At 64.5% G+C, this 56,539-nt stretch carries 51 protein-coding genes and 1 tRNA gene (2 of these 52 only partly in view); 11 read left to right on the forward strand and 41 right to left on the reverse strand.

Annotated features, from left to right (window positions below; genetic code table 11):
• On the forward strand, positions 1 to 240 hold the 3' portion of the coding sequence (locus tag BLR29_RS01970) for an HAD-IIB family hydrolase (protein WP_092134223.1). It extends 564 nt beyond the left edge of the window; the window shows 240 of its 804 coding nt (coding positions 565–804); its start codon lies beyond the left edge, outside the window; the stop codon is at positions 238 to 240.
• Between the two features lie 177 nt (positions 241 to 417).
• On the opposite strand, the gene ntrC is transcribed toward BLR29_RS01970, so the two are convergent.
• From ntrC to BLR29_RS01990, 4 genes are all read right to left on the reverse strand, one after another.
• On the reverse strand, positions 418 to 1,989 hold the full coding sequence (gene ntrC, locus BLR29_RS01975; protein WP_092134225.1) for a nitrogen regulation protein NR(I): 1,572 nt from the start codon (positions 1,987 to 1,989) through the stop codon (positions 418 to 420).
• Between the two features lie 91 nt (positions 1,990 to 2,080).
• Positions 2,081 to 3,262, reverse strand: a complete 1,182-nt coding sequence (gene glnL, locus BLR29_RS01980; RefSeq protein WP_092134226.1) for a nitrogen regulation protein NR(II) — start codon at positions 3,260 to 3,262, stop codon at positions 2,081 to 2,083.
• Positions 3,263 to 3,266: 4 nt separating this feature from the next.
• Complete coding sequence (locus tag BLR29_RS01985) at positions 3,267 to 3,791, reverse strand: DUF4124 domain-containing protein (protein WP_092135379.1); 525 nt, start codon at positions 3,789 to 3,791, stop codon at positions 3,267 to 3,269.
• Between the two features lie 180 nt (positions 3,792 to 3,971).
• A complete protein-coding gene (locus BLR29_RS01990; RefSeq protein WP_092134228.1) occupies positions 3,972 to 5,387 on the reverse strand; it encodes a 3-hydroxylaminophenol mutase in 1,416 nt (471 codons plus the stop codon).
• A gap of 525 nt (positions 5,388 to 5,912) precedes the next feature.
• On the opposite strand from BLR29_RS01990, the gene BLR29_RS01995 reads away from it, so the two are divergent.
• Complete coding sequence (locus BLR29_RS01995; protein ID WP_092134229.1) at positions 5,913 to 6,377, forward strand: rhodanese-like domain-containing protein; 465 nt, start codon at positions 5,913 to 5,915, stop codon at positions 6,375 to 6,377.
• Positions 6,378 to 6,486: 109 nt separating this feature from the next.
• Here BLR29_RS01995 and BLR29_RS02000 read toward each other — a convergent pair whose 3' ends face one another.
• From BLR29_RS02000 to hrpA, 6 genes are all read right to left on the reverse strand, one after another.
• The gene (locus tag BLR29_RS02000) at positions 6,487 to 7,287 is read right to left on the reverse strand and encodes a competence/damage-inducible protein A (protein WP_092134231.1); all 801 of its coding nucleotides are present in this window, start codon (positions 7,285 to 7,287) and stop codon (positions 6,487 to 6,489) included.
• A gap of 11 nt (positions 7,288 to 7,298) precedes the next feature.
• Positions 7,299 to 8,174 (reverse strand): EI24 domain-containing protein, encoded by an 876-nt coding sequence (locus BLR29_RS02005; protein ID WP_092134232.1) that lies wholly within the window; start codon positions 8,172 to 8,174, stop codon positions 7,299 to 7,301.
• A 57-nt stretch (positions 8,175 to 8,231) separates the two neighbouring features.
• The gene (locus BLR29_RS02010; protein ID WP_092134234.1) at positions 8,232 to 9,227 is read right to left on the reverse strand and encodes a sterol desaturase family protein; all 996 of its coding nucleotides are present in this window, start codon (positions 9,225 to 9,227) and stop codon (positions 8,232 to 8,234) included.
• The gene (locus tag BLR29_RS02015; RefSeq protein ID WP_092134236.1) at positions 9,227 to 10,087 is read right to left on the reverse strand and encodes a polysaccharide deacetylase family protein; all 861 of its coding nucleotides are present in this window, start codon (positions 10,085 to 10,087) and stop codon (positions 9,227 to 9,229) included. Before BLR29_RS02015 ends, BLR29_RS02010 begins: the two co-directional genes overlap by 1 nt.
• A 14-nt stretch (positions 10,088 to 10,101) precedes the next feature.
• Entirely contained in the window at positions 10,102 to 11,088 is a 987-nt protein-coding gene (locus tag BLR29_RS02020; protein WP_092134237.1) for a YVTN family beta-propeller repeat protein, read from the reverse strand.
• Between the two features lie 152 nt (positions 11,089 to 11,240).
• Positions 11,241 to 15,563 carry an ATP-dependent RNA helicase HrpA gene (gene hrpA / locus BLR29_RS02025; RefSeq protein WP_369804548.1) on the reverse strand — a complete coding sequence of 1,441 codons (4,323 nt, stop codon included), beginning with the start codon at positions 15,561 to 15,563 and terminating at the stop codon, positions 11,241 to 11,243.
• 23 nt (positions 15,564 to 15,586) lie between these two features.
• Between hrpA and argA the strand changes: the two genes are divergently transcribed.
• Entirely contained in the window at positions 15,587 to 17,050 is a 1,464-nt protein-coding gene (gene argA / locus BLR29_RS02030) for an amino-acid N-acetyltransferase (RefSeq protein WP_092134239.1), read from the forward strand.
• Between the two features lie 70 nt (positions 17,051 to 17,120).
• Positions 17,121 to 17,393: an oxidative damage protection protein gene (locus tag BLR29_RS02035; protein ID WP_092134241.1), complete on the forward strand. Its 273-nt coding sequence runs from the start codon at positions 17,121 to 17,123 to the stop codon at positions 17,391 to 17,393.
• A 104-nt stretch (positions 17,394 to 17,497) separates the two neighbouring features.
• Here BLR29_RS02035 and rpiA read toward each other — a convergent pair whose 3' ends face one another.
• Positions 17,498 to 18,184, reverse strand: a complete 687-nt coding sequence (gene rpiA, locus BLR29_RS02040; protein WP_092134242.1) for a ribose-5-phosphate isomerase RpiA — start codon at positions 18,182 to 18,184, stop codon at positions 17,498 to 17,500.
• Positions 18,185 to 18,323: 139 nt separating this feature from the next.
• Here rpiA and tal point away from each other — a divergent pair, with 139 nt between their 5' ends.
• Positions 18,324 to 19,280 carry a transaldolase gene (tal, locus tag BLR29_RS02045; protein ID WP_092134244.1) on the forward strand — a complete coding sequence of 319 codons (957 nt, stop codon included), beginning with the start codon at positions 18,324 to 18,326 and terminating at the stop codon, positions 19,278 to 19,280.
• A gap of 20 nt (positions 19,281 to 19,300) precedes the next feature.
• Here the strand turns inward: tal and BLR29_RS02050 are convergent, their stop codons facing one another.
• The 3 genes from BLR29_RS02050 to rnr all read right to left on the reverse strand — a co-directional run bounded on the left by BLR29_RS02050 (position 19,301) and on the right by rnr (position 23,552).
• Positions 19,301 to 20,086 (reverse strand): SIR2 family NAD-dependent protein deacylase, encoded by a 786-nt coding sequence (locus tag BLR29_RS02050; protein WP_092134245.1) that lies wholly within the window; start codon positions 20,084 to 20,086, stop codon positions 19,301 to 19,303.
• Positions 20,087 to 20,088: 2 nt separating this feature from the next.
• Positions 20,089 to 20,832: a 23S rRNA (guanosine(2251)-2'-O)-methyltransferase RlmB gene (gene rlmB, locus BLR29_RS02055; RefSeq protein WP_092134247.1), complete on the reverse strand. Its 744-nt coding sequence runs from the start codon at positions 20,830 to 20,832 to the stop codon at positions 20,089 to 20,091.
• 95 nt (positions 20,833 to 20,927) lie between these two features.
• Positions 20,928 to 23,552 carry a ribonuclease R gene (rnr, locus tag BLR29_RS02060; RefSeq protein WP_092134248.1) on the reverse strand — a complete coding sequence of 875 codons (2,625 nt, stop codon included), beginning with the start codon at positions 23,550 to 23,552 and terminating at the stop codon, positions 20,928 to 20,930.
• Between the two features lie 69 nt (positions 23,553 to 23,621).
• On the opposite strand from rnr, the gene BLR29_RS02065 reads away from it, so the two are divergent.
• The 3 genes from BLR29_RS02065 to BLR29_RS02075 all read left to right on the forward strand — a co-directional run bounded on the left by BLR29_RS02065 (position 23,622) and on the right by BLR29_RS02075 (position 25,197).
• Positions 23,622 to 23,708 (forward strand) — tRNA-Leu (locus tag BLR29_RS02065).
• 372 nt (positions 23,709 to 24,080) lie between these two features.
• Complete coding sequence (locus BLR29_RS02070) at positions 24,081 to 24,515, forward strand: Rrf2 family transcriptional regulator (RefSeq protein WP_092134250.1); 435 nt, start codon at positions 24,081 to 24,083, stop codon at positions 24,513 to 24,515.
• Positions 24,516 to 24,585: 70 nt separating this feature from the next.
• Positions 24,586 to 25,197: an NAD(P)-dependent oxidoreductase gene (locus tag BLR29_RS02075; RefSeq protein ID WP_092134251.1), complete on the forward strand. Its 612-nt coding sequence runs from the start codon at positions 24,586 to 24,588 to the stop codon at positions 25,195 to 25,197.
• A 58-nt stretch (positions 25,198 to 25,255) separates the two neighbouring features.
• Here BLR29_RS02075 and BLR29_RS02080 read toward each other — a convergent pair whose 3' ends face one another.
• The 16 genes from BLR29_RS02080 to ndk all read right to left on the reverse strand — a co-directional run bounded on the left by BLR29_RS02080 (position 25,256) and on the right by ndk (position 42,853).
• Complete coding sequence (locus BLR29_RS02080) at positions 25,256 to 25,825, reverse strand: phosphoribosyltransferase (RefSeq protein WP_092135382.1); 570 nt, start codon at positions 25,823 to 25,825, stop codon at positions 25,256 to 25,258.
• A gap of 140 nt (positions 25,826 to 25,965) precedes the next feature.
• Entirely contained in the window at positions 25,966 to 27,321 is a 1,356-nt protein-coding gene (locus BLR29_RS02085; protein ID WP_092134253.1) for an adenylosuccinate synthase, read from the reverse strand.
• 179 nt (positions 27,322 to 27,500) lie between these two features.
• On the reverse strand, positions 27,501 to 28,652 hold the full coding sequence (locus tag BLR29_RS02090; RefSeq protein WP_092134254.1) for an ATP phosphoribosyltransferase regulatory subunit: 1,152 nt from the start codon (positions 28,650 to 28,652) through the stop codon (positions 27,501 to 27,503).
• A 155-nt stretch (positions 28,653 to 28,807) separates the two neighbouring features.
• Positions 28,808 to 29,710, reverse strand: a complete 903-nt coding sequence (gene hflC, locus BLR29_RS02095) for a protease modulator HflC (RefSeq protein WP_092134256.1) — start codon at positions 29,708 to 29,710, stop codon at positions 28,808 to 28,810.
• 11 nt (positions 29,711 to 29,721) lie between these two features.
• Positions 29,722 to 31,071, reverse strand: a complete 1,350-nt coding sequence (hflK, locus tag BLR29_RS02100; RefSeq protein ID WP_092134257.1) for an FtsH protease activity modulator HflK — start codon at positions 31,069 to 31,071, stop codon at positions 29,722 to 29,724.
• 120 nt (positions 31,072 to 31,191) lie between these two features.
• Positions 31,192 to 32,469 (reverse strand): GTPase HflX, encoded by a 1,278-nt coding sequence (gene hflX / locus BLR29_RS02105; protein WP_092134259.1) that lies wholly within the window; start codon positions 32,467 to 32,469, stop codon positions 31,192 to 31,194.
• 220 nt (positions 32,470 to 32,689) lie between these two features.
• Positions 32,690 to 32,929 (reverse strand): RNA chaperone Hfq, encoded by a 240-nt coding sequence (hfq, locus tag BLR29_RS02110; RefSeq protein WP_012353158.1) that lies wholly within the window; start codon positions 32,927 to 32,929, stop codon positions 32,690 to 32,692.
• A 210-nt stretch (positions 32,930 to 33,139) separates the two neighbouring features.
• On the reverse strand, positions 33,140 to 34,483 hold the full coding sequence (gene der, locus BLR29_RS02115; protein WP_092134260.1) for a ribosome biogenesis GTPase Der: 1,344 nt from the start codon (positions 34,481 to 34,483) through the stop codon (positions 33,140 to 33,142).
• Between the two features lie 223 nt (positions 34,484 to 34,706).
• On the reverse strand, positions 34,707 to 35,882 hold the full coding sequence (gene bamB, locus BLR29_RS02120; RefSeq protein WP_092134262.1) for an outer membrane protein assembly factor BamB: 1,176 nt from the start codon (positions 35,880 to 35,882) through the stop codon (positions 34,707 to 34,709).
• A gap of 33 nt (positions 35,883 to 35,915) precedes the next feature.
• Positions 35,916 to 36,548, reverse strand: coding sequence for a tetratricopeptide repeat protein (locus BLR29_RS02125; RefSeq protein WP_092134263.1), 633 nt, complete (start codon positions 36,546 to 36,548; stop codon positions 35,916 to 35,918).
• A gap of 75 nt (positions 36,549 to 36,623) precedes the next feature.
• Complete coding sequence (gene hisS, locus BLR29_RS02130; RefSeq protein WP_092134265.1) at positions 36,624 to 37,979, reverse strand: histidine--tRNA ligase; 1,356 nt, start codon at positions 37,977 to 37,979, stop codon at positions 36,624 to 36,626.
• Between the two features lie 49 nt (positions 37,980 to 38,028).
• Positions 38,029 to 39,321, reverse strand: a complete 1,293-nt coding sequence (gene ispG / locus BLR29_RS02135) for a flavodoxin-dependent (E)-4-hydroxy-3-methylbut-2-enyl-diphosphate synthase (protein WP_092134266.1) — start codon at positions 39,319 to 39,321, stop codon at positions 38,029 to 38,031.
• A 47-nt stretch (positions 39,322 to 39,368) separates the two neighbouring features.
• On the reverse strand, positions 39,369 to 40,454 hold the full coding sequence (locus BLR29_RS02140; protein ID WP_092134268.1) for a RodZ domain-containing protein: 1,086 nt from the start codon (positions 40,452 to 40,454) through the stop codon (positions 39,369 to 39,371).
• A complete protein-coding gene (gene pilW, locus BLR29_RS02145) occupies positions 40,447 to 41,226 on the reverse strand; it encodes a type IV pilus biogenesis/stability protein PilW (RefSeq protein ID WP_092134270.1) in 780 nt (259 codons plus the stop codon). Before pilW ends, BLR29_RS02140 begins: the two co-directional genes overlap by 8 nt.
• Entirely contained in the window at positions 41,223 to 42,377 is a 1,155-nt protein-coding gene (gene rlmN, locus BLR29_RS02150; RefSeq protein ID WP_092134272.1) for a dual-specificity RNA methyltransferase RlmN, read from the reverse strand. Before rlmN ends, pilW begins: the two co-directional genes overlap by 4 nt.
• A gap of 50 nt (positions 42,378 to 42,427) precedes the next feature.
• On the reverse strand, positions 42,428 to 42,853 hold the full coding sequence (gene ndk, locus BLR29_RS02155) for a nucleoside-diphosphate kinase (protein WP_092134274.1): 426 nt from the start codon (positions 42,851 to 42,853) through the stop codon (positions 42,428 to 42,430).
• Positions 42,854 to 43,194: 341 nt separating this feature from the next.
• Between ndk and BLR29_RS02160 the strand changes: the two genes are divergently transcribed.
• The gene (locus tag BLR29_RS02160) at positions 43,195 to 43,899 is read left to right on the forward strand and encodes a Bax inhibitor-1/YccA family protein (protein WP_092134276.1); all 705 of its coding nucleotides are present in this window, start codon (positions 43,195 to 43,197) and stop codon (positions 43,897 to 43,899) included.
• 66 nt (positions 43,900 to 43,965) lie between these two features.
• Here BLR29_RS02160 and rlmD read toward each other — a convergent pair whose 3' ends face one another.
• A complete protein-coding gene (gene rlmD, locus BLR29_RS02165; protein WP_255371103.1) occupies positions 43,966 to 45,354 on the reverse strand; it encodes a 23S rRNA (uracil(1939)-C(5))-methyltransferase RlmD in 1,389 nt (462 codons plus the stop codon).
• A gap of 116 nt (positions 45,355 to 45,470) precedes the next feature.
• Between rlmD and BLR29_RS02170 the strand changes: the two genes are divergently transcribed.
• Positions 45,471 to 46,325, forward strand: coding sequence for an endonuclease/exonuclease/phosphatase family protein (locus BLR29_RS02170; RefSeq protein ID WP_092134278.1), 855 nt, complete (start codon positions 45,471 to 45,473; stop codon positions 46,323 to 46,325).
• Between the two features lie 15 nt (positions 46,326 to 46,340).
• On the opposite strand, the gene BLR29_RS02175 is transcribed toward BLR29_RS02170, so the two are convergent.
• The 5 genes from BLR29_RS02175 to surE form a co-directional block, all read right to left on the reverse strand.
• Entirely contained in the window at positions 46,341 to 47,180 is an 840-nt protein-coding gene (locus BLR29_RS02175; RefSeq protein ID WP_092134279.1) for a 3'-5' exonuclease, read from the reverse strand.
• On the reverse strand, positions 47,177 to 48,334 hold the full coding sequence (rpoS, locus tag BLR29_RS02180) for an RNA polymerase sigma factor RpoS (protein ID WP_092134281.1): 1,158 nt from the start codon (positions 48,332 to 48,334) through the stop codon (positions 47,177 to 47,179). The genes BLR29_RS02175 and rpoS overlap by 4 nt, the downstream gene beginning before the upstream one ends.
• A 6-nt stretch (positions 48,335 to 48,340) precedes the next feature.
• Positions 48,341 to 49,219, reverse strand: a complete 879-nt coding sequence (locus BLR29_RS02185) for a peptidoglycan DD-metalloendopeptidase family protein (RefSeq protein ID WP_092134283.1) — start codon at positions 49,217 to 49,219, stop codon at positions 48,341 to 48,343.
• Between the two features lie 8 nt (positions 49,220 to 49,227).
• The gene (locus BLR29_RS02190) at positions 49,228 to 50,133 is read right to left on the reverse strand and encodes a protein-L-isoaspartate(D-aspartate) O-methyltransferase (protein WP_092135385.1); all 906 of its coding nucleotides are present in this window, start codon (positions 50,131 to 50,133) and stop codon (positions 49,228 to 49,230) included.
• A gap of 100 nt (positions 50,134 to 50,233) precedes the next feature.
• A complete protein-coding gene (gene surE, locus BLR29_RS02195) occupies positions 50,234 to 50,986 on the reverse strand; it encodes a 5'/3'-nucleotidase SurE (RefSeq protein ID WP_092134285.1) in 753 nt (250 codons plus the stop codon).
• A gap of 254 nt (positions 50,987 to 51,240) precedes the next feature.
• Here surE and BLR29_RS02200 point away from each other — a divergent pair, with 254 nt between their 5' ends.
• A complete protein-coding gene (locus BLR29_RS02200) occupies positions 51,241 to 52,215 on the forward strand; it encodes an NADPH:quinone oxidoreductase family protein (RefSeq protein ID WP_092134287.1) in 975 nt (324 codons plus the stop codon).
• A 120-nt stretch (positions 52,216 to 52,335) separates the two neighbouring features.
• Here the strand turns inward: BLR29_RS02200 and BLR29_RS02205 are convergent, their stop codons facing one another.
• The 5 genes from BLR29_RS02205 to BLR29_RS02225 form a co-directional block, all read right to left on the reverse strand.
• Positions 52,336 to 53,127 (reverse strand): ABC transporter permease, encoded by a 792-nt coding sequence (locus BLR29_RS02205; protein ID WP_092134288.1) that lies wholly within the window; start codon positions 53,125 to 53,127, stop codon positions 52,336 to 52,338.
• Between the two features lie 29 nt (positions 53,128 to 53,156).
• The gene (locus tag BLR29_RS02210) at positions 53,157 to 53,969 is read right to left on the reverse strand and encodes an ABC transporter ATP-binding protein (RefSeq protein WP_092134290.1); all 813 of its coding nucleotides are present in this window, start codon (positions 53,967 to 53,969) and stop codon (positions 53,157 to 53,159) included.
• A gap of 79 nt (positions 53,970 to 54,048) precedes the next feature.
• Positions 54,049 to 55,092, reverse strand: a complete 1,044-nt coding sequence (locus tag BLR29_RS02215; protein ID WP_092134291.1) for an ABC transporter substrate-binding protein — start codon at positions 55,090 to 55,092, stop codon at positions 54,049 to 54,051.
• Positions 55,093 to 55,320: 228 nt separating this feature from the next.
• A complete protein-coding gene (locus tag BLR29_RS02220) occupies positions 55,321 to 56,301 on the reverse strand; it encodes a Bug family tripartite tricarboxylate transporter substrate binding protein (RefSeq protein ID WP_092134293.1) in 981 nt (326 codons plus the stop codon).
• A 46-nt stretch (positions 56,302 to 56,347) separates the two neighbouring features.
• Positions 56,348 to 56,539: the 3' portion of a hydroxymethylglutaryl-CoA lyase gene (locus tag BLR29_RS02225; RefSeq protein WP_092134294.1), read on the reverse strand. The gene runs 777 nt beyond the window's last position; the window shows 192 of its 969 coding nt (coding positions 778–969); its start codon lies off the right edge, out of view; the stop codon is at positions 56,348 to 56,350.

A 56,539-nucleotide genomic window follows, 5' to 3' on the forward strand; every position in this document is an offset into this window, starting at 1 on the left:
CTTTGCGTTGCGGAGTTGCTCGGGGATGATGTGGACGCCAACCGCGATGACTGGCTGTTCATCGGCGATTCGGCAAACGACGTGGCGATGTTCGGCCACTTCCCGTTGTCGGTGGGCGTAGCGAACGTGCGTGAGATCCTGCACCTGCTGCCGGTGACACCAGCCTATGTCACGAATGCAGCCGGCGGCGAGGGATTCGCCGAGATGGCGGAGAGACTGCTGGTGGCGCGGGAAGGCTGAAGACACCAGACCTGAGGGCGCCAGACTTGAAGGCGCAAATTTGTGAAGGCGCCAGGCCGGGACACCCGGCGGACACCGACCGGACGTCCGTCGGGCGCCCAGTGCGGCAGCCGGTCAGGCCCCCTCTCCCGCAAGCAAGAGAAGGGACAAGCCATCGGCCCGCACCGGAGCCTGACATTAGTCGAAGCCCAGCTCCTGCAACTTGCGGGTAATCGTGTTCCGGCCGATCCCGAGTCGCGTCGCGGCTTCCACCCGGCGGCCACGCGTGACGCCGAGGGCGGCCTCCAGCACGGCCTTCTCGAAGCGGCGAGTGAGTACGTCCATCACCTCAGGTTGCCCCGATTCCAGCATGGTCTTGGCCTCGCCAGCCAGCAGTGCTTCCCAGTTGGCGGAAACCGGACTCGCGGCAAACGCCGGCGTCGCCGCCACGCCCGGCGCGCTCGACACCATGGGCGGACGCGTCGCGACCATCATGTCGCCTTCGATGCCCGGCGCGCCCATGCCGTAGTCGGCGGTCTCCAACGCCTCGTACTCGCCGCCGCCCGCGCGGGCCTCGCCCGCATGCTGACGCACGGCCGCCGCACCGCTATCCTGGCCGGTTCCAATCATTTCACGCGGCAGGTCCTTGACCTCGATGGTCTGCGCCGGCGCCATCACGGTCAGCCAGTTGCAGAGATTCTCGAGTTGCCGCACGTTGCCGGGGAAAGGCAGCGTGCTGACGTAGGTCAGCGCCTCGTCGGACATCCGCTTGGGCTCCACGCCCAGTTCCTTCGCACTCTTTTGCAGGAAATGGCGCGCCAGCAGCGTGATGTCTTCCGGCCGTTCGCGCAGCGGCGGCAGGCGCAGGCGGATCACGTTCAGGCGGTGGAACAAGTCCTCACGGAACAGCCCCTCCTTGACGCGCGTCTCCAGGTTCTGGTGCGTCGCGGCGATCACGCGCACGTTGGCGCGCAGCGGGTTGTGACCGCCGACCCGATAGAAGTTGCCGTCCGACAGCACCCGCAACAGGCGCGTCTGCAGGTCGAACGGCATGTCGCCGATTTCATCGAGGAACAGCGTGCCGCCCTCGGCCTGCTCGAACCGGCCCCGACGCATGGTCTGCGCTCCGGTGAACGCGCCACGTTCGTGACCGAACAGTTCCGACTCCAGCAGATCCTTGGGAATCGCCGCAGTGTTCAACGCGATGAACGGCCCATTGGCACGCGGACTGTGCTTGTGCAGCGCGCGCGCCACCAGCTCCTTGCCGGTACCGGACTCGCCGGTGATCATCACGGTGACATTCGATTGCGACAGCCGGCCGATCGCGCGGAACACATCCTGCATCGCCGGTGCCTGACCGAGAATCTCGGGCGCATCAACCAGCCGATCGTCCATCTCCTCTTCGCGCAGGCTCTCTTCCAGCGCCCGGCGAATCAGTTCGACCGCCTTGTCCACGTCGAACGGCTTGGCCAGATATTCGAAGGCGCCGCCCTGGAATGCAGCCACCGCACTGTCGAGGTCCGAGTACGCGGTCATCACGATGACCGGCAGGCCCGGGTGGCGCGCCTTGATGGCCTGCAGCAGGTCCAGCCCAGACCCGCCAGGCATGCGGATATCGGAGATCAGGACTTGCGGCTCGTCCTCCTCCAACGCCGCCAGCACGTCGCGGACATTGGTAAAACTGCGGGAGAGCAGGCTTTCACGTGCGAGGGCCTTTTCCAGGACCCAGCGGATTGATTGATCGTCGTCGACTATCCAGATCGGCTTCATGTGCGTCGCTTGTCTGCTCGGTGTCATTTGGTCTCCCGTTCGCCCGCTGTTGGCAGGTCCGCACCGCTCGCACGATTCGCCAGGGAGGCGCCTAGTGGAGTGGCAGCAGGATACGGAAGTCGGTACAGCCCGGCCGGCTCTCGCATTCGATCAAGCCCTCGTGCTGCTGCACGAAGGTTTGAGCGAGTGTGAGACCGAGTCCGCTACCGCCATCCCTGCCCGATACCAATGGATAGAAGATGCGTTCGCGAATGTCCTCGGGGATGCCCGGGCCGTTATCGATGACATGCAAGTCCAATGCCAGCTTGAAAAGTCGCTTGGCAATGGTCACCTGGCGAGCCACCCGCGTGCGCAGCACGATCTGCGCGTCGCCACGGGCAATGCGCTCGTGCAGCGCCTGCGCGGCGTTGTGCACGATGTTCAGCACGGCCTGGATCAGCTGCTCCATGTCGCCACGCAGGTCAGGCAGGCTCGCGTCGTAGTCGCGCACGATATCCAGCCCGTTGGGGAATTCCGCCAGGACCACGGATCGCACGCGCTCCAGCACCTCGTGGATATTGAGGTCCGAGACGATATGGGGATGCCGGTGCGGCTCCAGCAGGCGGTCCACCAGCGTCTGCAGGCGGTCCGACTCCTTGATGATGACCTGTGTGTATTCGCGCAGGGAGCGCTCGGGGAGTTCGAATTCCAGCAACTGGGCCGCACCGCGGATGCCCCCCAGCGGATTCTTGATCTCGTGGGCCAGATTGCGGATCAGCTCCTTGTTGGCCGAGGTCAGGTCGAGGATGCGTTCCTCGCGGTCGCTGCGGACCTTCTGCTCGTTCAGCAGGATCTCCACAAGCACGATGCCGGCGTGCCCCTCCAGCGCGCCAATGACCACGTGCGCGTGGATCGCTTCCTGCAGCGGCGGCCGCAAGACCAGGTCCTGGCGGCGTACGTCTACCTGCCGGGCGATGACCGACTCGATCATGGCGTCGAGTTCGTCGGACGCGCCAAACAGATCCGGCAGCGTCAGCTCCACCATGGCGCGGCGCGACAGCGCAAAGCTGGCCTCGGCGGCGGGGTTGGCGTAGACCACGTGCAGGCCGGGCTGGCGCACCAGCAGCACGGGATTGGCCACCACGTCCAGCCCCGGATGAAAGACCACATCGCCCAACGGCAGGATGTCTGCATCGCTCGCCGCCGGATCGGCACTGTCTGGCGAGGTGGCTGGCTCCGACTTGCGATCGGCGCCAGTGACTTTGCGGGACACTCCGCGAATCAGGCGACGCATGCGATTAGTCCTTCAGGTTGGAAAGCTCGCGACGCAACGATGCGGCATTGGCCTCGCCGCGCGCGATGTCATCGCGCAGCCGGGCCGTGCGATCGAGGTACTTCTGGTAGTTACGCTCATTGCCCTGGCGCTCGGGCTCGCCGTTGTTGTACTCGGCGCGCAGGCCGGACAGCTTGGCCTCCTCGCTCTGCAATTCCTGCTCCAGCACGGCGCGGCGTTCGCCGTCGCGGTTCTTCTGCGTGGCGCTGTCCACGCGCGGGAACGCGGTCGGCGAGGCGGCGGCCGTGGTGGCCTTGCCCGCGCCGCCCGATGTCGTCCGTCCGCCCGGCACGGTCACCACGTCGGGCAGGTTCAGCCGCTTGCAATCCTTGCTGTTGCCCGGATTGCCATTGCGATACTCGGGCACGCCATTGGCACCCTTGCACACGTAGACATCCGACGATTGCGCCGGCGCCGGCTGACTCCACCCTCCCAGCACCAGCATCACGGCCGTCACCAGAATGGGGAGACCCACACGGATTTGGTGCATTCCGCCGTGGGCGGCACTGCTCGAGATCTTGTTCGAATTCGCGTCCATGAACACCGACATGATGGTTAGGGAAAGAGCCCCATTCTAGCGATCAACCCGCCAGCAAAACAAAAAGGGACAGCCGAAGCCGCCCCTTCCTGGTGCAACTGTTGCCCGGTGACAACCTGGCAACGGGATCGCTTACAGCGAGTAGTACATCTCGAACTCGATCGGGTGAGTCGTCATGCGGAAACGCGTGACTTCTTCCATCTTCAGTTCGATGTAGGCATCGATCATGGAGTTGGAGAACACACCGCCGCGGGTCAGGAACTCACGGTCGTTGTCGAGGTACTCCAGGGCCTGGTCGAGGCTCGAGCAGACGGTCGGGATCTTTGCATCCTCTTCCGGCGGCAGGTCGTACAGGTTCTTGTCGGCGGCTTCACCCGGGTGGATCTTGTTCATCACGCCATCCAGACCGGCCATCAGCAGCGCCGAGAAGCCCAGGTACGGGTTCATCAGCGGATCCGGGAAGCGGGTTTCGATACGACGGCCCTTCGGGTTGGCCACGTAAGGAATACGGATCGAGGCCGAACGGTTGCGGGCCGAGTAAGCCAGCTTCACCGGGGCTTCGAAGCCCGGCACCAGACGCTTGTACGAGTTCGTGCCCGGGTTGGTCAGGGCGTTCAGCGCGCGAGCGTGCTTGATGATGCCGCCGATGTAGTACAGCGCGAATTCCGACAGGCCGGCATAGCCGTTGCCCGCGAACAGGTTCTGGCCGTCCTTCCACACGGACTGGTGAACGTGCATGCCCGAACCGTTGTCGCCCACGACCGGCTTCGGCATGAACGTGGCGGTCTTGCCATAGGTATGGGCCACGTTCTGGATCACGTACTTCTGCAGCTGCGTCCAGTCGGCGCGTTGCACCAGCGTGCTGAAGCGCGTGCCGATTTCGTTCTGGCCCTGGCCAGCCACTTCGTGGTGGTGCACTTCCACGGGGATGCCCAGCGATTCAAGAATCAGGCACATTTCCGAACGGATGTCCTGGAACGTGTCGATCGGGGCAACCGGGAAATAGCCGCCCTTCTTGCCCGGACGGTGACCGCTGTTGCCGTGCTCGAATTCCTTGCCCGACGACCACGGGGCTTCTTCCGAGTTGATCTTGACCGAGCACCCCTGCATGTCGACGTTCCAGGTCACGCCGTCGAAAATGAAGAATTCGGGTTCCGGACCGAAGAAGGCGGTGTCGCCCAGGCCGGTGCTCTTCAGGTAGGCCTCGGCGCGCTTGGCGATGGAACGCGGGTCGCGGTCGTAGCCCTTGCCGTCCGACGGCTCGATCACGTCGCAAGTCAGCACCAGCGTCGGCTCTTCGTAGAACGGGTCGATGTGGGCCGTGTTCGAATCCGGCATCAGCAGCATGTCCGAAGCTTCGATACCCTTCCAGCCGGCGATCGACGAACCGTCGAAAGCGTGGCCGCTCTCGAACTTGTCATCGTCGAAGTGCGACACGGGCACAGACACGTGTTGCTCCTTGCCTTTGGTATCCGTGAAGCGGAAATCGACGAACTTGACGTCGTTTTCCTTCACGATCTTCATCACATCTGCAACGCTGTGGGCCATGCCTATCTCCTGGAAATTCGGGCTGAGTCTGGGAAAGCCATTGTTGGTTCGGTCACCGTTCCAGCCTGCCGCAGCACGACTGCGCGGCCGCCGGGAAACACCCGCGAAGACCGCCCCAAAAGGGACGAGGAATGTTAGCAGAAAGCATGCCAACTGAAGCCATCATTTGCCCTCGCCATCCCGAAAAATGTGCACCTGCTGGCGGTTCCGCACCGCCACGGGGGCCGCGGATTGCATACAACCTGGCTCGCCACGCGGGACGCGCCGGCAGACGCACTTGCATCACTGACGCCGCCGCACTTATCAAACACCATTACGGTGCATGATTCAAGGAATCGCACCATTCGAGTGCGCTCGCACCATGACGATGCATACTGCGGAGTGACGTTTTTCGGGCTGGCACATTGGCCACGCGCTAGAATAGCGCCGAAATGCTGCGCCATCCCCGGTACGGCGACGACGTGATGGTCGACGTGCAGCCGAGGCCGCGCTTCTCCGCCCCTCTTATTGATTCCGTCACAGAAGATGACTACCCGAGACGACCTCCTTCAGGCGGCGCGCGAGCGCCAGCAACAGAACCAGCTTGCCTACTTCGGCGCTCTCACCCCGCAGGAAGCCTATGCGCTGCTGCAGGCCGATCCGGCTGCCGTGCTGGTGGACGTCCGCACTCAGGCCGAGCTGGACTGGGTGGGCGGCGTGGATCTGCCCGATGAGCAGTTCGCGCACGTGGAATGGATGTCCTACCCGGGTGGCGCGCAGAATGCGAAGTTTCTCGAAGAACTGAAGGCGCGCGTGCCGACCGATGTGCCCGTGCTCTTCCTGTGTCGCAGCGCGGCGCGCTCCAAGCATGCTGCGCGCGTGGCCACGGAGGCCGGCTACCCGTTCGCGATGGACGTGCTGGAAGGCTTCGAAGGCAACCGTGACGAGCAGCATCACCGCAAGACCGTGGAAGGCTGGTGCGTGCGCGGCCTGCCCTGGCACGGCGCCTGAGCGGAAACGCCAGACGCAACAAAGCGGCCCCGAGAGGCCGCTTTTTTTGTGCGGGCTTCACTTCCCGCCTGTCTCGCTTCGGCTGCACGCCTTTGCAGCCCTGTTGCAGCTACTGCTCCACGATTTCGAAGCCCATCGCACGCACGCCGTCCAGCAGCATGGCGTACGCCGGCGCCACCAGCTCGCCCGGGCCCTTCACGCCCAGGTCGATATGACGGCGCGCGAGGCGATCGCCACGGCTGACATCGCCCACGGACGGCAGGCTGAACACGCGGATGCCGGCGAAGGCCGCCTCCACTTGCTCCATCAGCGGCGTCAATGTGGACTCCGGCGCCTCGAACACATAGAACGCGCGCGATTGCTCGACTTCCCGGTGAAACAGGTGCGAGTAGTAGTGGTCGAGCACCCACTCCATCATCGGCCATGCCATGACCGGAAAACCCGGCATGAAATGGTGATCCGCCACGGAGAATCCGGGAATGCGGTTATAGCTGTTGGGAATGATCCGAGCACCGGCCGGAAACTCGCCCATCTTGAACCGATGCTGGTTCTCGGGCAGGTTCAGGTCGCCCTTGACTGGGTCGCCGTTGGCGGTTTCGGCGATGCGCAGCGCAATCTGCTCGCGCGCCTCGGGATGCAGCGCCAGATCCACGCCCAGTGCCGCCGCCGCGCACTGCCGCGTGTGGTCATCCGGCGTGGCACCGATGCCGCCCGTGCAGAACACGATGTCCGGTCCGGCCAGCGTGCGACGCAGCGCGGCGGTGATGCGGTCGCGCTCATCGCCGATGTACTCGGCCCAGTCCAGCGCCAGTCCACGCGCGCCCAGCAGTTCGATGGCCCGGCGCATGTGCTTGTCCTCGCGTCGCCCGGACAGAATCTCGTCGCCGATGACAATCAAACCGAAACCCATGGTGCCCTCACTCAGGATTGTTCAATACGGCGCACGTCGGACGGCGCCAGGTCGATGACGTCAACGACGTCGTGCGGTGGCGGCGCGGCCGCCGCACGTTCGGCGCGCAAGTCGGCCAGGGCCCGCAGGCAAAAATGGCCGAACCACAGCGCCGAAAAAATGAATATCAGCACATACAGCCACAGCGTGCCTGCCAGCACCACCGGAAACAGGAAGATGATGACAGCCGACCAAACCCACAGCAAGGTCGGCGCCGATCCCAGCAACCCCACTGCCACGCCAATCATCAGCAACGACGTGCGGTGGCGTTTCATGATCGTCTTGCGCTCTTCGACTGTCGCATGTTCGGACAGTGCGTCGTAGGTCATCACGCGGTATGTCAGCCAGCCCCACAGCACCGGTGGAATCAGCGCGAAGAATGGCGGAATCAGCCACAGCGGCAGGGTCACCAGCACCAGCAGCAGAAACACCACGGTATTGCCGAGCGCCTGAAACACGCTGCCGGCGATGCTGCCGCCATGCGCCTTCGTCAGATTGGGATAGCTGCGCTCCAGGTGCCGCACCACGGCCGGCACCGAGAACAGGCTGATGAAGATCAGCATCGAGGCGATCACCAGCGGGATCACCATCGTCAGCACGAAAAGCGGTGCCACCACGGCGCGCAGCGACTGCAGGCCGACCCAGTCCAGCGCGCCGTAGATCCAGCTGGTGAAGACCGACCCCTGGAGAATGGCGCTGGCCGTGCCGATGACCGGGTCCCAGGCCAGGTAGATCAGGCCACCCCACAGCACGGTAGCCAGGACAAACGGCAGCACTGTCAGCATCAGCATGCGTGGATGAAACTGACTGGCCAGGGCGCGACCAAACGAGCGGAAGATATCGTTCATGCGGGAATGAGATCGGGAAAGCCCTCAGAGCCTAGCATAGGCTGAGGGCGCCGCCGATTAACCCAGGCGCAGCAACCGTTTGATGCCAAGCCACTGCTGGGAGAGGAAACCGGCGCCGTAGTCGCGGCCGCGGCCTGCGGGCGGCGGCATCTGGTCGCGGATGCCGGTCGGGTAGTAGGCGTCGGTGAACACGGCGGTGCGGAACAACATGTCCCACCACGGGAAGATCACGCCGAAATTGCACCCGCCCAGGCGCTTCGGCTTGTCGCCGGCGCCCTGCCGTTCATGGCCCAGCCCGACGGCATGGTGCGTACGATGGAAGCGCGGCGATACCAGCAGCCGCTCGCCCAGCCATCCGAAATGCAGCCGCAGGTTGGCATGCTGCAGGCTCTGCAGGAGTTGCGACAGCGCCACCAGCAACACGTACTGGGACGGCTCCACGCCCACGGCCAGCGCCACAGTCGCAAACACCAGGTCGCGCAGGATGTCGTCGGCCAGATGATTGCGGTTGTCGCTCCAGAGCGTCATCTGGCGCTGGCTGTGGTGCACCGCGTGCAGGCTCCACCACCAGCGGTAGGTGTGCGAGAGCCGGTGATACCAGTAGTCCAGCAGATCAAACAGCAACAGGTAGACGAAAAAGCTCACCAGCGGGACCGACGTCACGCCCGGCCACCAGTCCTCGACGTTGATCCGCTGCCAGCCCAGCAGGCGCAGGTGCCCCTCCAGACCGTCAGTGAGCGGCGCCAGCATGAAGAACATCGCCAGCCGGAACAGGCCGAGCCGATGAATCAGCGTGTAGAGAATATCCGTGCGGATCGCCGAGCGATCGGTGACCGGCTCCACGGGCCGCAGCTTTTCCAGCGGACCCAGGATCAGGATCATCACGGCAATCTGGACCAGGCCAACCAGCAGCCATTCGGTGCCGGTGAAGGCGTCTTCGGCATAGCCACCGAAGCCCAGGTTGTAGACCACCGGCAGCACCACGTCCTGGAAGACCGTGGCCTCCACCTGACCCACCCAGAGACCGAGCCAGTTACTGAACGTGTCCCACATTACCGCCTGCCCTCCGGCCCGGTTTCAGATACTTCCCATTTTGCGCCCGATCGCGCAACGGTGTGCCGCGCGATCCAGTCCTTGTACAAGGGATGCTCGCGCAGCGTGGCAAAACAGAATCCCTTCTGCTCCAGACCGCTGATCAGCGGCTCCAGCACGCCCGGCGCCCACGGGTCCTTGCGCGACCAGATGCCCAGGTGCGCCATCGCGATATCGCCATTGCGAAGGTCGCGCAACGCGCGGTCGAGCAATACCTGGTTCGGGAAGCGTTCCGACGACAGCTCGTCGCCGAGGAACCCCGCCGGCGCCCAGCCGACATGCCTGAATCCGCATTGCTCTGCCCACGCCAGCGTCTGCGGTGCGGTACGGCCACCCGGGGCGCGCCACAACGGCACCATCGGCTGGCCGGTCATCGACTGGAACGCCTGCGCGCTGCGGCGCAGTTCGGTGCAAAACGTCTCGGCCGTCATGGTCACGTCGCGGCCAGCCTGCGCGCCGAACTGCGGACGCATCGTCACCTTGTCACCCCGCGTGCTGCGCAGGTAGACGTGATCGAAAGTGTGCGTGCCAAATGCGTGACCGTCGGCGGCCAGCGACTTCCAGTACGGCGCCCATGTCGGATCGAGCGAACTGTCCTTGTTGACGGTCGGCTCGTTGGCGAGGAAGAACGTGGCCCGAATATGGTGGCGGCGCAGTGTCCGCGCGATCAGCTCGGCCTGGCTCATGCTGCCCGTGTCGAACGTCAGGTACAGCGTGCCGGCGCGGCACGCACCGGCATTCGTCTCCGCGGCGGCGGCGGCGGACAAACCCGCCGCGGCCAGCGCCAGCGCGGCGGAGATCCGGGTCATCATCCTGCGCATGACGGCTCCGACTCTCAGTACAGCGGTGCGCGCGTGCGGAAGTAGATGCCGTGGGGCGACTTGCCCACGCGGATCGTCTTGACCATCTTGCGGCTGGCCACATCGATCAGGCCCACCGAACGGGCCCAGCGGAAGGTCACCCAGAGCGTCTTGCCGTCGGCGGTCAGCTCCATGTCGTCCGGGCCTGGCAGCAGGCCGGTGATATCACCAACCTTGGACAGCGTCTGCTGGTCGATGATGCTGATCGACCCCGACACACGGTTGGTCAGGAACAGATGGCGCTTGTCGCCGACCGCGCGGAAGTTGTGCGCGCCCTTGCCGGTCTGGATCTGCTTGACGACGGTCCGCGTGCGCCAGTCGATCACGGCCACGTAGTCGGCGCCCGTCATGCCCACCAGCAGGTACTTCTGGTCCGGCGTGACCCAGACGCCAGCCGGCGCGGAGCCCGCTTCCATCGTCCAGAGCACGGTCAGCGTGGTCAGGTCGATGGCGGCGATCTGGTCGGAATCCTGCAGCGTGATAAAGGCGATCTTGCTATCCGCCGTGAAGGCGATATGGCTCGGCGTCTTGGCCAGCGGGAACTGCTTGGCGATCTTCAGCTGGTGTCCGTCCCAGCGGTACACGTCCACGCGGTCTAGCCGGTTGCCGGTGGCAACGAACCATTTCTGGTCGGGCGAGAAGCCCACCTGGTAGGGGTCGTCGATATTCGGCACACGCTGCTGCACCTTCCCGGTGACAGGATCGAGGAAGACCAGGTCGTTGCCGACGGCGTTGGCCACGATCAGCGATTTCTCATCCGGGGTAGCAATCAGGTGATGCGGCTCCTTCCCGATCGGAAAGGTTTCCAGCACCTTCTGGGTGTCCTTGTCGATCAGGGTGACGGTCGCGTCACCCGAATTCAGGATCACCACCACTTCCGCTGACGCGGGGGCGGACACCATTGCCAATGCCAAGGCGCCGACCGATACCACGCCAGCCACAACGCGACGCAATGCGAGCATAAGACCGTTAAATCATGACGAATCGGGCATTCTAACGTTTCGCCGCACCGATTCGATGACGCCGCAGCAGAAACTTAAGCGGCGCTCACATTTAGTTTCAAATCGTCGTATCCGCCACGAAAGTCCGCGCCGCAACGATCGGCAGCGGCGCCCTACCGCTGCATCGATTCCCAGACCTTCTGGAGCCGCTTGACGGACATCGGCACCGGCGTACGCAACTCCTGGGCAAACAACGCCACACGCAACTCCTCGAGCATCCAGCGGAATTCGTCCAGGCGGGCATCCTCCGCGCCGCGACCCTGCGTGCGCAACTGCTTTTCCGCGCGCTGCCATTGCTGGACCAGTGGCGCCATTTCCTGGATCCGCTGGCTGTCGCGCCCCGGGTCTCCCTTGAGCTTGTCCACGCGCATCGCGATGCCCTTCAGGTAACGCGGGTAGTGGACAAGCTGGGTGTACGGCGTGTCGATGACAAACGACTTGCTCATCAGCCGGGCCAGTTGCCCTTCCATGTCCTGATAGGCCGATCCAAACGGCTTGGCCTGCAGCAGCTTGCGCGGCAGGCTGGCAAACTCGGCCAGGATCGTGCCGACCAGCCGGGCGATTTCCTGCGCGAGCAGCGACAACCGCGCGCGGCCCTCGTCCTTGCGGGCATTGAATTCCGCCTCGTTGCGCGGCAGCGGGGCCTGCAGGCAGGCGCGTTCCAGCGCCATCATGACGATCTGGTTGCGCAACTCCTCCTGCGTGCCGAGCGTCATGTACTGCATCGCCATCTGCTGCAGATTCGGAACGTTCTTCTCGATGAACTTCACCTGGTCGCGCAGCTGCAGCGCAAACAGCCGCCGCAGGCCCGCATGGTGCACGCGCACAGCCTCCTGAGGATCGTCGAAGACCTCCACGTCGCAGTGATCGCCATGATCGACCAGCGCGGGGTAGCCAAACAGCGTCTGGCTGCCCTTGCGGATCTCCAGCAGTTCCGGCAGCTCACCAAACGACCATGACGTGAGATTTTCGTACTGGCCGGCCTCGGCCGCCGGCACATCGCGGGCGGCGATACTCTGGAACGACTGCTGGGCCTGCCCACCGAACTCCGCGCGCAATTGCGCCAGGTTACGGCCCATGTCCAGCTGGCGTCCGTGCTCGTCGACCACCTTGAAGTTCATGGAATGGTGTGCGGGCAATGTCTCCAGCTTGAAATCGGCCCGCTTGATCATCGTCCCGGTCTGCTCGCGGATATCGGCGATGAGCACATCCACGAGCTCGCCCTCGCCGAATGGCTGGCGATCGACAAACCCGGCGGCGTACTCCGGCAGCGGCACGCAATGGCGGCGCAGCTTCTGCGGCAGCGACTTCAGCAGCAGATGCACCTTTTCCTTGATCATCCCCGGCACGAGCCATTCCGTGCGCTCCGGCCGGACCTGATTGAGCGCGTAGAGCGGCACCGTCAGCGTGACGCCGTCCCGATGGCTGCCCGGCTCGAAGTGGTACGACATGCCCATGTCCACGCCGGCAACCGGCAGGATCTTCGGGAACAGGTCGGTCGTGATGCCGGCGGCCTCGTGCCGCATCAACTCGTCACGATTCAGATACAGCAGCTTGCGGTCCTGGGCGGACGCCGCCTCGTACCACGTTTCGAAGGCCACCTGGTTGTGGATCTCGGCCGGAACGGCGCGATCGTAGAACGCGTAGATCAGCGCGTCATCCACCAGCACGTCCTGCCGGCGCGACTTGTGCTCGAGGTTCTCGATTTCACGCACCAGCCGCTGGTTGTGCGCGTAGAACGGCAGGCGGGTGTCGAACTCGCCCTCCACCAGTGCGCTACGAATAAAGATCTCGCGCGCCTCGGCGGGGTTCATCGGACCGTAGTGCACGCGGCGATGCTGGTAGACCAGCAGCCCGTACAGCGTGGCGCGTTCCAGCGCCAGCACCTGCCCGGCCTTCTTTTCCCAGTGCGGTTCGCTCCAGCTGATCTTCAGCAGGTGGCGCCCCACCTGCTCCAGCCATTCCGGCTCGATCCGGGCCAGCGTCCGGGCGAACAACCGGCTGGTTTCGATCAGTTCGGCGGCAATGATCCAGCGGCCCACCTTACGCGCGATCAGCGATCCCGGCCACAAGTGGAACTTGATGCCGCGCGCGCCCAGGTATTCGCGGCCCTTGCCGTCGGCTTCATCCAGCTTGCAGCCGACGTTGCCGAGCAAGCCCGTCAGCAGCGCCTTGTGCACCTGTTCGTAGGTCGGCTCCGACTCGTTCAGGCGCCATCCCTGCTCGGTCACCGTGGTCAGCAGTTGCGAATGCACATCGCGCCATTCGCGCAACCGCACATGCGACAGGAAGTTGGCCCGGCACTGGTCCTGCAGTTGACGATTGGTCTTCTTGTGCGCGACGGCTTCCTCGAACCACTTCCACAGCTTGACCCAGCCGAGGAACTCGGACTTCTCGTCCATGAACTTCCGGTGGGCCTGGTCGGCAGCTTCCTGCGCCTCCTGCGGACGGTCGCGCGGATCCTGCACGGACAGCGCACTGGCGATGATCAGCACCTCGCGCAGGCACTGCTGCTCGCGCGCGGCCAGGATCATCCGGGCGACGCGCGGGTCCAGCGGCAGCTTGGCGAGCTGGCGGCCGATGCCGGTCAACTGGTTCGCATCGTCCACCGCGCCCAGTTCCTGCAACAGCTGATAACCGTCGGCGATGGCGCGGCCCAGCGGCGGCTCGATGAACGGGAACGATTCGATATCGGTCAGCCGCAGCGCCTTCATCCGCAGGATGACGGCCGCCAGCGACGAACGCAGGATTTCCGGGTCGGTGAAACGCACCCGACCGACAAAATCGGATTCTTCATATAGACGGACGCAAACGCCGTCGGCCACCCGGCCGCACCGGCCTGCGCGCTGGTTGGCGGCCGCCTGCGAGATCGATTCGATCTGCAGTTGCTCCACCTTGTTGCGGTATGAGTAGCGCTTGACCCGCGCCAGGCCTGTATCGACCACATAGCGGATACCCGGCACCGTCAGCGAGGTCTCGGCCACGTTGGTCGCCAGCACGATCCGGCGCGCGTTGGATGGCTTGAAAACGCGTTCCTGCTCCTGCACGGACAGCCGCGCGAACAGCGGGAGAATCTCCGTGTGCGGCGGATGGTGCTTGCGCAACGCCTCGGCGGCCTCGCGGATCTCGCGTTCGCCGGGCAGGAAGACCAGCACATCGCCCGGCCCCAGGCGGCAGAGTTCGTCGACCGCATCGACAATGCCGTCGAACAGATCGCGCTCCCTGGCCTGCGCCGACTTCGGCGCGCCGTCGGCCGGGGCATCGGATTGGATCGGGCGATAGCGGATCTCGACGGGATACAGGCGGCCGCTGACCTCGATCACGGGCGCAGGCTTGCCGTCCTGCGCGAAATGCTCGGCAAAGCGCTGAGCGTCGATGGTCGCGGAGGTGATGATCACCTTCAGGTCCGGCCGCTTCGGCAGGATCTGGCGCAGGTAGCCAATCAGGAAGTCGATGTTCAGGCTGCGTTCGTGCGCCTCATCGATGATGATCGTGTCGTAGGCGCGCAGCAGCGGATCGTTTTGCGTCTCGGCCAGCAAGATGCCGTCGGTCATCAGCTTGACCGAGGCCCCGGGCGACATCGTGTCGTTGAATCGCACCTGATAGCCGACGTGCTCGCCGAGCGGCGTGCCGAGCTCCTGGGCAATCCGTTTGGCCGTGGAGGTGGCCGCGATCCGCCGCGGCTGGGTGTGGCCGATCAGGCCGCCGCCCTCCTTGCCCTCCCGTGCGGGACCGCGTCCGATCGACAGCGCTATCTTGGGCAACTGCGTGGTCTTGCCGGACCCGGTCTCGCCGGAAACGATCACCACCTGGTTGGCCAGCATCGCTGCGGCGATCTCGTCGCGGCGCGCGGAAACCGGCAACGCTTCCGGAAACGTGATCTCGGGCAGCGGATTCGCCAGGCGAGGCGGACGCAGCTCGCGCGGCGGACGCGCCTCCCGTGGCGGACGCGGCTCACGCGCTTCGCGTGGCTGGTCCGCCTGATTCGGCTGACCCGATTGATTTGGCTGACCCGATTGATTTGGCTGACCCGGCCTGATCGGCCGGTTCGGCTGGCTTGCCTTGCCCGACGACCCCGCCTGGGCAGGCCGCCCGCCGGCTTGCGGGTTGCGCGGCGATCCGGGCGATCCGGGCGAGCCGGGTGACGCGGGCGATCGGGCGGGACGCTGGGCGGGGCGCTGCGGCCGGCCCTCCTGCGGCGTTTGGGTTGCCGGCGGCTTTGCCGGCAGCCTTACAGGCTGCTTTACAGGCTGCTTTACAGGCTGGTTTGCGGGCTGATTCGCAGGCTGGTTCGCCGATTTGGCCGGCGCTTGCGCAGGGCGTGCAGGCCGTGCGTTGACGCCCGGCTGGCGCGGGGCGGCATTCGACGGAGCCGGGGAAGACTGAGCCTGGGCAGGCTGGACCGGAGAGGGCTTGACGGGGCGTTGTGCTGACATTGGCCGGGATTATAATCCGCGGGATGAACGCCCGAACCGACACACCGCCGCAAGCCTCCGAGCCTGCCGCCGCCGCCGTCGCGGAGTCCGCCGAACCGCGACCCGCGCCCCTTTCCATTTCTGCCGCCCCGGCCGCGCCAACGTTGCCGGCCGCCTCGGAGCTTGCCGAGAACAGCGGCCCGGACCAGCAGCAGTTTGTCGACTGGCTGCGCGCCGTCGCCCCCTATATCCACGCGTTCCGCGGCAAGACCTTCGTAATTGCCTTTAGTGGCGAACTGGTCAAGGCCGGCGTCCTCAACGCGCTGGTTAATGACGTGGCGCTACTGCACGCGATGGGGATGCAAATCGTGCTGGTATTCGGCTCCCGCCCGCAGGTGGAGGAGCAACTGGCGCTGCGACACGTGGAATCGCAATACGCGGACGGCGTGCGGATCACTGACAATGCCGCGCTCGAGTGCGCCAAGGAAGCGGCCGGTGAACTGCGCCTCGATATCGAGGCCGCGTTCAGCCAGGGCTTGCCGAATACGCCGATGGCCGGCGCGCAACTGTCCGTCGTCTCCGGCAACTTCATCACGGCGCGCCCGGTGGGCATTGTCAACGGCGTGGATTACCAGCACACCGGCCTGGTGCGCAAGCTCGACGGCGAATCGATGCGCATGTCGCTGTCGCACGGCAAGGTGGTGCTGCTGTCGCCGCTGGGCTTCTCGCCGACGGGCCAGGCATTCAACCTCTCCATGGAAGATGTGGCCAGCGCCACCGCCAGTGCGCTGAAGGCCGACAAGCTGATTTTCATCACCGAAGTGCCCGGCGTGCCCGACCCGGTGGGCAAGCTGATGAAGGAGATGTCGCTGCGCACCGCCGTGGAGCGCCTCCAGAACAACCACCTGCCGCCGGATGTCGCCTATTACCTTGAGCACCTGGTCAAGGCGCTCAGGGGCGGTGTGCCGCGCGCTCACCTGATTCCCTACTCGCTCGACGGCTCCGTGCTGCTGGAGCTGTTCCTGCACGACGGGGTGGGCACGATGTTGTCCGACACCGATCTGGAAAGCCTGCGTGAAGCCACGCTCGACGACGTCGGCGGCATCCTCCAGCTGATTGCGCCGCTGGAGGCCGATGGCACGCTGGTTCCGCGCGGTCGCCACCTCATCGAGCGCGATATTGGCAATTTCTCGGTGATCGAGCACGACGGCGTGCTGTTCGGTTGTGCGGCGTTGTATGAATTCCCCCGCGAGAACATGGGCGAAATGGCGTGCCTGACCGTATCGCAGGAAGCCCAGGGCACCGGCGACGGCGAGCGGCTGCTCAAGCGCATCGAGCGCCGGGCCCGGGCCCTGGGCCTGGAGCGCCTCTTTGTGCTCACCACGCGCACGGAGCACTGGTTCCTCAAGCGTGGCTTTGTGCACGCCACCGTGGATGACCTGCCGGAAGACAAGCGCAAGCTGTACAACTGGCAGCGCAAGTCCATGGTGCTGATGAAGAAACTGTAAAGGTTGCAGGGGCAAGTCCGGCCCAGCCCGGGCTTGGCTACAATAGCGCCACACGAACAAGGAGTCCCTCATGGCCCGCATGGTCCATTGCATCAAGCTGAACAAGGAAGCCGAAGGTCTCGACTTCCCACCGCTGCCGGGCGAACTCGGCAAGAAGATCTGGCAAAGCGTGTCGAAGGAAGCCTGGGCTGGCTGGCTCAAGCACCAGACCATGCTGATCAACGAGAACCGCCTGAACATGGCCGACACCCGCGCGCGCCAGTACCTGCTCAAGCAGACCGAGAAGTATTTCTTCGGTGAAGGCGCCGATGCCGCCGCCGGCTACGTGCCGCCGTCCGCCTGATTCAGGCTGGAACCAAGCAAAAAGGGGTGCCGCTGGCACCCCTTTTTGCTTGGTCTCGTACCTGAACTCGTACTTGGGCTCGTCCTGGACGGCCCCGGTCCGGATCAGTAATCCGTGCGCTGTACGCCCTTTTCGGTGCCCAGCAGCAACACATCCGCGCCGCGCAGTGCAAACAGGCCCACGGTCACCACGCCGGGCAGCTGGTTGATGCGCTGCTCCAGTTCCTTCGGATGCTGGATGCGCAGCCCGGACACGTCCAGGATCACATTGCCGTTGTCGGTCTTGTAGATACCGCCTTCCTTGGTCATCCGGAGCTTGGGCTGGCCACCGAGGGCGGCGAGCTTGCGGGCCACCGCCGCACGTGCCATCGGAATCACCTCGACCGGCAGCGGGAATGCACCCAGCGACGGGACGAGCTTGCTGCCGTCGGCGATGCAGACAAAGCGGCCAGCCACGGCGGCAACAATCTTCTCGCGCGTCAGCGCGCCGCCACCGCCCTTGATCATGGCACCCGAGTTGTCGATCTCGTCGGCGCCATCCACGTAGACGGGAATCTCGTCCACTTCATTGAGATCCAGCACCTGGAAGCCATGTTGCTGCAGACGGCGGGTGGACGCCTCGGAGCTCGATACCGCACCCACGAAGCGTTCCTTGAACGCCGCGACGGCGTCGATGAAAAGATTGGCGGTGGAGCCAGTGCCGACGCCTAGCACGGCGCCTTCGGGCACTTCCTGCCTCACGTAGTCCGCGGCAGCTTGCGCGACCAGCGCCTTGAGTTCATCCTGAGTCATGACAACAGCCAGATTGCGTTGGGGGAAACGCGTAGTGTAGCGGATTGAAGCCACGCGCCGACGTTTCCAACCGCCACGCGGCCGTTACAATGATCCATTCTTCCCACCTCCACGCTTGCAGCGCAGACGGAACCAGATCATGAACGAGCTTGAACAACTGAGGCAGTTCACCACGGTGGTGGCCGATACCGGCGACTTCCAGCTGATGCGGCAGTACACCCCGCAGGATGCGACGACCAATCCGTCGCTGATTCTCAAGGCGGTGCAGAAGCCGGAATACCGGCCCCTGCTGGAACAAGCCGTACGCGACCACCATGGTACGGCGGGGCTGGACGCCGTGATGGACCAGTTGCTGATCGCCTTCGGCTGCGAAATCCTGGCAATCGTGCCGGGCCGCGTATCGACCGAAGTCGACGCCCGCCTGTCATTCGACACGCAGGCCACCGTGGACAAGGCGCGCCACCTGATCGGCCTGTACGAGCAACGCGGCGTGGCACGCGAGCGCGTGCTGATCAAGATCGCCTCCACCTGGGAAGGCATCAAGGCGGCGGAGATCCTGCAGCGCGAAAACATCCGCTGCAACATGACCCTGCTGTTCTCGCTGGTGCAGGCCGTAGCCTGCGCAGAAGCAGGCGCGCAATTGATTTCGCCGTTCGTCGGCCGGATCCTGGATTGGTACAAGAAACAGGCCGGCGATAAATGGGACGCCGCCGCGAACGCGGGCGACAACGACCCGGGCGTACGCTCGGTGCGTCAGATCTATGACTACTACAAGAAGTTCGGCCACGCGACCGAGGTGATGGGCGCCAGCTTCCGCGGCACGGGTCAAATCCTGGCGCTGGCGGGCTGCGACCTGCTGACGATCAGCCCGGAACTGCTGGAGCAACTGGCGGCGGGCAATGCGACGGTCGAGCGCAAGCTGTCGGTCGACCAGGCCCAGGCAGGCAACGTGGCGCGCATCGCGGCGGACGAACCCGCGTTCCGCTGGCAACTCAACGAAGATGCGATGGCGACCGAGAAGCTGGCGGAAGGCATCCGCCTGTTCGCGGCGGACGCGGTCAAGCTGGAAAAGCTGGTGGGAGAGCTGGTCGCGTAATCCGCAGCCAGCGACGAGGACTACGAAGCCTGGGAAGGCTTCGTGGATCCGGAGGATGACGAGGCGGCAGGTGCCTGCGGCCATAGCAGCGGCAGGCATGCCCCCGCCGGTGCGGCAATGACCAGATCGGCGGTGGCATCCAGCGCGGACGGCTCCGTGTTGACCACGATGACTTTCGCGCCGTGCTCCTTCGCCAGGCCGGGCAGCGCCGCCGCCGGATATACCAGTCCCGACGTTCCCACGACCAGGCACAAGTCGCAGTTTTCCGCCGCATGATCGGCGCGATAACGCGCGACACGCGGCAGATCCTCGCCGAACCACACCACGCCAGGGCGCATCATCGCGCCGCACAGCGCGCAGAGCGGCGGCTCGCCGGGCACGGGCGGCACCGTGTCGCAACGACCGCAGCCATCAAGCCACTTGTTGGCGAACAGGTTGCCGTGAAGCTCGATCACGTGCTGGCTGCCCGCCAGCTGATGCAGGCCATCGATGTTCTGCGTCACCAGCGTGACCGGCTTCTGCGCGGCCAACGTCACCAGCGCATGGTGCGCCGGATTCGGCCTGGCCGCCGACACCAGCTCGCGCCGGTGCTGATACCACTGCCACACCAGCGCAGGCTGGCGGCGAAACGCGGCCTCGGTGGCCAGGTCCTCGGGATCGAAGTGCGACCAGAGGCCTGTCAGCGCATCGCGGAATGTCGGCACACCGGACTCGGCCGAGATCCCCGCGCCAGTCAGCACGAAGAGCGTGCGTGCGGCCGCGATCCATCCGCGCGCCTCGTCCACGCCGGCCGTGTCTCGCGTCATTGTCAGCGCGGCAGGCGGCGCTGGCGCACCGCTTCATACAGGCACACGCCGCTGGCCACCGATACGTTCAGGCTTTCCACGCCGCCCGCCATCGGGATACCGACCAATTCGTCGCACGTTTCGCGCGTCAGGCGGCGCATGCCCTCACCTTCCGCGCCCATGACGATTGCCATCGGGCCCTTCAGATCCACGTCGTAGAGCGTCTTTTCCGAGCCGTCGGCCGTGCCAACCACCCAGATGCCGCGTTCCTGCAACTCGCGCAGCGTGCGGGCCAGGTTGGTCACGGTGATGTAGGGAACGGTCTCGGCCGCGCCGCTGGCGACCTTGGCCACGGTGGTATTCAGCCCCACGCTGCGGTCCTTGGGTGCGATCACCGCGTGGGCGCCGGCACCATCCGCCACGCGCAGGCAAGCGCCGAGGTTGTGCGGATCGGTGACGCCGTCCAGCACCAGCAGCAGTGGCGTGCCTTCGATACCGTCGAGCAGTTCGTCGAGATTCAGCGCCAGCGCGATGTCATCGGCGCGGGCGACCACGCCCTGGTGGCGGTCCGTCCCGGCCATGCCACGCAGGCGGTCGGCGTCGACGGGATGCAGGCGCACGTTGAGACTTTCCGCCAGGCGGATGAAGTCCTGCATGCGGCGGTCACGCCGGTTGGATTCAACATAGATATCGGAAACGCTCTTCGCGTCCTGGCGAAGGCGAGCATTGACGGCATGAAAGCCGATCAGGAGTTTGTGTTTGGCCATGGCGGGATTGTACCCGCCATGGCCGCACTCAAACGGTCCTGTGACGCCGCATGGGCGCTACCGCCACCATTGGCACCATCGGCACCGCTGGCAACTCAGCGCTTGCGCGTGGCCCGGCTGCTCTTGGTGGCCGGCTTGGCCGCGTGCTTGGACGCAGTCTTGCGCGGCTTTTCGAGGTGCGCCGGCTTGGGCTTGGCGGCTCGCCTGCCCGACTTGCCCGCGGGCGTCTTCGACGCTGGCTTGCCGCCATGCGGCGCATGACCGACATGCGGCTTGAGCGGCGTGATGACAGCCTCGAATACCGGTTGCTCCTCGATCACGCGATCGAGCGTCTCGTCGAACGATTCCTCGGGCTTGGACGTACCACCGAGCAGTGCCGCGAGCTGCCGCCCCTTCTTGCGGGCCGGCACCGCGTGGGCGGCGGGCACGCGCGGCTGCGTCTCGGGCCCCGTCACGCGGGCACGCAACGTCTTGGCCGACGGTTCCTGCACCAGGCGGAAGTCGATCTTGCGCGCATCGAGGTCCACGCGCGACACCTGCACGCGCACGCGGTCGGTCAGTCGATAGCGAATGCCGGTGCGCTCGCCGCGCAACTCATTGCGCGCCTCGTCGTACTGGAAGTAATCGCTACCCAGTTCGGTGACGTGCACAAGGCCTTCCACATACAGTTCGTCCAGTTGCACGAAGATGCCGAAGGACGTGACCGCGCTGATCGTGCCGGCGAAGTCACTGCCAAGCTTGTCACGCATGAAATAGCACTTGAGCCACGCTTCCACGTCCCGCGATGCCTCGTCGGCACGACGCTCGTTGGCCGAGCAATGCAGGCCGAGTTCGTCCCAGATTGCCTCGTTGCGCTTGGCGCGGGCGGCGGTGTTCTCGGCACGCTTCTCGGCGTCCGCGGCGTTCATGCGGCGCGCCTTGGGCGAGATCGCCGTATTGAGCTCGGTGCCATGGGCGAATGCCGGCTGGTACTTGGTATGGGCCAGCACGGCCTTGATCGCGCGGTGGACCAGCAGGTCCGGGTAGCGGCGGATCGGACTCGTGAAGTGCGCGTAGGCCTCGAAGGCCAGGCCGAAGTGGCCGATGTTGTCGGGGCTGTAGACCGCCTGCTGCATCGAGCGCAGCAGCATCGTCTGCAGCATCGGCGCATCGGGGCGGGACTTGATCTTGTCCATCACCTCGGCGTAGTCCGAAGCCTGCGGCTTGTCGCCGCCGCCCAGCGAAAGACCAGCCGTCCTCAGGAATTCACGCAGGTTCTTGAGCTTTTCCTCGCTCGGGCCCGCGTGGATGCGGTAGAGCGTGGGATGCTTGAATCGTTCGAGGAAATCGGCCGCGCAGACGTTGGCCGTCAGCATGCACTCCTCGATCAGCCGGTGTGCATCGTTGCGCGTGCGCGGCAGGATCTGTTCGATCTTGCCCTGCGCGTTGCAGACGATGTAGGTCTCGGTGGTATCGAAATCGATCGCTCCGCGTTCGCGTCGCGCCTTGAGCAGGACCTGGAACAGTTCGTACAGGTTCTGCAGGTGCGGCACCAGGTCAGCGCGCTTGTGTGCCTCGGGACCCTTGGTGTTCGACAGCACCGACCAGACCTCGTTGTAGGTCAGGCGCGCCGACGAATGCATCACTGCCGGGTAGAACTGGTAGCCCTTGAGCTCGCCCTTCGCCGTGATCACGGCGTCGCACACCATGCACAGCCGATCCACTTGCGGATTCAGCGAGCACAAGCCGTTGGACAGCTTTTCCGGCAGCATCGGAATCACGCGGCGCGGGAAATAGACCGAAGTCGCCCGGTCAAGCGCATCCGCATCCAGCGGCGTTCCGGGACGCACGTAGTGCGAAACGTCGGCGATCGCCACGATCAGGCGCCAGCCCTTGGCGCGGCCGATCTTGACCGGCTCGCAATACACGGCATCATCGAAGTCGCGCGCGTCCTCCCCGTCGATCGTGACCAGGGGCACGTCGCGCAGATCGATGCGGTGATCCAGGTCGGCCTGGCGGACTTCATCGGGCAGCGCCTGCGCTTCCTTGGCCGCCGCGGGCGAGAACGCATGCGGCACGCCGTACTTGCGCACTGCGATCTCGATTTCCATGCCGGGATCGTCGATATCGCCCAGGATCTCCACCACGCGGCCCACGGGCTGCACATAGCGGTCGGGCCACTCGATGAGCTCCACGCTCACCACCTGCCCCACGCGAGCCTTGCCCTGCGCCTTGGGCGGAATGAGGATGTCCTGGCCGATGCGCTTATCCTCGGGCGCCACCACCAGCACGCCGTTCTCCGATAGCAGACGGCCGATCACATAACGGTTGGCGCGCTCGACGATCTCGACGATCTGGCCCTCGGGACGGCCACGGCGGTCGTAGCCAACGACGCGCACCTGGGCGCGGTCGTTGTGCATGGCCTTCTGCAGTTCGCGCTCGGGCAGGAAGACATCGTCCTCGCCATCGTCGCGAATCAGGAAGCCGAAGCCGTCGCGATGGCCCTGCACGCGGCCAAGCACGAAGTTCGGCTGATGGGCCAGCTCATAGCGGCCCTTGCGATTCAGTTCGATCTGGCCGTCGCGCTCCATGGCGGCGAGACGTTTCTGGAAGCCGTCGTGCTCCTTGCGCGTGACGGCCAGGGTCTTGGCGATGTCACCGGCCGACAGGGGCGACCCCGAAGTTCTCAGCACGCCGAGGATTTCTTCCCGGCTAGGGATCGGATAGTTGTTCTGATTCAATTTTTCTCGGAACTATTTGACAAACGTTTTACGGTCGCTATAATGGGCGCTTCGGTTGTTTCGACACCTGCCCAGGTGGCGGAATTGGTAGACGCACTAGGTTCAGGTCCTAGCGGTGGCAACACTGTGGAGGTTCGAGTCCTCTCCTGGGCACCAGGATTCAGCGAGAAACCCGCAACGTTTGTTGCGGGTTTTTTGTTTTCCGAAGGCATTATCTCGAATCCTCCGCGCTGACCTGTCACAACTGCCAAATCGTACACCCCTCTCCTGGATCGCCAGCAGCAGCATGACTGCGCGAACCTTTCTGTTATCTGGCTGTTCTTCCCGATTTTTCTTACCGAAGCACAACTGCAACCGACTACTGGCATTACGCCGTGGTTGAGTGTATCAGCTTCAGTGGCGATTCCGGCATTATCTCGCCAGGTTTTACCGGCCTATCGCGAGAAATGCACAACAACCTTCACTCACTTCCGCCGTTGACAGTTTAACCATCTGTAACTATTATGGTTTCACATTGAGATTTCCCGCATGACTACCAGCAGCCGGTTTGCCGTCGCCGTCCATATCCTCACCCTGCTCGCGCAAGCGGACGGCCCCGTGCCGTCGTCGATGATCGCTGGCAGCGTGGGCACCAATCCTGCGCTGATCCGTCGCCTGGTCGGGGCACTGATCGAGGCCGGCTTCGTGACCACGACGATGGGCAGCACCGGCGGCGCCATGCTGGCTCGCCCCGCAACGGATATTACGCTGCTGGAGGTGTTTCGCAGCGTGGAAACCACCGCGCTGATCACGCTACACCAGAGCGCGCCCAATCCGGCCTGCATGGTTGGTCGCGAGATTACCGGCGCGCTGCGGCACGTCGCGGATCGCGCGCAGGCAGCGATGGATGCCACGCTCGCGGAAGTCACAATTGCCGGCATGCTCGCCGACGTCGAACACGCAGCCCAGCGCCGCAAGCGCTGATTTTTTTATCCCGATATGTAACCACTCCGGTTTCATATCGATCCATGTGAATCAAAACAAAGGAACGACCATGAAGATCGCCATCATCGGCGCCACGGGTAACGTGGGCTCCCGCCTGACCGACGAAGCCTTGCGCCGCGGCCACACCGTAACCGCCCTCGCCCGCCACGCGAGTCAATTGCCGGCAAGGGATGGTCTGATCCCTCGCGACGTGGATGCGGCGGACAATAAGTCGCTGAGCGAAGCACTGGCTGGTCATGACACCGTAATCAGCACTGTGCGGTTCCTGCAGACCACGGCTGCCCAGATCGCCGGCGCCGTCAAGAGGGCCAGGGTGAAGCGTCTGCTGGTGGTGGGTGGGGCCGGCAGTCTGTATGTGGGGCCTGGCGTGCAACTGGTGGATACGCCGGGATTCCCGGCGCAGTACAAGGACGAGGCAGCTGCTGGCCGCGATTTCCTGAATGCGCTGCGCGGCGAATCGGAGCTGGAATGGACCTTCCTGTCGCCCTCCGCGCTGTTCATGCCTGGCGAGCGCACCGGCACATTCCGCGTGGGCGAGGAAAACCTGCTTTCGGACGCCGCAGGCAAAAGCTGGATTTCGATGGAAGACTACGCCATCGCCATGCTTGATGAAATTGAGAAACCGGCGCACGTGCGCCAGCGCTACACCGTCGGTTACTGATCGCGATGTGCCGAGGCGACGGCGATGCCGCCTCGGCCCTGCTGACTCTTCCGGCAGCTCAGGCGGCCGAATCGTCTTCCAGCAGGCTGGCCCGCTTGCCGCGCTTGAGCCAGGCGGTCAGGTTATGCGGACGCAGCGTGTCATATTCCTCGAACGGCTGGTGGATCCAGGGGTTCGACGGCAGGAACGTCACGTGGTAATCCGGCTCTACCTTGGAGCAGGCCTTGTACCACAGCACGGCAGAGCGAACGTCCGTCACCGCCGGATAGCGCTCCTTCAGATGGCGGCCCACGCGTTCGAGCGTGACGCCCGAATCCACCAGGTCATCCACCAGCAGGATCTTGCCCGACAGCTCGCCGCGCGTCATCGTGATGTACTGCGCGATATCGAGGTCGCCCTGCTGCGTGCCGGCGGCTTCGCGATAGGAACTCGTCGCCAGGATCGCCAGCGGCACGTCGAAAATGCGCGACATCTGGTCGCCAACGCGCAAGCCGCCCCGGGCCAGGCACAGGATCTTGTCGAACTTCCAGCCGGACTCGTGCACGTTCAGCGCGAGGCGTGCGATCAGGCGATGGTAGTCATCCCACGAGACCCACAGGTTCTCGTCGTCATTGGTAGGCAGGTTCATGATGTTTTCTTCTCTCTGGTCGGTGGCCGACAGATAAAGCATCGGCCCGCATCTCGCGGGCCGAATGGCTTTGTGAGGTCGTGGCGCTCATGACGCCACGAACATACTCAGCGGGTAAACTCGCGGCGTAATCCGCGATATCAAGCAGTTGCGCAGGCTACCTGGTACGGGTGGCGCAGCAGGATCGTCTCATCGCGATCCGGACCGGTCGAGATCATGTCGATCGGAATGCCGACCACTTCCTCGATCCGCTTCAGGTAGACACGTGCCGCTTCCGGCAGTGCATCCCAGTTCTTCACACCGAACGTCGATTCGTTCCAACCCGGGAATTCCTCGTAGACCGGCACGCAGTTGGCTACGGCATCGGAGCCACGCGGCAGGATATCCACGGTCTTGCCGTCGAGCTGGTAGCCCACGCACAGCTTGATCGTTTCCAGGCCATCCAGCACATCCAGCTTCGTCATGCACAGGCCGGACACGCCATTGATCTGCACCGAGCGCTTCAGCGCGGCGGCATCGAGCCAGCCGGTGCGGCGCGGACGACCCGTCACCGAACCGAATTCCTTGCCGACGTTGGCCAGGCGCACACCTACGGCGTCCTGACGGGACGGATTGTCGTTGTCATACAGCTCGCTCGGGAACGGACCGGCGCCCACGCGCGTGCAGTAAGCCTTGGTGATGCCGAGGATGTAGTTCAGACGACCCGGACCGACGCCGGCGCCCGCAGCGGCCGCACCGGCTACGCAGTTGCTCGACGTAACGAACGGATAGGTGCCATGGTCGACATCCAGCAGCGTGCCCTGCGCACCTTCGAACATCAGGTTGCCGCCGGCAGCGTTGACCGCGTACAGCTCGGCCGACACGTCCGCCACCATCGGCTTCAGGCGCGACGCATAGGCCAGCGTTTCGTCCAGGATCTGCTGGTAGTCCACGGCTTCGGCGCCGAGGTACTGGGTCAGCATGAAATTATGGAACTCGACATTCTCGCGCAGGCGTTCGGCGAAATGCTTCGGATCGAACAGGTCCTGCACGCGCAGCGCGCGGCGCGCCACCTTGTCTTCGTATGCCGGACCGATACCGCGACCGGTGGTGCCAATCTTGGCGGCGCCACGGCGGGCTTCACGTGCCTTGTCGATGGCAACGTGGTACGGCAGGATCAGCGTGGTGGCTTCGGAAATGCGCAGGCGGTTCTGCACCTGCAGGCCGGCGGCTTCCAGTTCCTCGATCTCGCGGAACAGCGCCTCGGGCGAGAGCACGACGCCATTGCCGATGTAGCAGACGGTGCCTTCGCGCATGATTCCCGACGGAATCAGTCGCAGAATGGTTTTCTTGCCGCCGATGATGAGGGTGTGGCCGGCGTTGTGGCCACCCTGGAACCGCACCACGCCTTTTGCATGATCGGTAAGCCAATCGACGATTTTTCCTTTGCCTTCGTCACCCCACTGGGTTCCGATCACGACGACATTGCGTCCCTGGCCTACTGCGGATGCGGACATGTTGAATTGGTCAGAAGGTTAAAAACGTATTCTACTCTCGTTGCCGAACGGTTCCCGGTTTTCGGGCACCCGTATGACACACCTTTGCCGCCGAATCCGGGAGCCGGATCGGCAGAAAGGCGCTAAAAGGCCACATGGAGAGCGGGAAACCGGACCGGCGCGAACTGCCGGTCCGGGGTTTAGCGCGGCACCACCACCCAGCTGTTACCCTGGCGCAGCAGTTGCCGGTCGCAGTTAAATTCGTCGAGCTCATGAGTATGGCCCGGCAGCGACTGAATCACGATCTCGCCTGCCGCGCGCAACGACGCGATGGCCGCACGCAACTCCGGATCGGCGCCCCAGGGGGCGAAGATGGCCTGGGCGCGAACCTCCACGGGCGACAACGCGGCCACCTCGCGTAGATCCAGCGAGAATCCGGTCGCGGGACGCGCACGGCCGAAGGCCTCGCCCACCTTGTCGTAACGGCCGCCACGAGCCACATAGTTGGGCAGCCCAGACACGTAAGCCGTAAACATCACCCCGCTGTGATAGTGGTAACCGCGCAAATCCGACAGATCGATATTTACGCTGGCGCCACGGACCTGCGCGGCCAGTGCCGCCAGCTCGTCCAGCGCGCGGCCGATGGCCGGGCTGCCCGGCAGCGTGGCGCGGGCGCGCTCGATCACGTCGATGCCACCATACAGCGTGGGCAGCGCCAGCAGTGCATCGCGCTCGGTCTGTGGCAGGCCAACGGTCAGCTCGCGCAGCGCCGGCACATCCTTGGTTTCGAGCGCGGCGAACATGGCGTCCTCGATCTTGCGAATCGACGGCAGGCCATCGAGCAGCGCCTCGAGAATCCCGGCATGGCACAGGTCCAGCCGAACGTCGGTCAGGCCGGCGACCTGCAGCGCGGCCAGCATCAGTTCCTGGATTTCCACATCCGCTTCCAGGCCGGCATGGCCGTAGATCTCGGCGCCGATCTGAATCGGCTCGCGCGTGGCGTGGAAACCCGCCGGACGCGCGTGCAGTACGTTGCCGGCGTAGCACAGGCGCGTCACGCCCGGACGGTTCAACAAGTGGGCGTCGATGCGGGCGACCTGCGGCGTGATGTCCGCGCGCAGGCCGAGCGTACGGCCAGACAGTTGGTCCACCAGCTTCAGCGTGCGCAGGTCCAGGTCATGACCAGTCCCCGTCAGGAGCGACTCCAGGTACTCCAGCATCGGGGGCATGACCAGCTCGTAGCCATACGTGCGGAACAGGTCCAGCATGCGGCGGCGCAGTTCTTCGATCTTGCGCGCTTCCGACGGCAGGACGTCGGCAATGTTTTCGGGCAGGAGCCAGTGGTTGGACATGGCAAATCTCTTCTTTCAAAAACGGTTGCAGGCCGGCATGGCCAGCCTGGCGTCCGGCGAGGCGCGCGCCGCACTTGGACACGCCGCCTCCAGCCGGACAAAACCCCGGACGGACCGGGGTTTTGTCGAAACTCACGCGAACTGCGCGCTTCGCTCTATTTTTTGCCTCCGGCGGCAGCCGGGGCATTCGCACCACCGGACGAGCGCATATAGCGGAAGAAGTCCGAGTTCGGCTCCAGCACCATTACGTCACGCTTGTCGCGGAAGGTGTTGCGGTAGGCTTCCATGCTGCGCCAGAACTGGGCGAAGCTGGGATCCTTGCCGAACGCGTCGGCGTAGATCTGCGATGCCTTGGCATCGCCTTCGCCCTTGACTACCTGCGCATCGCGATAGGCCTCGGCCAGCACCACTTCGCGCTGACGGTCGGCATCGGCGCGAATTTTCTCACCTTCGGCGGCGCCCGTCGAACGCAACTCGTTGGCCACGCGCTTGCGCTCCGCTTCCATGCGGCGATACACGGATTCGCTGATCGCCGGCAGCAGGTCCACGCGCTTCAGGCGCACATCCAGGATTTCCACGCCCACGGACTGCGCATACTCGGCCATGCCGGTACGGATGCTCTGCATGACCTTCTCGCGCTCACCCGCCACCACATCAGCGACCGTGCGCTTGCCGAACTCTTCACGCGCCACGGCATCGATCCGCTGCGTCATGCGATCCTGCGCGCCGCGCACGTTGCCACTAAAGGCCACGAAGAACTTGCGCGGATCGGTGATGCGCCACTTGACGAACCAGTCCACCACCATCGACTTCTTCTCGGCGGTCAGAAAGCGCTCGCTGGCGGCCACGTCGATCGTCTGCAGGCGGCGATCCATGAACACCACGTTCTGCAACGGCGGCGGCAGTTTGAAATGCAGGCCAGGTTCGCGCACCACCTGCTTGATCTCGCCGAAGGCGAACACGACGGCGTACTGGCGCTGGTCGACGACAAACAGCATCGACGACGCGATGGCCAGCACGATGAAAAGGCCAATGACAAAGGAAATCAGTCGGTTCATGACGGGTCTCCTCAGCGCGAGTCGCGGTCGCGGTTGCGCATCGACTCGCGCGACCGGATGTCCGTCGACGAATCCGGCACGGCCGGCGCATTGGTACCCGGCGCAACCGCCGCGGGCGCCGGACTGCCTCCCTGCACCTGCGTCATCAGCTTGTCCAGCGGCAGGTACAGCAGGTTGTTCCCCGACTTGGCATCCACAAGGATCTTGTTCGAATTGGCGTAAATCTGCTGCATGGTTTCGATATAGATGCGGTCGCGTGTGACCTGCGGCGCCTTGGCGTACTCCGTCTGCACCGAGCGGAAGCGGGCCGCATCACCCTCGGCCTGTGCCACCACGCGGGAGCGATAGGCTTCGGATTCTTCCTTCAGGCGCGCCGCCGTACCCTTGGCGCGCGGCAGGATGTCGTTGGCATAGGCCTGGCCTTCGCTGATCGCACGCTCGCGATCCTGGCTGGCCTTGTTCACGTCATCGAACGCAGCCTGCACCTGCTCGGGCGGCTGCACGCTCTGCACGTTCACGGAAATCACGCGAATGCCGGTCTTGTAGGCAGTCAGGATCGACTGGATCGACTTGGCCAGCGACTGGGCGATCTGCTCGCGGTTCTCGTACAGCACCGCATCCATCTTGTTGCGGCCGACGATCTCGCGCACGGAGGTCTCAGCGGCCTGCGTGACCAGTTCCTCGTCGCCACCTCGGTCGGTACGATTGAAGAACAGGAATTCACCGGCGTCCTGGATGTCGTATTGCACCGTGAAGCGGACGTCGATGATGTTCTCGTCCTGCGTCAGCATCGACGAGTCCTTCAGGTTGCTATCCTTGATCGACGTGGCCCGACCCACTTCCACCGAGCGAACCGCCGACAGGTTCACCACCTCGGCCGACTGGATCGGCCAGGGCATGCGCCAGTTGATGCCGGGGCCCGTGGTGTACTTGAACTTGCCGAACTGCAGGATGACGGCGGTTTGGCCTTCCTGCACCATGAAGAAGCCGCTGGCAAGCCAGATGCCGATCACGGCCGCGATGATCACGCCCACGCCCACATTGGAGCTCTTGCCAGGCACGCGCGGGCCACTGCCGAGGCCGGGGCCGCCGCCGTTGTCCTTGCGGCCCAGCAGGCCATTCAGGCGACGATTGAAGTCACGCCAGAGCTCATCCAGGTCGGGCGGACCGTCCTGTGGACGCTGGTTCTGCTGGCGATTGTTGTCTTTGTCTTTGTCCTTGTCTTCATCGTCCTGACCGTTACGGCCCCAGCGAGGGTCGTTCAGAGAGAAGATGGCACGCAGGCGCGGCCAGCCCGCAAAACGCGGGGCGCGAGTGCCTGTCATAAAGCGCGAGTCAGGATTCCGGTGGAACAGGGGCATGAAGTGCACGGGTCCGGGAAGTTTGGAACAGGGGGATTCTAGCAGCCATCTTGATCACATTTGCTCAAAATCCCCAATCGGGCGGCGAATCTCGCCTAACGACGATCAGTTTGGGCGGTGTCAGGCCCGTCGATCCTCGTCTGAGGTCTTGTCGGCGCCATCATCGGCACCGTCCGCCTGGTCCGCCGGCTCGTCACCGGAGTCCCAGCCGTCATCGTCGCCGGCCAGCATCGGCACTTCGGCCAGCCGGGGGTCGTAAGGCTCTGGTGCTTCCGGCTGCGAGGCCAGCCATTGCGCCACATCAACGATCGACTGGCGCAGCGCGTCCAGCCCCAGCCCCTCGCGGGCGCTGACGAAGACGCGGGTCGGCACGCCGTCTTCATTACGCTCCACGCGCGGGCCCTGCTCCATCAGCTCGGACGCTGCATCGATCTTGTTCATCACGACGATCTGCGGGATATCGATCGCATCGATTTCCGCCAGTACGCGATTGACCTGCTCGATCTGCTCGTGCCGGACGGGACTCGATGCATCCACCACATGCAGCAGCAGGTCGGCGTGCACGGTTTCGTCCAGCGTCGCGCGGAAAGCCGCCACAAGTTGCGTCGGCAGGTCGCGAATGAAACCCACGGTGTCCGACAGCACCACGTTGCCTAGTCCGTCCAGAAACAGCCTGCGGGACGTGGTGTCGAGCGTGGCGAACAGCTGGTCGGCCGCATAGGCGCGCGCCTTGGTCAGCGCGTTGAACAGCGTCGATTTGCCCGCGTTGGTATAGCCGACCAGCGAGATGCTGAGCGTGTCATTGCGCGCGCGGGCACGGCGTTGCGTATGGTGCTGGCGTTGCAGGCGCGACAGGTCGGCTTTGAGCCGCTTGGCTCGGTCATCAAGCATCCGTCGGTCCAGCTCAAGCTGGCGCTCGCCGGGGCCACCGCGCATGCCGATACCACCCTTCTGCCGCTCCAGGTGGCTCCATGCGCGAACCAGGCGCGACGCCTGGTATTGCACCTGTGCAAGCTCCACCTGCACCTTGCCGACATGGCTCTGCGCACGCTGACCAAAGATATCGAGGATCAGGCCAGTGCGATCGATCACGTGGCGCTGCAGAAAACGCTCCAGGTTCCGTTGCTGGGCCGGGCTCAATGCGTGATTGAACACGACCACATCCGCGTCCAGCGCATCAGCCGCTTCCTTGAGTTCATCCGCCTTGCCCGAGCCGATAAACAACGCCGGATCGGGACGCGAACGCTTGCCCGTCAGCGTATGCACGGGCACGGAGCCAGCCGTGCTGGTCAGCAGTGCCAGTTCGGACAGGCTTTCCTGGAAGTCATGCTTGCCGAAATCGACGCCGACCAGGATGGCGCGCGAGGGATCGGTATTGGAGGTAGCTCTGGGTTGCAAGCGGGGGGACGCGAAGCGCCGAAGGATGAAACGTTGTTAAGACAAGAAATGTCCGGACTGCGGCAACGTGCCGCGGCCGGGTGCCGCAAGACTCGGAGTCGGAAACAGATTCGGACGGGAAGTGGCGGCGGATAGTATCGCCCGCACGGGGCGGCACTGGAGGTGGGTCACGCAAGGCTGCGGCCGCAAGACGATGCGGCCGGCAGCGAAAGAGGAAAGATCAGGCCTCGGCGGAGTCATCCACGCGGAAGTTGACCGCGCGCGCGGGCACGACGGTGGAAATCGCATGCTTGTAGACCATCTGCGTCACGGTGTTACGCAGCAGAACGACGTACTGGTCGAACGACTCGATGTTGCCTTGCAGCTTGATGCCATTGACGAGGTAGATGGAAACCGGCACGTGCTCTTTGCGCAGCGCGTTCAGGAACGGGTCTTGTAGCAATTGCCCTTTGTTGCTCATGGCACACTCCAAAATTATAGATTTAGTGATGGATGATGGGGACGGAAATCCCCGGTTCAAGTCAGTTGGCGCAAAACCGCGCCAGAAAAAAGATCAAAACGGTACCAGGCTGGCATCAACGCGCAGGGCTCCCCCTGCTACCGTGAATTTAGCCGCAGTTCCAAACGAACGCAAACGAAAGTTGCCCACGAGGAAAGGCACCATTTGGGCTCATTCCTTCGAGTCGGCGTAGGGATTTTTGTTCGTACGAAATTCGATGCGCAGCGGTGTGCCCTTGAGCTTGAACGCCGTCCGGAAGCGATTTTCCAGGTAGCGCCGATAGGTCTCTGCCACACCGCTGAGCGCATTGCCGTGCACCACGATGATGGGCGGATTGGAACCGCCCTGGTGGGCATAGCGCAGCTTCGGCCGCGACGCTCCCACTCGCTTCGGCTGCTGGAATTCCACGGCTTCCTGCAGCACGCGCGTCAGTTGCGGCGTGGGCAGCTTGACCATCGCGGCGGCGTACGCATCGTCCACCGAACGCATCAACGCACCGATGCCCGTGCGCTCGCGCGCGGACACAAAGTGCACGTTGGCAAAGCTCAGGAACTGCAGCTTGCGCTCCAGGTCATGCTTGATGCGGTCGCGTGTGTGGCCATCCAGGCCGTCCCACTTGTTCACGCCCACCACCAGTGCCCGGCCTGATTCGACGATGAAGCCGGCGATGTGTGCATCCTGTTCGGAAATGTCCTGCTGGGCATCCAGCAGCAGCACCACCACGTTGGCATCGGCGATCGATTGCAGCGTCTTCACCACCGAGAACTTCTCGATGGCCTCGAACACCTTGCCACGCTTGCGCAGGCCAGCCGTGTCGATCAGCGTGTACGGCTTGCCGCCACGCTCGAACTCCACATAGATCGCATCGCGCGTGGTCCCCGGCATGTCGAACGCGATGACGCGCTCTTCGCCGATCAGCGTGTTCACGAGCGTGGACTTGCCCACGTTCGGACGGCCCACGATGGCGATCTTGACGCCGTGCTGGCCCGCATCGTCCTGCTCGGCCAGCTCGGGGCGCTCCTGCACCGCCAACTCCAGCGCCTCGTCGACGAGTTCGCTCACGCCGTCGCCATGCGTCGACGAAATGGCATAGGGATCGCCCATGCCCAGCTCGTAGAATTCCGCCGCCACCGAGGTGTACTTCATGCCCTCGACCTTGTTGATCGCCAGCATGATGCGGCGGCCGGTCTTGCGCAGGTAATCGGCAATCACCCGATCCTGCGGCGCGAGGCCGAGGCGGCCATCGACGAGGAAGATGACGACATCGGCCTCGACCACGGCCTGGCGGGTCTGCTTGGCCATTTCCGCCACGATCCCGTCCTTGGCCACGGGTTCGAAACCACCCGTGTCGATGGCGATAAATGGACGATCGCCGATGCGGCCCTCACCGTAGTGACGGTCCCGCGTCAGACCCGGCAGGTCCGCGACAAGTGCGTCGCGCGAGCGGGTCATGCGATTGAATAGCGTCGACTTGCCCACATTGGGACGGCCGACGAGTGCGATAACTGGTTTCATGCAATAAATGGAAACAGGGGGAAGCTTGCGCCGTCCCCCAGCAACTCCGGAGTCATGTTGATCCGACAACCAACGCGCCTTATGCGCGGCTGGCCGCTCTTCCTGTCGGGCGGAATCGGGCGCCGGGCCCCATTCCAAGGTTGTTGGCACGACCAGGGATCATGCTACCGGATTGGCGCCGTCCGTGCGACAGGGGCACGGACGGGCTTGCGTGCGTTGGCGATCAGTTCGGCACGAAGCCGTAGATGTCGCCGTCGCGGGTCTGGACGATCAGCGTTTCGCCGGCCACCACGGGTGCCGCGCTGATGGCGCTGCCATCGGTCTTCATGCGTGCCACGACCTGCCCATCATCACGGGACAGGAAGTGGACAAAGCCTTCGAAATCCCCTATCACTACCGAGCGGCCCAGCGCCAACGGCGCGCCAAGGCCACGGTAGCGCAGCTGGTCGTTCTTCCAGCGCTCGTTGCCGTTCTGGCGGTCGAACGCGAAGACCGTCGACGTCTCGTCACTCGCGAACAGCGAAGTGTCGTCCTGCGCGAGACCGGTCGGCGACGAGAAATCCTTGCCCCACTGCGGCTGGCCGTTGGCCAGTTCCAGGCACGACACACGGCCCTGGAACGTGGTGGCGCACACCTGGCGGCCATTGATCACGGGCACGCCGGTCACATCGTTCAGGCGTTCAATCTCGGACACGCCCTTCGGATAGGACACCGTGCTTTCCCAGCGCAGCACGCCGTTGGCCGGCGCCAGCACGCCAATCTTGCCGCCTGGGAAGCCCGTGACGATGCCGTCGCCGGCAAACACCATGCCCATGGCCGCGCGCAGGTTCAGCGGGGTCTGGGAGCGCTGATAGATCCAGCGGCGTTCCCCCGTCTGGGCATCCAGCCCGATCACGCGCGTATCGGTCGTACGCACCACCACCAGACCGTTGCCAACCAGCGGCGCCGACAGCACCTCACCGTTGACCTGCTTCTTCCAAATCTGCTTGCCGCTACTGTCGAACGCGTAAACCGCGCCCTTCTCGCCGGCCACGGACGTCACAGAACCGTCGGAACCCGGGCCCGACGTCAGGTCGATGTCCGTCTTGGCCTTCCACAACGTACGCCCGGTGTTGCCCTCGAGGGCCAGCACCGTGCCGTTCCTGGCCGATACGTACACGTTGTTGCCGGCCGCCATGGGCGCCATCACGTAGGCGCCGCTCTTGCCGACATCGGCCTTCCAGGCCTGCTTGACCGACAGCGTCGCCGAAACCGGCTTCAGTTCCGTCGGCGGATGCTTGTTTTCCTTGCTGAACAGCGAGCAGCCTGCCAGCACGCCCAGGCAGGTGCCGGCGACGAGCGCGCGGGCGACACGGCGGGACGACGGGCGGGAGACAGCTGCACGAAGCAATGACGTCATAGAGATACGATCCTAGATGGAATGAAGGTCCGCTCAGGCCGTGCCCAGCGCGTCGAGCTTGAACTGAATGATCTGGCGCATGCCGGCTTCGCCGGCGCCGAGCTTGTCCAGCGCGCGGCGATAGGCGGTACGGGCGTCGTCGCGCTTCTCCTGCGCGGCCAGCAGATCGCCGCGGCGATCTGCAAACAGGGCTTCGTACTGTGCAGGCGGCTCGTCCTTGAGCAACGCCAGACCCTGGTCGTAGGCTTTCTCATCGAGCAGGACGCCAGCCAGACGCACGCGCGCCAGCGGGGCGTAGTCTTCACCGCCATGGTCGATGGCCCACTGCAGTTGCGACTTGGTGCCAGCCAGGTCGCCGGCGTCGTACAGCACCTTGGCCGCGACCAGCGCGCTCATCGGGCCATAGGCCGTGCGACCGAACTTGTCTTCCAGGTCGGTAGCCGCCCGCTTGACGCGATCGGCGTCACGGCTTTCAGCGGCCTTCGTCACCTGCTCGTACAGCAGCGCCGCATCGCGCGCCTGCACACGTTGCCAGTAGTTCCAGCCGCTCCAGGCCGCAAACGCGAGCAAGGCGGCAATCAGGATCCAGGTGATGATGTTGCCGTACTGGTTCCACCAAGCCTTGAGGCTCTCAAGCTGTTCCTGTTCTTCTAGATCGTAAGCCATGTCGAGGCAGTTACCCGCATAGGTTGAAAAGTGCGGCCGCACCCGGGGCGGCCACGCTGCTTGCTGTTGCTTTGCCTATTGCTCGTCGTCGGCGTCGTCGTCGGACTCGATGGCATTGACCATCGCGTCGATGACATAGTCGACCACGCTTCCAGCCGGCACGCTGGCTTGCGGGCCACCTTCGCCCGCGCTGCCGCCGCGCAGCTGCTTGACTTGCACCACATCGGCGGCCACTTCATCGTCGCCAATAATAACGGCAAAGGATGCGCCACTCGCGTCGGCGCGCTTCATCTGCGACTTGAAGCTGCCGCTCTTGCCATCCGGCGTGGCATGCAGCACGACGTCCAGGCCAGCATCCCGCAACCGCTCCGCCGCGATCATCGCCTGCTGGCTGGCAGCCTCGCCCTGGTGAACCATGTAGACGTCGCAACCGGAAGCCTCCGGCACCAGATTCTCTTCGCGAATCAGTTCGATGATCCGCTCGACGCCCATCGCCCAGCCGCAAGCCGGGGCCGGCTTGCCGCCCATCTGCTGGATCAGCGGATCGTAGCGGCCACCGCCGGCGATGGTGCCCTGTGCGCCGAGCTTGTCCGTGATCCACTCGAACACGGTCAGGTTGTAGTAGTCCAGGCCGCGCACCAGGCGGGGATTGATCTTGAACGGGATGTTGTTGGCCTTCAGCAGGCGTTGCACGCCTTCGAAGTGAGCCAGCGATTCCTCGCCCAGGAAATCGATCAACTTCGGTGCGTTGGCCGCCATCTCCTGCAGCGCGGGATTCTTCGTATCCAGCACCCGCAGCGGATTGGTGTACAGACGGCGCTTGCTGTCGTCGTCCAGGATGTCCTGGAAGCCTTCCAGATACTTGACCAGCTGCTCGCGGTGCGCGGCGCGCTCATGCGCCTGGCCCAGAGAATTAAGCTCCAGCCGGACGTTGATCAGCCCCAGATCGTCCCACAGCCGCTGGCACATGAGAATGATCTCGGCATCCACGTCCGGGCCGGCAAAGCCCAGCGCCTCGGCGCCGAGCTGGTGGAACTGACGATATCGCCCACGCTGCGGACGCTCGTGGCGGAACATCGGTCCTGCGTACCAGAGCCGCTTGGGGCCGTCGTACAGCAGGTTGTGCTCGATCGTCGCACGCACCGCCGCTGCCGTGCCCTCCGGGCGCAGCGTCAGGTTTTCGCCGTTCAGCGCGTCGGTGAAGGAGTACATCTCCTTCTCGACAATGTCCGTCACCTCGCCGATGCCGCGGATGAACAGCTGCGTATGTTCGACGATTGGCGTGCGGATCTGCTGATAGCCGTAGGCACGCAGCATGCTGCGCGCGGCGTTCTCGAACATTTCCCACAGCGGGGCGTCGGCGGGCAGCATGTCGTTCATGCCCTTCACGCCCTGCAGTGCCTTGGCGGCCTTCGTCTTGTCTTCGCTCATGTCTGATTCGTTGCTCGCAGTGATGCCCTGCCCTGACCGGTTCAGGATCTCAGGCCACCGCTTCCTGTTTTGCTTGCGTGGCGCCGGGGCCGTAGTGCGTACGGACGTACTCGTCGACGATCGCCTGGAATTCCTCGGCGATGCGCTCGCCGCGCAGCGTCTTTACCTTCACGCCGTCCACGAAGACCGGTGCCGCCGGCGATTCGCCGGAGCCCGGCAGCGAGATGCCAATGTTGGCATGCTTGCTTTCGCCCGGACCATTGACGATGCAGCCCATCACCGCCACGTCCATCTCTTCCACGCCCGGATAGGTGGTCTTCCAGGTTGGCATCTGCTCGCGCAGGTAAGCCTGGATGCTGGCAGCCAGTTCCTGGAACGTGGTGCTGGTGGTACGGCCACAGCCGGGGCATGCAATCACCATCGGCGTGAAATTGCGCAGCCCCATCGTCTGCAGGATTTCCTGGCCGACGTAGACTTCCTTCTCGCGTGGCGCACCGGGTTCCGGCGTCAGCGAGATACGGATCGTGTCGCCGATGCCTTCCTGAAGCAGCACCGACAGCGCAGCGGTCGACGCCACAATGCCCTTGCTGCCCATGCCGGCTTCGGTCAGGCCCAGATGTAGCGCATAGTCGCAGCGGCGGCCCAGCTCGCGATAGACCGCGACCAGCTCCTGCACCTGCGACACCTTGCACGACAAAATGATCTGGCTGCCAGGCAGGCCAATCTCCTCGGCCTTCTGCGCGGATTCGATCGCCGACGTGATCAGTGCCTCGACCATCACGCTTTGCGCTGGCCACGGCTCGGCGCGCTGGGCGTTCTCATCCATGACGCGCGCCAGCAGTGCCTGATCCAGGCTGCCCCAGTTCACGCCGATGCGTACCGGCTTGTTATAGCGGCACGCCATTTCGATCATTTGCGCGAACTGCGTGTCGCGCTTGGCGCCCTTGCCCACGTTGCCGGGGTTGATGCGGTACTTCGAGAGCGCCTGGGCACACTCGGGATAGTCGTGCAGCAGCGTGTGACCGTTGTAGTGGAAGTCGCCGACCAGCGGCACGTTCACACCCATGCGATCCAGTTGCTCGCGAATGGCCGGCACCGCAGCAGCGGCCTCAGGCGTATTGACGGTGATCCGGACGATCTCCGAACCGGCACGGGCCAGTTCCTTGATCTGGATAGCCGTGCCGATTGCATCGACCGTATCGGTATTCGTCATCGACTGCACGCGCACCGGCGCACCACCGCCAATCGTGACGATATTGTCGCCCCACGCGACGCTCGCCTGGCGCGATTGCCGACGCGGCAGCGGACCGGGAACGACCGGCTGGAAGGCCTTCTGGTTCATAGCATTACCACCTTCTTGCATGGCTGACTGCGCCACCTACATCCGCATTACTGCAGCGTCAGGCGCGCCACATTGTTTCGGTTGGCCGACTGGAAATCGACGGGCGCGCCATTGCGCGTCATCGACTCCACGCCTTTCACATTACCAAGTATGACTTTGTAGGGTCCGCCCGCGCCGGTGCCGCTCACGGCATCGCCGGCCTTGGCCGTACCCCCGAGAATGACCTTGCCGCTGCGGTCGCGAACCTCGTACCAGGAATCGGCCGAGAAACGGATCTGCACCTGGCCATCACCCTTGGCCACGGCAGGTGCTGCGGTCGTGGCGGTGGCGGCCGCTGCCGCGGAAGCCGGCGCAACCTTGGCGACCGGCGCCGCAGGAGCCGACGCTGCCTTGATGACCGGCGCCTCGGGCGCGGCGGGCGCGGCCTCGGACGGACCCAGGGCACCACCAGTGGCGAGCGGCATGCCGGCCACGCTCGCCGGCGGGGCTTCGGACGGGGCAGGAGAATCATTGCCCGCCATCACCGGAGGCAGCGCCGCGGTCACGGTGCCATCATTGTTGCTTTGCGGGGCGGTTTCATGCTCCTCGGCCACGGCCGGCGCCTCCGCTGCGGCCTTGTTTCGGGCTTCCAGCCATGCCTTGGCATGGTCGAAACCGAAATAGCCGCCCGCTGCCAGCCCAGCCACCACGAGGAACAGCCAGACCAGACGGCCGCCCGATCCACCCGCGCTGCGGGTCCCGAAGCGCTTGCGATCATCGAAGGTCTGGTTGAGCGCCCCTTCATGTCGGCGCGTGATTTCCGCCACGGGCATTGCCTGGGCCTGCGCATGGTAGCGGCCCAACAGCATATCGATATCGACATGGAGCGAGCGTGCATACGCGCGCATCACGCCCTTCGCGAACGTCACGTCAAGCAGGCTCGACACATTGCCCGACTCGATCGCTGCCAGCTTGGCCGAGGCCACCTTCAGGCGGGCGCTGACGTCTTCCAGGGACATGCGCTGCGTTTCGCGCGCTTCTTTCAGCTGCGCCCCGATTTCGCGAGCCACGGCCTCACGATCGGAGTCTGTCGCGCCGCCGCCGACGTGTGCCGTCGTTGCAGCCTGGCTTTCGGCGCGCTCTTGTTCACTCATCCCAAGCTCCTCTCTCGAATGCGGTCAGCTCGCGCGAGTCTGGGAAACGGCTGCGCAGTTGCGCCACCATGGCGCTCTGCGTCTCGGCGTCGCCCTGGCGACGAGCAATGCGCGCACCCAGCCAGAGGGACTGCGCGCTGACGAATCGGCTATTGTTGACGCGGCCAACGAACTGCCTGGCCTGCGCCATATCCCCGCGCTGGAAGTTCAGCAGCGCCAGGTTGGTGTTAACTGACGGATCGTTGCGATCATATCCGTAGGCCGTTTGCAAATTTTTTTCAGCCGATGCCAGGTCGCCATTGCGCAACTCGCAGGCACCCAGGTTGGTCAGCGGCTTGACCGGCCCATTGACCGACGGTGCCTGTACCGCGCGCTGCAGCATCGATTTCGCATCTGCATAGCGGCCGTTCAGGCAAAGAAACCAGCCATAGTTGTTGAGCACATCGGCATCGTTGCCGCGCATATTCAGCGCAGTGCGGAAGCTGTCCTCAGCCAGCACCTGCTCGTTCATGCCCATGTAGACCAGCGCGCGCACGTGGTACGCATCCACCAGCATGGGGTCGATGGCGATCGCCTGCTTGACCTCGTCCAGCGCCACCGAATACTGTCGCGCATCCAGGTACTGGGTAGCGAGCTGCAGCCGGATGCCGGCGCGGCGGCTGGCATCGGTCTGGTCAGAAGCGGTCTTGATATCCTGCGTGGGCGTGGGTGGCAACGTGCAGGCGGACAACATCATCAGCCCGATCAGGGCCGCGACAATCAGACGGGTCATGCAGGACGGGCCTCCCGAGATTGGCCGGCGGCAACCACCGGCACCAGTGGCGTGATCTTGCCGAACTTGCCGCGCTCGGCCAGACGGGTACGATCCATGACCTCGCCAGCCAGCTGGCCACAGGCGGCGTCGATGTCGTCGCCGCGGGTCTTGCGGATCGTGGTAACCAGGCCCGCATCCATCAGTACCTGGGCGAAGCGGCGAATCTGCTCGTTGTTCGAGCGCTTCAGCCCCGATTCAGGGAACGGGTTGAACGGGATCAGGTTGAACTTGCACGGCACATCGGCCACAAGCTTCAGCAATTCCCGCGCATGTTCGACGGTGTCATTGACGCCGTCGAGCATGCAATATTCGAAGGTAATGAAATCGCGCGGCGCGAATTCCAGGTAGCGGCGGCATGCCGCCATCAGTTCGGCCAGCGGATATTTCCGGTTGAGCGGGACCAGCACGTCGCGCAACGCATCGTTGGACGCGTGCAGCGACACGGCCAGCGCCACCGGCAGGTCCTTGGACAGGCGGTCCATCATCGGCACCACGCCGGAAGTGGACAGCGTCACGCGACGGCGCGACAGGCCGTATGCGTTGTCGTCGAGCATCAGCCGCATGGCAGGCACCACCGCGTCATAGTTGAGCAGCGGCTCGCCCATGCCCATCATCACCACATTGGAGATGACACGCTCGTCCTTGGGGCCGCGGCCCAGCTGGGCGCGCATGGCGAATTCGGCCATCCAGAGCTGGCCAATGATCTCGCCGGTCGAGAGGTTGCGGGAGAACCCCTGCTTGCCGGTCGAACAGAACCGGCAGTTGACGGCGCACCCCGCCTGCGACGACACGCACAGCGTACCGCGCGTGTCCTCTGGGATGTACACCGTCTCCACCGCGTTGCCGGCGCCTACATCGAGCAGCCACTTCCGCGTGCCATCGGACGACACGTTGTCGGTGATGATGGCCGGCGAACGGATCTCGGCACGCGTCGCCAGCTTTTCGCGCAGCGACTTGGCGAGATCCGACATGGCGTCGAAGCGGCTGGCACCGAACTGGTGGATCCAGCGCTGCAATTGCCGCGCACGAAACGGCTTCTCGCCGAGCTCGCCGCAATAGGCAGTGAGCGCGTCCGCGTCGAGATCGAGCAGGTTGACGAGATCGTTCATGACAGCAATTCCAGCAATACTTCAGTAGACAGTCGTGTTGTCAGGGACAATCAGCGGCTGTAAACGTTCATGCCCGGGAAGAAGAAGGCCACTTCCACGGCAGCCGTTTCCGGAGCGTCCGAGCCGTGCACGGCGTTGGCGTCGATGCTGTCGGCGAAGTCGGCACGGATGGTGCCCTTCTCTGCCTTCTTCGGATCGGTGGCGCCCATCAGGTCACGATTCTTGGCGATGGCGTTTTCACCTTCCAGGGCCTGGATCATGACCGGGCCGGAGACCATGAAATCCACCAGATCCTTGAAGAACGGGCGTGCCTTGTGCACAGCGTAGAACTGCTCGGCTTCACCGCGCGACAGGTGAGCCATCTTCGCGGCAACGACTTTCAGGCCGGCGGCCTCGAAACGGGCGTAGATCTGGCCGATAACGTTCTTGGCCACGGCATCCGGCTTGATAATCGACAGGGTGCGTTCGATCGCCATGAAAAACTCCGAAAAATGAAGGGGTTACAAATGGATTAAACGTGCAATTCTAGCACGAGACGATGGCGGTTTCGAGCACGCACCCCGTCGGCACCGGCGGGCCCGCGGGAGCACGGCCCGGGATCGCCAAAAGCAATTCTTGCAGCACATTTTGCCGGCAAAGAAAGGGAACGGCAGCAACGGTTCCCCGTCAAATGTGTGCGAATTCGGAAAACAACCAATGCAGCAGGTGGTTGTGAAGACAATACCCCTCTTGCAAATCCGCCGACGCGATGCCACATTGACGCTGTGCCGCCCGGGTCGCCCCGGCGCCTCACCGATATCTGATGACAGGAGTCACCATGAACAACAAGCTGAACACTTACGGTTTCGGCAATAGTGCTGCGGGCGTCACCGACGTCGTCGTCCGCAACCGGGTCCTACGCAATACCTACTGGCTGCTGGCTCTCTCGATGATCCCGACGGTGCTCGGCGCCTGGATCGGCGTGGCCACCGGCTTCACGATGATGGCGGGTAGCCCCGGCCTGTCCCTGATTTTGTTCTTCGCGATCGCCATGGGCTTCATGTTTGGCATCGAGAAGACCAAGAACAGCGGCATGGGCGTAGTCCTGCTGCTGGCGTTCACGTTCTTCATGGGCCTGATGCTGTCCCGCCTGATCAGCGCAACCCTGTCGTTCTCGAACGGCCCGGCGCTCATCATGTATGCGTTCGGTGGCACCGCAGCCGTGTTTGCCACGATGGCGTCGATCGCCACGGTCAGCAAACGCGATTTCTCGGGCATGAGCAAGTTCCTGTTCGTCGGCGTCATCCTGCTGATCCTGGCCAGCGTGGCCAACATCTGGCTGCAAATGCCGGCCTTGATGATCACGGTATCCGTCATCGCGATCGGCATCTTCTCGGCCTATATCCTCTTTGACGTGCAGCGCATCGTGAACGGCGGCGAAACCAACTATGTGACCGCCACGCTCGCGATTTACCTGGACGTGTACAACGTGTTCGCCAACCTGCTGGCGCTGCTGGGTATCTTCGGCGGCAACCGCGACTGACGCAGCCACGCTGAAACGAAAAAGCCGGCCAACGGGCCGGCTTTTTTCATGGGCGCTTGCCACACATCAGTCGCGCTCGAACACCGCGATCGACTCCACGTGAGACGTGTGCGGGAACATGTTCACCACACCCGCGCCGGCCAGGCGATAGCCGGCCTCGTGGACCAGCAGGCCCGCGTCGCGCGCAAGCGTCGCCGGGCTGCATGACACGTAGACGATACGCTTCGGCAGCACGTCGCTGCCAGCCTGGTGCAGTTCGCCCAACGCCTTGCAGACAGCCAGCGCGCCTTCACGCGGCGGATCCACCAGCCAGCGGTCGAAGCGGCCCAGTGCGGCGATTTCCTCGGCCGTCACCTCGAACAGGTTGCGACAAGCAAACGAGGTCTTGCCCGCCAGCCCGTTGTATTCGGCATTGGCCAGCGCACGCGTCGTCAGCGCCTCACTGCCTTCAATTCCCATTACCGAAGTGCCCTGCGTGGCTAGCGGCAGTGTGAAGTTGCCGATGCCGCAGAACAGGTCGAGCAGACGATCAGTCGGCTGCGGGTCCAGAAGGCGCAATGCGCGCCCGATCAGCACGCGGTTGATCTGGTGGTTGACCTGCGTGAAGTCCGTCGGCTTGAACGGCATCCGAATACTGAACTCGGGCAGCGTGTAGGCCAGCTCCTGATCAGCCGGGTAGAACGGATAGACCGTGTCCGGGCCCTTGGGCTGCAGCCAGAACTGCACGTTGTGCCGATCGGCAAACGCGCGCAGCAGGTCTTTGTCTGCATCGGTCAGCGGCTCCAGGATCCGCAGCACCAGCGCCGTGACCTCGTTGCCAACGGCCAGCTCGATCTGCGGCATGCGCTCGCGAATGGAGAGCCCCGACACCAGCTCGCGAAGCGGCACCAGCATCGCCGACACATGCGGCGGCAATATCTCGCAGCGCGTCATGTCGGCCACGTAGCTGCTCTTGCGCTCGTGAAAACCCACCAGCACTCCACCCTTCTTGGCGACGTAGCGCACGGTCAGCCGCGCGCGATACCGGTAACCCCAGTCCGGTCCGGCGATCGGCCGGAACACCACGTCTGGCCGCACCTTCGAAAGGTGCCAGAGGTTGTCTTCCAGCACACGCTGCTTGATGGCAAGCTGGGCACGCGCATCCAGGTGCTGCATGGAGCAGCCGCCACAAACGCCGAAATGCTGGCAGCCCGGATCCACACGCATCACCGACGCCTGCTTCACCTCCACCAGTTGCGCCTGCTCGTAGCTCGGCTTGCGGCGAAAACTGCGGTAGCTGACGGTCTCGCCCGGCAATGCACCCTCGACGAATATCACCTTGCCCGGTGTACCGTCTTCGTTGACCAGGCGACCCACGCCGCGCGCCTCCATGTCGAGGCTGTCGATCGTGACGACGGGATCCGCGGACGGGTTCGCGTTGGCGACGGATGCGGCGGGTGCAGCACCTGACGGCACCGCTTTGTGGAGCTGGGAGGACACGGCTTGAGACACCAGTGGGACCTGACGTATTGTTTTGCGAAAGCGCGATTGTAGTCCAGTCACGGCGCCGGGCGGCGCTCGGAGGGATAGCGATGGAACTGATCTCGTGGAATATCCAGTGGGGACGTGGCGCGGATGGCAAGGTGGACCTTGCGCGCACCATCGACACACTGCGCAGCATGGCCGATGCCGATGTGCTGTGCCTGCAGGAAGTGACGCGTGGGTTCACCGACATGCCCGGCAACCCCAATCGCGACCAGATCGCGGAGCTCACGGCCCTGCTGCCCGGCTACCGCGTGCTGTTCGCGCCCGGCGTGGACCGCACAGGCGGTGATGGCGGCCATCGACAGTTCGGCAACGTGGTGGCCACGCGGCTCCCCGTACATGAGATTTTCCGCCATGCGCTGCCCTGGCCGGCCGACCCCGACGTGGCATCCATGCCCCGCGTGGCACTGGAAGTGACGGTGCAGATCGGCACGAATCCGTTGCGCATCGTTTGCACGCACCTGGAGTACTACTCGCAAACCCAGCGCACGGCGCAAGCCGAAGCCCTGCGGGACTGGCATGCGCAGGCGTGCGACCATGCCCGTCGCCCGGGCCGTTCGGAAAACAGGCCGGGGCCGTTCACGCCCGAACCGCGTCCCGCGGAAGCCATTCTCTGCGGCGACTTCAACAGCAAGCCGGACGACGTCGCCTACCAGCGCATGCTCGCGCCCTATGCGGACACCACGCCGAACTGGCGCGACGCTTGGGTGCATCGGCATCCGGGTCAGCCGCACGCGCCGACCTGTGCGCTCTACGACAAGGCGCAATGGAAGGAGCCGCCGTTTGCGTGCGACTTCGTCTTCGTTACGGAGAACCTGCTTGGGAAGGTGCTGCGCTGCGAGGTCAATGGCGACACGGATGCGTCCGACCACCAGCCGATCCACCTGACGGTGGATCTCTGAACCCGACCAGCCCGGCTAGAACGATTCGTCCTCGCTCTCAGGGCTCATCGGCTGCAACTGGAACGCGCGCAGATATTCCATCCACTGCGTGCCGGGCAACTCTGCCAGCGACTCCTGCACGAGTGCCATTTCCATGTCGAATTCGCGCGGCGTCAGGCCACCACGCATCAGCTGGAAACGACAATACATCAGGTATGTGTTGACGACATCAGTCTCGCAATAGTCGCGGATCGCGCCGAGCTGGCCTTCCTGGTAAGCCTGCCAGACCTTGCTGCCGTCCATGCCCATCTTGCCCGGAAAGCCGCAGAGCTTGGCCAGGTCATCGAGCGGCGCGCTGGCCCGTGGCTGGTACATCGCCAACAGGTCCATCAGGTCCAGGTGCCGCATGTGATAGCGGCTGATGTAGTTGTTCCACTTGAAGTCGCGGCTGTCGTCGTCGCGGCCCTCGCCCATTTCCCAGTAGCGCGGCGCGGCGACGCCGTTGATCAGGCCGCGATAGTGCAGCACCGGCAGGTCGAAGCCGCCACCGTTCCACGACACCAGCTGCGGGCTGTAGCGCGCGATCAGTTCATAGAACTTCTGGATCAGCGTGGCCTCGCCGTCTTCCAGGGTGCCCAGCGATCCGACGTGGAACACCGCCGAGCCGTCGCGCTGCGTGCGGCGCAGCACGCAGGAAATCGCGGCCACGCGCTGCAGGTGATGCGGCAGGAAGTCCGAGCCGGTCTTCTCCCGGCGGGCGGCAAACGCATGCTCGGCGACGTCGGCGTCGCTCATCGATGCGGGGTGGTCATGCAAACGGCGCAGGCCGGCGACATCGGGAATCGTCTCGATGTCGAATACCAGCACAGGGGTCATAAAACGGCGTCCTTGCGTACACCTTGCGAGGCGAAATGCCGCTTGAGCTTGACGAGTGCTTCCTGCTGGATCTGGCGCACGCGTTCGCGCGTGAGACCCATCTCCTCGGCCAGCTCTTCCAGCGTGGCCGGCTCGATATGGTTGAGGCCGAAGCGTCGTTCCACAACGTAGCGATGCTTTTCCGACAGGCGCGCCAGCCAGAGCTTCATCAGGTTTTCCAACTCGCGGTGGGCCACTTCCTGGTCAGGCGCGGCGTTGTGCTCATCGGACAGGAAATCGAGCAGGCTGGAGCCCGGGTCGAGATCAAACGGCGTATCGAGCGAGGTGGTGTGTTCATTGAGTGCCAGCACGTCCTGCACCTCGTCCGGCGTCTTGCCGAGCAGGTGGGCGATGTCCTCGAGGCTGGCGTCGCGGCCGTCCGTGCCACCCTTTTCGAGGTGGCGCTTGGCACGCAGGACCTGGTTGAGTTCGCGGATCACGTGCACCGGCAAGCGCACGGTGCGGGCCTGGTTCATGATCGCGCGCTCGATGCTCTGGCGGATCCACCAGGTGGCATAAGTAGAGAAACGGAAACCGCGCGACGGGTCGAACTTCTCGATGGCGTGCATCAGGCCAAGGTTGCCTTCCTCGATCAGGTCGAGCAATGGCACGCCGCGGTTCAGGTATCCCTTGGCGATACTGACCACGAGGCGCAGGTTGCGCTCGATCATCACCTGGCGCGCGGAGAAATCCCCGCCCTTGGCCAGCGTGGAGAAATGCAGTTCCTCGGGTGCCGAGAGCAGCGGCTTGATGCTGATGCGGTTGAGATAGTGCTGGACGGTGTCTGCAGCCAGTTCCGTGTGCAACACGGTGCGGAAGTCGTCGTGCTCGGGCGCAGCCTCGGCACCGTTCTCTTCCTCGTCGTCCTCGGACTCGTCGTCTTCGTCGTCGCGATCGTTGTCGTCGACAGCCAGGTCGGCTTCGCGCAAACCGGCGCGCGACACGGCAGTGATCGGCTCGTCCGTGGCTGGCACCATGTCGGACGCGGGATCCTCGGTGAAGATCCCTGCGTCGACAGCATCGTCAGCTTTTGCTACGCCAGCCTTTCCTACCGGCTGCTTGGGACGACGGGTCCTGCTGACAACTCCGGATGAGACAGTTTTCTGGCGTGGCATGAAACCTCACTGTGGCGGCAGATACCGCATCGGATCGACCGGTTTTCCGTTCTTGCGAACCTCAAAGTGCAGCTTGACCCTGTCAGTATCACTGTTACCCATTTCGGCAATCTTCTGGCCCTTGCGGACCGTCGATTGCTCTGCCACCACCACCTTGTCGTTGTAACCGTACGCGGTGAGGTATGTATCGTTGTGTTTGATGATGACAAGATTCCCGTAGCCGCGCAAGGGGCCTACGTGAATCACCCTACCCTCGTCGGCAGCCATCACCGAGTCACCTTTTTTACCCGCGATGTCGATGCCTTTGTTTCCTTTGTCATCAAACTTTCCAACCAGTTGGCCAGAGGCCGGCCAGGCCAGGTGGATGTCCGCGGCGGGCGCGGCAGCGGCGGATGCCGGGGGCGTCGCCGTGGCCGGTGCGGAAGCGGCGCCGGCCTGCGTCGCCGGCGGCACCGAGGCTGTCACCGGCGTGCCCACCGGGCGGGCCGCATCGATCGGCTGCGACTGCACCGTGCCCGGCGCCACCGGCACCGTGGCCACACCCGGCGCGGCATTCACGTCGGCGCTGGGCGGCACCACGCGCAGCAATTGCCCCACTTCGATCTGGTTGGCGTTGGCAATATTGTTCCAGCCGGCAACGTCACGATACGACTGGCCGTTTTCCAGTGCGATACGGTAAAGCGTATCGCCTCGCTTGACCCGATAGTAGCCGGGCGGCGCGGGTTCGGTCGACGCGGCGGCCTGGCCACCTGACGTGGACGTCCGATCCACAACCGGGGCCGGCATGGGGGAATTGGCGCAGGCGGCGAGAATTGCGGCCAGCGCGGTCACGGCGAAAAGCTGTCCGACGCGTGCGAAATGTTCCGATTTCACGATGGTGTGCATAGTTCGACTCAGATGGTGCCCGATTTTAAGGGCACAAAGAAAACGGCTTCAAGCGCGGTTCGGTGAAAACGATGCCGATTGAGGCGCTCGATGAGCAGAAGTTGCTGGGTCACGGTCTGACCCGGTCCGCCAGAGTTGGGGGCTACCACCGGGGCGATCAGTCGCCCGCCCACGGCTAGCTGTTCCAGCAGGGCCTCGGGCACTTCCATGCCCGCGGCGGCCAGGATGATGGCGGAAAATGGCGCCGCCTGCGGCAGGCCGAGCATGCCGTCGCCATAGTGCAGGCGGATATTGGGCACGCGCAGGGGCCGCAGGTTCGCCTTGGCTTGTTCGTGTAGCGGACGGATCCGCTCGATAGAGAACACTTCCTGCGCCACCAGGCTCAGTACCGCGGCCTGGTAGCCGCAACCTGTACCGATTTCCAGCACGCGCGCGAGCGGCTGGTCTGGCGTCAGCCCGTCGCGCAGCAGCTCGATCATGCGCGCCACCACGGAGGGCTTGGAAATGGTCTGCTGGTGGCCGATCGGCAATGCGGCGTCTTCGTATGCCTGCGATGCCAGGCCGGGTTCCATGAACAAGTGGCGCGGCACCGTGCCGATGGCGCTCAGCACGCGCTCATCGCGGATGCCGCCGGCACGCAGCCGTGCCGCCAATGCGGCGCGCGCGCGATCGGACGCCATCCCGCCACCGCCGGCCGTCGCTGCCGAGGCCCGCGCCTCCACAGCACTGCCCGGCACAGGAGGCGACGCGGGCGGTGCCGCCGGCTTGCGCGGCTTGGCCGTGGCGGGAGCAGGCGCGGCGGCGCGCTGGCCGCCCACCGCAGGCAGGCCAGCGGTGCGGGCAGGTGCGGGCTTGCGCTCCACCACCGCATCGAGCGGCAGCGGAAAACGAGGTCGGCGCGGAGGAGAACTCATGTCGGCAAGACCGGCGTGCAGACGCGCGCGCGTATTGCCGCGCATAACGCCGCGCGGCGATCCAGACAGGAAGATCGTGACGTGGGCGCCAGCAACACGCCTACCCCAGCCACTGTCCGAGTTGTTCGAGCTGCCCGCGATGGGTCAGGTCCAGCTGCAGCGGCGTCAGCGAGACGTAGCCGTTGGCGGTCGCGTGGAAATCGGTGCCTTCGCTGGCATCGCGCGCATCGCCGGCAGGGCCGATCCAATAGTTGGTGTCGCCGCGCGGATTCACCTGCGTGATGACCGGCTGCGACGGGTGACGCTTGCCAAGTCGCGTGGCACGCTGGCCGAGGATGTGCTCGTACGGAAGATTCGGGATGTTGACGTTAAGCAGGAACGGCTCGGTGGGCGGGCGGGCAATCACGCGCTCCACGATCTCGCGCGCCACGCGCGCGGCAGCGTCGAGATGCTCCCAACCCTTGTCGACCTGGGAGAACGCAAGCGACGGAATGCCGAACAGATAGCCTTCGATGGCTGCGGCGACGGTGCCCGAGTACAGCACGTCCTCGCCCATGTTCTGACCCTGGTTGATGCCGGACACGACGAGGTCCGGGCGATCTTCCAGCAGGCCGGTCAGCGCCACGTGCACGCAGTCGGTCGGCGTGCCGTTGATGAAACGGAAACCCTTCTGCACGCCTTCGCGCGCCTCGAAGACAGACAACGGACGCTGCAACGTCAGCGAATTCGATGCACCACTATGATTCTGTTCCGGCGCGATCACCGTCACGCGCGCAAGCGGGGCGAGCGCGGCATGCAGAACGGCAAGCCCCGGCGCGAGATAGCCGTCATCGTTGGCGAGAAGGATATGCATGGCCGCGATTGTACCTGAGCGAGGCGCCGCTCGCGGCACCAAAACAGCCCCGCAAACACGCAAAACAGGGCAGATTGTGTCAGCGCGGATGCGGTTTGCCACAATGACCTTGCGGCGAGCTTTCGACTCCCCCACGCCGCCATCGACATCGGGCAAAGTCACACGCACGCTCGAACAGAACGACCGTGCTTTTTTCGGCTACACTTGCCTGAGCCTGCGCGTCAGCGCATGACAACACCATGACCGGAGACAAGATGAAAGCCGTACTGTGCAAAGCCTGGGGCCCGCCCGATTCCCTCTCCCTAGAGACACTGCCTGACCTCGTGCCGGGCGATGGCGAGGTCGTCATCGACGTCAAGGCGGCTGGGGTCAACTTCCCCGACGTCCTCATCATCCAGAACAAATACCAGGCGAAGCCGGCACTGCCCTTCTCGCCGGGATCCGAACTGGCCGGCGTGGTCAATGCGATCGGCGCGGGCGTCACGCACGTCAAGCCGGGCGACAAGGTCATCGCCTACCTGGGCAATGGCGCGTTCGCCACGCAGGCCAAGGCGCCGGCCAATGCCGTCGTGCCGATGCCGCCCGGCATCGATTTCGATGTAGCCGCCGCCTTTACGCTGACTTATGGCACCTCCCATCACGCCGTGGTCGACCGTGGCGAACTGAAGGCGGGCGAAACGATGCTGGTGCTGGGCGCAGCCGGTGGCGTGGGTCTGGCGGCCATCGAGATCGGCAAGGCCATCGGCGCGCGCGTGATCGCCGCGGCGTCCACCGATGAAAAGCTGGCGGTCTGCAAGGAGCATGGCGCCGATGCGCTGATCAACTACAGCACCGAGGACCTGCGTGAGCGCGTGAAGGCGCTGACCGACGGCAAGGGCCCGGACGTCATCTATGACCCAGTGGGCGGCATCTACGCCGAGCCGGCGTTCCGTTCGATCGGCTGGCGCGGTCGCTACCTGGTGGTGGGCTTTGCGAATGGCGAAATCCCCAGGCTGCCGCTGAACCTGGCCCTGCTCAAGGGCGCGTCGCTGGTGGGTGTTTTCTGGGGCGACTTCGCACGCCGTGAACCGCGCGCGAACCAGGCCAACATGGCACAGATGCTCGGCTGGATGAAGGAAGGCAAGATCCGCCCGCACATCTCGGCACGCTATCCGCTGGACCAGGCGCCGCAGGCGCTGAAGGACATGGAAGCGCGAAAGGTAACTGGCAAGATCGTGATCGTGCCGTAATCCTGCCCGGCACAAACAGCAAAGGGGCGCGGCCTGGTGCCGACGCCCCTTTTTCCTGGCCCGGCCCCGCCGCCCCAGGTTCCAGCTTTCCATCAGCGCCCTTCCTTCAGCGCTGCTCCGTCAGAGCTTCTCCGTCTCGCCCGACTGCGGCTGCCATTTCATCAGGCGCTTCTCGCCGACCGTCACCATCCAGTCGAGCACCAGCGCAAACGCCGTCAGCACCACGATACCTGCGAACACGGTGTTGATGTCGAACGTGCCCTCGGCCTGCAGGATCAGGTAGCCCACGCCGCGCGCGGAACCCAGATACTCCCCGACCACCGCACCGACGAAGGCCAGGCCCACCGACGTATGCAGCGACGAAAACACCCAGCTCGTCGCGCTCGGCAGGTACACGTGGCGCAGCAGCTGTTGCTTGTTGGCACCCAGCATGCGCGCATTGGCCAGCACCACGGGGCTCACTTCCTTCACACCCTGATAGACGTTGAAGAAGACGATGAAGAACACCAGCGTCACGGCCAGCGCCACCTTCGACCAGATGCCCAGCCCGAACCAGACCGCGAAGATCGGCGCCAGGATCACGCGCGGCATCGAGTTGGCCGCCTTCACGTAGGGATCGAGCACCGCGGAGGTGAACGGGCTCAGCGCCAGCCACAACCCCACGCCCAGCCCCGCCACCGTGCCGATGCCGAATGCCAGCACCGTTTCGATGAGCGTCACGCCCAGGTGGATGTAGATATCGCGCTCGACGATGAACCAGCTCCAGATGCGCTGCGCCACCATCAGCGGCTCGCCAAAGAAGAAGGCCACCTGCTGCGAGCGCGTGGCCATGTGCCACACGGAAAGAATCACCACCAGGACCAGCACCTGCCAGACGCGCAGCATGCCATTGGAATCGGGACGGAAAGCCATATCGTTATCTTGTCGTTGTTCTTGTGGGCTCAGGCCACCTTGCGCTGCTGCGCGTAGCCCTTCAGCACTTCCTCGCGCAGCACGTCCCAGATCGCGGCGTGCAGTTCCACGAAGCGCGCATGATTGCGAATCTCGGCCACATCGCGCGGACGCGGCAGGTCGATGACGAACTCGCCGATCGGATGCGTGCCCGGACCGGCGGAAAGCACCACCACGCGATCGCTCATCGCGATGGCTTCGTCCAGGTCGTGCGTGATGAACAGCACCGCCTTGCGCTTGGCGGCCCAGAGGTCCAGCACCTCGTTTTCCATCAACTGGCGCGTCTGGATGTCCAGCGCGGAGAACGGCTCGTCCATCAGGATGATGTCCGGGTCCAGCACCAGCGTCTGCGCCAGGCTCACGCGCTTGCGCATGCCGCCCGAGAGCTGATGCGGATAGCGGTCGCCAAACCCGCCCAGGCCCACGCGGCGCAGCCATTCCTCGCCCTGGCTCACGGCCTCGTCGCGCGATACGCCTCGGAAGATCAGCCCGGCGATCACATTGTCGAGCGCGCTGCGCCACGGCATCAGCGCCTCGGCCTGGAACATGTAGCCGGCGCGCGCGTTGATGCCCTTGAGCGGCTCGCCGAACACGCGCACGGTGCCGGTGGAGGGCTCCAGCAGGCCGGCGCCCACATTCAGCAACGTGGACTTGCCGCAGCCCGTGGGGCCGACGACGGAGACGAATTCACCAGGCTGGATCGACAGCGTGACATCGCGCACGGCGGTGTAGCGCTGGGTGCGATCCTCGCGCGACACGAAGGTGCAGGTAACGTTATCGAGGGAAAGTGCAGGCGTGCTCATGACTCGCAGGGAGAAAACATACGCCCGCCGGACGGGGTCGCGCGGCGGGCGGTGGGTGACATGTCCGATACCGGATGCGTTACTTGTACTTGGCGTTGGCCTTCTGGACGAAGGCGTTGGTGAACGTCGTCTCCAGCTTGATCGGCTTGCCCTTCAACTCGGCGTCGAACTGCTGCAGCGTGTTCAGCGCCGTGCGCGGGCCATCGGCCGGCATCACGCCGTCCGGCGAGATCGCTTCCTTGACCTTGTCCCACGCGGCCAGGTAGAGCGCGCGGTCACCCAGCAGGTAGCTTTCCGGCACGGTCTTGACGATATCCGACGGGCCCGCCTTCTGCAGCCACTTCAGCGCGCGCACCATTGCATTGGTCATCGCCTGCGTGGTGTTGGGGTTCTGCTGGATGAACGACACCGACGCGTACAGGCAGCCCGACGGCATGTTGCCGCCAAACACTTCCTGGGTTTCCTTGAGCGTGCGCGTGTCCGAGGCGATCTTCACCTCGTTCTTCTGCGTCAGCATCGAGATCACCGGGTCCAGGTTGGCCATGGCGTCGATCTGGCCCGAGCGCATTGCCGCCACCGCACCGGCGCTGGCGCCGACGCCGATGAACGACACGTCCGACGGCTTCAGGCCGGACTTGGCCAGCACGAAGTTGGCCATCATGTTGGTGGACGACCCCGGCGCGGTGACGCCAATCTTCTTGCCCTTCAGGTCGGCGATCGACTTGAAGTTGGGCATGGTCTTGTTGGAAACCACCAGCACGATTTGCGGGGCACGGCCCTGCAGCACGAATTCCTGGTATTGCTGGCCCTTGGCCTGGAGGTTGAGCGTGTGCTCGTAGGCGCCCGACACCACGTCGGCGCTGCCGCCCACCACGGCCTGCAGCGCCTTGGCGCCGCCGGCAAAGTCGACGATCTCGACGTCCAGCCCTTCTTCCTTGAAGTAGCCCAGGCGCTCGGCGATGGTCAGCGGCAGGTAATAGAAGAGGTTCTTGCCCCCGACGGCAATGGTGACCTTGGTCTTCTCCAGCTTGCCCTGTGCCTGGGCAGGGCCGAAGGTGAACCATCCGGCCAGGAACAGTGCCAGCGCAATCAGCAGCTGTTTCCAGAAAGTCTTGTTATACATATTGTTCTCCTACCTTTTTTGACTGGGGGCGGTCGGGCGTCCCGGGCTCTGTTCACAAGGGGGCGCGCCGCCGTGCGGCAAATTGCGATGCTACCGGACGCATGCCGGGTCCGCATCGGGAGGAACACCTAGCCTCTGATGCGGATAATCGCAGCGGCGCACAGCTTACGCGCCCACCCTTTCGAACAGCTTGCCAATGTCTGCGGCGATATCGCCCGCCGCGCGCGCTTACTCGGCGTGGATGTCTGCCGATTTGATGACCTTGCCCCAGCGGACCAGCTCGGTGCGCTGGTATTGGTCGAGCTGCTGCGGATTCATGTAGCGGGCCTCGGCGCCCAGTTCCTCGGCCTTCTTGCGGAAGGCTTCGGACTTCATGATCTTTTCGATCTCGGCGGTCAGCTTGTCGATGATGGGCTTGGGCGTGCCGGCCGGCGCGTACATGGCGAACCACGACGATACGTCCAGGTCAGGGTAGCCGGCTTCCGGCGCGCTCGGCACGTCCTTCAGGCTCGGCAGGCGCGTCTTGCTGGTCACCACCAGCGGACGCAGCTTGCCAGCGGCGATATGGCCCATCAGCGGGGGCGGCGTGGTGATGGTCAGGTCCACATTGCCGCCCAGCAGGTCGGTCATGGCCGGGCCGGTGCCCTTGTATGGCACGTGCGTGATCTGGATGCCGGCCATCTGGTTGAGCAGTTCGGTCGAGACGTGCTGCAGGGACCCGTTGCCCGACGAGGCGTAGTTCAGCTTGTTCGGATTGGCCTTGGCGTACGCCACCAGTTCCTTGAGCGATTTCACCGGCAGCGTCGGTCGCACCACCAGCACCTGCGGCGCCGACAGGATGTTGGCCACGGGCGCGAAGTCCTTCACCGGATCCCACGACACCTTGGTCAGCAACGGCGTGATGACGTGGTAGCCCGAGTACTGGACCATCAGCGTGTAGCCGTCTGGCTTGGCGCGCTGGACGACCTGCGCGGCAATGGTGCCGTTGCCGCCCGGGCGGTTGTCCACCACCACGGACTGGCCGAGCGCCTTGGACAGCGGCTCGGAAATCATGCGCGCCGCCAGGTCGGTCGTGCCGCCGGCGGCGGCGGAAACCACCAGCATGACCGGCCGATTCGGATAGGAGCCGTCCTGGGCGTGGGCGACGGGTGCCAGCACCATGCCGGCGGCGGCCAGCATCGCGCTGGCGCTGAGGATCTTGTGGGTCATGCTTGTCTCCGATTGTTTTATAGAGAATCGTTGGCGCGGCGGCAGGTCAATGCCCCGCAAAGTGCTCGGCCATCCAGCCGGGTGGCTGGTGTGTACGCAGGCGCGGGCCGGCGCGCAGCAACTGGCTGGAAATCTCGCGCTCGACCAGTGCCGGCAGGCCGCCAACGACGTCGAGCAAGCCCTTCAGGTCCACGCCGGTGTCCACGCCCATCGACGCGAACATGTGGACGAGTTCCTC

The organism is Cupriavidus sp. YR651 (genome assembly GCF_900101625.1).
Taxonomy (GTDB): domain Bacteria; phylum Pseudomonadota; class Gammaproteobacteria; order Burkholderiales; family Burkholderiaceae; genus Cupriavidus.

Bases quoted from the DNA above. Each gene is read 5' to 3' on its own strand.
- BLR29_RS02070 (WP_092134250.1), top strand. From the start codon at position 24,081: ATGACTACCAGCAGCCGGTTTGCCGTCGCCGTCCATATCCTCACCCTG.
- hflK (WP_092134257.1), bottom strand. From the start codon at position 31,071: ATGCCCCTGTTCCACCGGAATCCTGACTCGCGCTTTATGACAGGCACT.
- rpiA (WP_092134242.1), bottom strand. From the start codon at position 18,184: ATGACTCAGGATGAACTCAAGGCGCTGGTCGCGCAAGCTGCCGCGGAC.
- hisS (WP_092134265.1), bottom strand. From the start codon at position 37,979: ATGAGCGAAGACAAGACGAAGGCCGCCAAGGCACTGCAGGGCGTGAAG.
- pilW (WP_092134270.1), bottom strand. From the start codon at position 41,226: ATGACCCGTCTGATTGTCGCGGCCCTGATCGGGCTGATGATGTTGTCC.
- BLR29_RS02010 (WP_092134234.1), bottom strand. From the start codon at position 9,227: ATGTGGGACACGTTCAGTAACTGGCTCGGTCTCTGGGTGGGTCAGGTG.
- BLR29_RS02000 (WP_092134231.1), bottom strand. From the start codon at position 7,287: ATGGGTTTCGGTTTGATTGTCATCGGCGACGAGATTCTGTCCGGGCGA.
- ispG (WP_092134266.1), bottom strand. From the start codon at position 39,321: ATGAACCAGAAGGCCTTCCAGCCGGTCGTTCCCGGTCCGCTGCCGCGT.
- ntrC (WP_092134225.1), bottom strand. From the start codon at position 1,989: ATGAAGCCGATCTGGATAGTCGACGACGATCAATCAATCCGCTGGGTC.
- BLR29_RS01990 (WP_092134228.1), bottom strand. From the start codon at position 5,387: ATGGCCCACAGCGTTGCAGATGTGATGAAGATCGTGAAGGAAAACGAC.
- BLR29_RS02125 (WP_092134263.1), bottom strand. From the start codon at position 36,548: ATGGCTTACGATCTAGAAGAACAGGAACAGCTTGAGAGCCTCAAGGCT.
- BLR29_RS02050 (WP_092134245.1), bottom strand. From the start codon at position 20,086: ATGACGCGAGACACGGCCGGCGTGGACGAGGCGCGCGGATGGATCGCG.
- hflC (WP_092134256.1), bottom strand. From the start codon at position 29,710: ATGAACCGACTGATTTCCTTTGTCATTGGCCTTTTCATCGTGCTGGCC.
- rlmB (WP_092134247.1), bottom strand. From the start codon at position 20,832: ATGGCCAAACACAAACTCCTGATCGGCTTTCATGCCGTCAATGCTCGC.
- argA (WP_092134239.1), top strand. From the start codon at position 15,587: ATGAACGCCCGAACCGACACACCGCCGCAAGCCTCCGAGCCTGCCGCC.
- BLR29_RS02175 (WP_092134279.1), bottom strand. From the start codon at position 47,180: ATGACCCCTGTGCTGGTATTCGACATCGAGACGATTCCCGATGTCGCC.
- BLR29_RS01995 (WP_092134229.1), top strand. From the start codon at position 5,913: ATGACTACCCGAGACGACCTCCTTCAGGCGGCGCGCGAGCGCCAGCAA.
- BLR29_RS02215 (WP_092134291.1), bottom strand. From the start codon at position 55,092: ATGTATAACAAGACTTTCTGGAAACAGCTGCTGATTGCGCTGGCACTG.
- BLR29_RS02160 (WP_092134276.1), top strand. From the start codon at position 43,195: ATGAACAACAAGCTGAACACTTACGGTTTCGGCAATAGTGCTGCGGGC.
- hfq (WP_012353158.1), bottom strand. From the start codon at position 32,929: ATGAGCAACAAAGGGCAATTGCTACAAGACCCGTTCCTGAACGCGCTG.
- ndk (WP_092134274.1), bottom strand. From the start codon at position 42,853: ATGGCGATCGAACGCACCCTGTCGATTATCAAGCCGGATGCCGTGGCC.
- bamB (WP_092134262.1), bottom strand. From the start codon at position 35,882: ATGACGTCATTGCTTCGTGCAGCTGTCTCCCGCCCGTCGTCCCGCCGT.
- BLR29_RS01985 (WP_092135379.1), bottom strand. From the start codon at position 3,791: ATGCACCAAATCCGTGTGGGTCTCCCCATTCTGGTGACGGCCGTGATG.
- BLR29_RS02090 (WP_092134254.1), bottom strand. From the start codon at position 28,652: ATGTCCAACCACTGGCTCCTGCCCGAAAACATTGCCGACGTCCTGCCG.
- hrpA (WP_369804548.1), bottom strand. From the start codon at position 15,563: ATGTCAGCACAACGCCCCGTCAAGCCCTCTCCGGTCCAGCCTGCCCAG.
- BLR29_RS02020 (WP_092134237.1), bottom strand. From the start codon at position 11,088: ATGCTCGCATTGCGTCGCGTTGTGGCTGGCGTGGTATCGGTCGGCGCC.
- BLR29_RS02035 (WP_092134241.1), top strand. From the start codon at position 17,121: ATGGCCCGCATGGTCCATTGCATCAAGCTGAACAAGGAAGCCGAAGGT.
- BLR29_RS02190 (WP_092135385.1), bottom strand. From the start codon at position 50,133: ATGAGTTCTCCTCCGCGCCGACCTCGTTTTCCGCTGCCGCTCGATGCG.
- BLR29_RS02015 (WP_092134236.1), bottom strand. From the start codon at position 10,087: ATGCGCAGGATGATGACCCGGATCTCCGCCGCGCTGGCGCTGGCCGCG.
- BLR29_RS02075 (WP_092134251.1), top strand. From the start codon at position 24,586: ATGAAGATCGCCATCATCGGCGCCACGGGTAACGTGGGCTCCCGCCTG.
- BLR29_RS02210 (WP_092134290.1), bottom strand. From the start codon at position 53,969: ATGAGCACGCCTGCACTTTCCCTCGATAACGTTACCTGCACCTTCGTG.
- BLR29_RS02085 (WP_092134253.1), bottom strand. From the start codon at position 27,321: ATGTCCGCATCCGCAGTAGGCCAGGGACGCAATGTCGTCGTGATCGGA.
- BLR29_RS02205 (WP_092134288.1), bottom strand. From the start codon at position 53,127: ATGGCTTTCCGTCCCGATTCCAATGGCATGCTGCGCGTCTGGCAGGTG.
- BLR29_RS02140 (WP_092134268.1), bottom strand. From the start codon at position 40,454: ATGAGTGAACAAGAGCGCGCCGAAAGCCAGGCTGCAACGACGGCACAC.
- surE (WP_092134285.1), bottom strand. From the start codon at position 50,986: ATGCATATCCTTCTCGCCAACGATGACGGCTATCTCGCGCCGGGGCTT.
- der (WP_092134260.1), bottom strand. From the start codon at position 34,483: ATGAAACCAGTTATCGCACTCGTCGGCCGTCCCAATGTGGGCAAGTCG.
- glnL (WP_092134226.1), bottom strand. From the start codon at position 3,262: ATGCGTCGCCTGATTCGCGGAGTGTCCCGCAAAGTCACTGGCGCCGAT.
- tal (WP_092134244.1), top strand. From the start codon at position 18,324: ATGAACGAGCTTGAACAACTGAGGCAGTTCACCACGGTGGTGGCCGAT.
- BLR29_RS02080 (WP_092135382.1), bottom strand. From the start codon at position 25,825: ATGAACCTGCCTACCAATGACGACGAGAACCTGTGGGTCTCGTGGGAT.
- rlmN (WP_092134272.1), bottom strand. From the start codon at position 42,377: ATGAACGATCTCGTCAACCTGCTCGATCTCGACGCGGACGCGCTCACT.
- BLR29_RS02170 (WP_092134278.1), top strand. From the start codon at position 45,471: ATGGAACTGATCTCGTGGAATATCCAGTGGGGACGTGGCGCGGATGGC.
- BLR29_RS02005 (WP_092134232.1), bottom strand. From the start codon at position 8,174: ATGAACGATATCTTCCGCTCGTTTGGTCGCGCCCTGGCCAGTCAGTTT.
- BLR29_RS02220 (WP_092134293.1), bottom strand. From the start codon at position 56,301: ATGACCCACAAGATCCTCAGCGCCAGCGCGATGCTGGCCGCCGCCGGC.
- BLR29_RS02185 (WP_092134283.1), bottom strand. From the start codon at position 49,219: ATGCACACCATCGTGAAATCGGAACATTTCGCACGCGTCGGACAGCTT.
- BLR29_RS02200 (WP_092134287.1), top strand. From the start codon at position 51,241: ATGAAAGCCGTACTGTGCAAAGCCTGGGGCCCGCCCGATTCCCTCTCC.
- rpoS (WP_092134281.1), bottom strand. From the start codon at position 48,334: ATGCCACGCCAGAAAACTGTCTCATCCGGAGTTGTCAGCAGGACCCGT.